This is a genomic window from Streptomyces sp. NPDC055099 (genome assembly GCF_053607685.1).
This window is the reverse complement of sequence record NZ_JBSGUA010000003.1, coordinates 1-57671: the sequence shown is the minus strand read 5'-3', so window position 1 is coordinate 57671 and position 57671 is coordinate 1. Positions and strand designations below refer to the sequence as shown.

Sequence of the window (57671 nt, the reverse complement as noted above, 5' to 3'; positions counted from 1 at the left end):
GCCGCCGCGGGACGCGGGAAGTCGGCGGCCTGCGGCGGGGGCGCGGGGGTCGACTTCTCCGGGGCCGCGGCCGGGTCCGGAGCCGATGCCGCGGGCGCCGCGGGCGTGGGGTGGGTCGTGAGCCAGCGCCGGATCGCGATGCGCGCGCCGGGCGTGCGCGCGTGCTCAAGCCACTCACGGGAGGGCCCGGACGCCGTGTCCTGCCCCATGAGCAGCTGGACCGTGTCTCCGTCCCGCAGGACCGTGCTGAGCGTCGCCAGGCGTCCGTTGACGCGGGCGCCGATACAGGCGTGGGCGTCCTCGCCGTACTGGGCGTAGGCGGCGTCCACGCAGCTCGCGCCCGCGGGCAGTCCGAGGGTGCCGCCGTCGGGCCGGAAGACGGCGATCTCGCGGTCCTGGGCGAGATCTTCGCGGAGGGTGGACCAGAACGTGTCCGGGTCGGGGGCCGCTTCCTGCCAGTCGAGCAGGCGGGAGAGCCAGCCGGGCCTGGTCGGGTCGGCGCGCTCGCCCTCCACCGCGTCCTCGGAAGGCGCCTCGGCGGCGGCGTCGGACTGCTCCTCCGAAGGAGGAGCGTACGGATTGCGCAGCGCGACGACGCCTGCTTCGGCGACCTTGTGCATCTGGTGCGTACGGATGAGGACTTCGGCGACCTCTCCGTCCGGGCGGGCCACGGCCGTGTGCAGCGATTGGTAGAGGTTGAACTTCGGTACGGCGATGAAGTCCTTGAACTCCGAGACCACCGGCGTGAAGCACGTGTGCAGCTCGCCGAGCACGCCGTAGCAGTCCGCGTCCTCGTTCACCAGGACCAGGAGCCGTCCGAAGTCGGCCGCGCGCATCTCGCCGCGTTTGCGGTGCACCCGGTGGACCGAGACGTAGTGGCGTGGCCTGATGAGGACTTCGGCCGCGATGCCCGCCTCGCGCAGCACCGCGCGGACGTCGTCCGCGGTCCCTTCCAGCGGGTCGCCGCCGTCGGCGGCGTTGGCCGCGATCAGTCTCTCGACCTCGGCGTACTCCTCCGGGTGGAGGATCGCGAACACGAGGTCCTCCAGCTCGGTCTTGAGCGCCTGTACGCCGAGGCGCTCGGCGAGCGGAATCAGCACGTCCCGCGTGACCTTGGCGATCCGTGCCTGTTTCTCGGGGCGCATGACACCGAGCGTGCGCATGTTGTGCAGGCGGTCGGCCAGCTTGATCGACATGACGCGTACGTCGTTGCCGGTGGCCACGAGCATCTTGCGGAAGGTCTCGGGCTCGGCGGCCGCTCCGTAGTCGACCTTTTCGAGTTTCGTGACGCCGTCGACCAGATAGCAGACGTCGTCGCCGAACTCCGTGCGCACCTGATCGAGCGTCACATCGGTGTCCTCGACGGTGTCGTGGAGCAGGGACGCGGTCAAGGTGGTGGTCTCGGCACCCAGTTGGGCGAGGATCAGGGTCACCGCGAGCGGATGTGTGATGTACGGCTCACCGCTCTTGCGCATCTGGCCGCGGTGGGAGGACTCCGCGAGGACCCACGCGCGCCGCAGGGGCTCCAGATCCGCGTCCGGGTAGTGGGCGCGGTGGGCCTCCGCCACATGGCCGATCGCGTCCGGCAGCCGGTCCCGCGTGGCGGGCCCCAGGAGGGCTGCCCGGCCGAGCCTTCGCAGGTCAAGCCGCGGACGACCGCGCCTGCGCTGGGCTCCGGGCGTCACGGGGCCAGACATCGCAGGGTTTGTAGCCTCCGCACTCATGGGCACCTCCGGCTGCTCCGACCGGCGGTGAGCGGACGACGGCGTGCTCCGTCCGGGCCGGTGCTTGATGCTACCGAGCCCATCACGCGCCGCTGACCGCCTCTCGCCGAGCGTGAAACGGATCACCCATTCGAGCGACAGTTCACGGGTTTACAGTTTCGAGCCATTCCGCGTCGATCACGCCTTCGGCGACGATCACCGCGGGCCCCGTCATCTCGATCTCGCCGTCGGGCCGCTCGGTGATCACCAGGCTCCCACCGGGCAGATCGACGGTGTACGTGACCGGCGAACCGGTCGTGACGGGGTCAGCCCCGTCCCTGCGCGCCGCCGCGACGGCCACGGCGCACGCGCCCGTGCCGCACGAGCGGGTCTCGCCCGCGCCGCGCTCGTGCACCCGCATGGCGACGTGACGCGGACCTCGGTCGACGACGAACTCGACGTTCACGCCCTCCGGGTACGCCGACGCGGGGCTGAAGGGTGGCGCGTCGTACAAGTTGCCCGCGTGTGCCAGGTCGTCCACGAAGGCGACCGCGTGCGGGTTGCCCATGTTCACGTTGCGCGCGGGCCAGTGCCGATCGGCCACGGAGACGGTGACGTCCCCTTCGGGGAGGGATGCCTTGCCCATGCCCACGGTGACGTCCCCGCCGGCGGCGGCCTTGGCGATGTGCACGGTCTTCACGCCGCCCCGGGTCGCGACGGCGAGATCGCCCTCGCCCACCAGTCCGGCGTGCTGCAGATAGCGGGCGAAGACGCGCACGCCGTTGCCGCACATCTCGGCGATCGAACCGTCGCCGTTGCGGTAGTCCATGAACCACTCCGCCTCGGCCGCCAAGTGGCGTGCCTCGGGGTGCGCCACGGAACGCACGACGTGCAGCAGACCGTCGCCCCCGATGCCCGCCCGGCGGTCGCACAGGGCGGCGACAGCGGCCGGGGACAGCGCGACGGCGTTGTCGGGGTCCGGGATGATCACGAAGTCGTTCTCGGTCCCGTGCCCCTTGAGGAAGGCGATCCGCGTGCTCATTCCTCGATCGTACGGGGTGGCGAGGACAGTCAGTCGTCAAGGTGCCCGTCAGGGCGCTGACCTGGTGCGACGACGTCAGCGAAGGCGCGCGACCCGCCACACGGCGAGGACGGCTACCGCGAGGAAGACCAGGGCGTACGCGGAGACGATCCGCCAGTCCGGGCGGCGTCCGGAACCGCGCTCCGGCAGTCCCGGCCAGGTGTGCCCCACGCGGCGGGCGGCCATCATGCCCCAGCCCGCGGCACAGCTGCTGATCAGGAGCCCGAGCATGGCGACGACGGCGCCGCCGTCCCCGAACTCGAAGGCCAGCGGGAAGGCGAACATCAGCGATCCGGCGGCGGCGAGGACGACGATCGGCGCGAGCTGCCAGATGCGCAGTCGGCGCTGCGGTCGCAGCTCGACCTCGACCTCCGCCGCGGCCATCGCGTCCGCGACGGGACCGTCGTCGGTCACGCCGCCCGGGACCTCGTCAGGACCGTCCGGGGTCAGCTCGCCGCCGTCATGCGCGGTGTCACGAGGGCCGGCCTCCATCGCCATCCGCCCTCCCACTTCGGACTCCACTGGTCGATCGATGGTCGATGATGGCACGGCGCCAGGGGCCGGGATGACCGCCGGAGCGTCCCGATGCCATCACGTGATCAGGCTGTGACCGCTCGTTCGACCAACGCCATTGCCCGCCCTGGGAGTTCCCCGCGATCAGTCATGGCACCACTGAGCCAGTGCACCCGGGGATCGCGGCGGAACCACGAGTCCTGACGGCGCGCGAAACGCTTGGTCGCCCGCACGGTCTCCGCGCGCGCCTCGTCATCGGTGCACTCCCCCGCGAGCGCCGCGAGCACCTGCTGGTACCCGAGCGCACGCGACGCCGTACGCCCCTCGCGCAGCCCCTCGGCCTCCAGGGACCGCACCTCGTCGACGAGGCCCGCGTCCCACATGCGGTCCACGCGCGTGGCGATCCGTTCGTCGAGTTCGGGGCGGCCGACGTCCACGCCGATCTGGATGGTGTCGTAGACGGAATCGTGGCCGGGGAGGTTGGCGGTGAAGGGCTTGCCGGTGATCTCGATGACCTCCAGGGCACGGACGATCCGGCGGCCGTTGCTGGGAAGGATGGCCTGGCCCGCTCCCGGGTCGGCGGCGGCGAGGCGGGCATGGAGCGCGCCGGAGCCACGGAGGGCGAGCTCGTCCTCCAGGCGGGCCCGGACCTCGGGGTCGGTGCCGGGGAACTCCAGCTGGTCGACGGCGCCCCTGACGTAGAGACCGGAGCCGCCGACCAGGATCGGCCAGCGTCCGTCGGCGAGGAGGCGGTCGATCTCGGCGCGCGCCAGCTTCTGGTACTCGGCGACGCTCGCGGCCTCCGTGACGTCCCAGATGTCGAGGAGGTGGTGCGGCACTCCGTCGCGCTCTTCGAGCGTCAGCTTGGCGGTTCCGATGTCCATCCCTCTGTAGAGCTGCATGGAGTCGGCGTTGACGACTTCGCCGCCGAGGCGCTGCGCCAGAAAAACGCCCAGATCGGACTTTCCTGCCGCGGTCGGCCCGACGACGGCGATGACCCGCGGTGCGGGAGCTGCTCTACTCACCGCCCCAGTCTCGCAAACCCCGCGGCGACTTCCCGAACGAGCTACGTGACGCCACGCCTCCGGGGTCGTTGCCTGTTGCGAGGTTCCGGCCGCCGGTTTTGAGGATCGGCGACCCGGGAGGCGCAACAGGGCGCACCGGGCGGCGCGGGATTTCGCCCACACGAGTACCGTATGGAGTAGATATGGGCGTTTTTGCACGGTTCCGTAGGAAGTCCAAGGAGACGGAAGAGGCGTCCACAACCGAGGCGGCAGCGAGCACCCTCACGGCCGAGGCTGAAGCGGCCGGGGAGTCCACGGAGCCCGAGGCCGGCAAGGGAGAGGCCAAGGCCGCCGAAACCGGTGTCGGGGACGACTCCGAGACCGCGGCCGAAGCGGGCGCCAAGTCCGACGAGAAGGCCGAGCCGAAGGCCGCAGGGAAGGCAGAGGCGGAGGCGGAGGTGGCGGCTGAGGTCAAGACCGAGTCCGAGGCCGAGGCGAAGGCCGGGGACAAGCCGGACGACGCCGAGGCGGCCTCCGGGGAGAACGTGGACATCCCGAAGCAGCAGTCCGCCGAGAAGGCGGCCGACAACGACGAAGCCGACGAGGGCGCCCGCAAGTGACTCCCCCGGTGAGGGAAGGTGACCGATGGGCTTTCTGCAGAATCTGAAGAACAAGCTCGCCCCGGCGAAGGACAAGGTCGCGGGCCTCGCGCAGCAGCACGGGGACAAGATCGACCAGGGTCTCGACAAGGCCGCGAAGGTGGTCGACACCAAGACCAAGGGCAAGTACAGCGACAAGATCCAGACGGGGACGGGCAAGGCGAAGGACGCCGTTGACCGCCTCGCCGGGACGCCCGACGAGGGCAAGGGCACGGGTGGCGGGCCCACCCCTCCGACGCCTCCTCCGGCTTCCTGAGACCACCGGCTGAATCACTCGTCGGCTCATCGGCCGCGTCACTGCGCCGGAGCGCCGACTGAGTACGCCGGCCAGGTCGCCCGTTGAACGACTCCGGCGGACGGCCGTGGAGCGCCACCAGCTCCGCGGCCGTCGCCGTGCGTCGGCTGCTGGGCGCCGCCGAGGCCGCGCGTGCGGCTCGAACCGCGTGGGCCGCTACGACCAGGTGGACACCAGATACCCGACGCCGTACGGAGCGTCGTCGTAGAGCAGCTCGCCGCTCAGGCCCGCGCCCTCGGCCGCGCCCGCGAGCACCTGCCACGGCGCCCGTCCCGCTGCCTTCAGTTCATGCGCCAGCTCCTCGTCCAGCTCCTTGAGCGCCTCGACGTCCGCGGCACCCAGCGCACGGGCGACCTCGGCGTCGAAGCCGGCCGCCCGCTCGTCGAGGTACCCCGGTGCCTTCAGCGTGCGGCACGCGCTGGCGTCGCCCATCACCAGCAGTGCCACGCGGTCGGCCCCCGCCGCGATTTCCCTTCCGACTTGGATACACCGCTCGGCCTCCAGAGGTTCCCCCACCCCAAAACCTTCCAGCGGGGCCGCCGACCATTCCGTACGGTCGAGCAGCCAGGCGGCCACGGCGAGCGAAGGCGGAAGGGCGCGCTCCGTTCGCTCCGTCGCCTCGTGGGCGGAGCGCCCAAGGCGTACGTCCAGGTCCACGCCGAAGCCACGGAAGGACCCTCGTGCGCCCTGCGGATGCGGGCCACGCTCGGGCTCCCCGGCGGGGCCGACCACGACGAGGCGGTCGGCGCGTGAGGCCGCGAGCACCCCGATGGCGTCCGTGCACGCGGCGCGCGCGGCGTCCAGCTCGGGGGCGGCACCCGCGGCCACCTCGGGGACGAGCAGGGGCGGGCAGGGGCAGACGGCTGCGGCGACAAGCATGATCCGCAGCGTAATGCCCGTCGGCCCTCTAGTAGGAGATCGGTCCCGAGTCCCACTCCAGCTCGGAGATCGAGAAGCGGTACGGGAAGGAGCCCCCGGACGAGCCGTCGCCGATCACCATCCAGCCGTCGGCCGTGCGGTAACGCCGCATCCGTACGGGATAGCGCGGGTGCTTGGGGCGGTACAGGCGGACGAACTCCGCGAACCGCTCCACCGCCTCCTCATGCGTGCCGTCCACCGTGGCCATCAGCTCGAACAGATGCCACGCCCCCGGCCCCGGCGGGTTCTCCATCATCAGCGCCCAGCGCGCCATCGGCCCCTCCCCCGTTGTCGGCCGCTCGACCGTCGTGCGCCGATCGACCGTCGTACGCGCTCGCCCAGGTCAGTCGCAGCCGCAGCCGCTCCCGGAGGCCACCGGCAGCGGCTCGGGGGCGCCCACCTTCGGCAGTCCGAGCATCACGCCCGCGGGCTTGACGGCCGCCTCCGTGTTGCGCTTCTCCCAGGCGTCCCCCGCGCGCGTGGGGCGCACGTTCAGGACGGGACCCTCGGCGAGCAGGTGATGCGGTGCCGCGTACGTGATCTCGACCGTCACGACATCACCGGGGCGGACCTCGGTGTCGGGCTTGGTGAAGTGGACCAGGCGGTTGTCCGGGGCGCGGCCGGAGAGGCGGTGGGTGGAGCCGTCCTTGCGGCCCTCGCCCTCGGCCACCATCAGGTCGAGGGTCCTGCCGACCTGCTTCTTGTTCTCGTCCCAGGCGATCTGCTCCTGGAGGGCGGACAGCCGCATGTAGCGCTCCTGCACGACCTCCTTGGGGATCTGCCCCTCCATGGTCGCCGCGGGCGTACCGGGGCGCTTGGAGTACTGGAAGGTGAAGGCGTTGGCGAAGCGGGCCTCACGGACCACGTGCATCGTCTGCTCGAAGTCCTCCTCGGTCTCCCCGGGGAAGCCGACGATGATGTCGGTGGTGATCGCGGCCTCGGGCATGGCGGCGCGGACCTTCTCGATGATGCCGAGGAAGCGGTCCTGGCGGTACGAGCGGCGCATCGCCTTGAGGATCGGGTCCGAGCCGGACTGGAGCGGCATGTGGAGCTGCGGCATCACGTTCGGGGTCTCGGCCATGGCGGCGATCACGTCGTCGGTGAAGTCGCGCGGGTGCGGGGACGTGAAGCGCACGCGCTCCAGGCCCTCGATCTTCCCGCAGGCCCGCAGGAGCTTGCTGAAGGCCTCACGGTCACCGATGTCCGAGCCGTACGCGTTCACGTTCTGGCCGAGCAGGGTGATCTCGGAGACGCCCTCGGCGACGAGCGCCTCGATCTCGGCGAGGATGTCGCCGGTCCTGCGGTCCTTCTCCTTGCCGCGCAGGGCGGGCACGATGCAGAACGTGCAGGTGTTGTTGCAGCCCACGGAGATGGAGACCCAGGCCGCGTACGCGCTCTCGCGGCGCGTGGGCAGCGTCGAGGGGAACGCCTCCAGGGATTCGGCGATCTCGACCTGCGCCTCTTCCTGGACGCGGGCCCGCTCCAGGAGGACGGGCAGCTTGCCGATGTTGTGCGTACCGAAGACGACGTCGACCCAGGGGGCCTTCTTGACGATGGTGTCGCGGTCCTTCTGGGCCAGGCAGCCGCCGACGGCGATCTGCATGCCGGGCCGCTTGGTCTTCATCGGCGCCAGCCGGCCGAGGTTCCCGTACAGACGGTTGTCGGCGTTCTCCCGCACGGCGCACGTGTTGAAGACCACCACATCGGCGTCGCCGTCCGAGCCCTCGGGCGCGCGTTCGTATCCGGCGCCCTCGAGGAGACCGGAGAGACGCTCCGAGTCGTGGACGTTCATCTGGCACCCGTAAGTGCGTACCTCGTACGTTCCTTTAACGCCCACTGCCTGTCCCCGGTCGCCGCTGCTCATGTGACAAGGGTAGGCGGTCGCGGGAGTGTCCCTGCCGGGAGCCAGGCCCTGGCCATTACTGCGCGTGGCCTGGCAGGATCGCGCGCATGCTCACGGCACTCCCCCACATCAGCAGGCGGCGCGCACTCCAGGGTGCGGCGGCCGCCCTTGTGGTCTTCGGACTCCTGATGTGGTGGCTCGTCCCGGTGGGCGACGACTCCCCGAAGGGCCGGATGACGTTCAGCACAGGCGTGAAGAACGCCGTGTACGAGCGCTACGGCAAGCTCCTGAGGACCGCGATCTCCCATGACATGCCCAAGGTGGACGTGGAGCTCCTCAACAGCGAGGGCTCGCAGCAGAACGTCGAGCGGGTGGCCACGGGGAAGGCCGACTTCACCATCGCGGCGGCCGACGCCGTGGAGAAGTACCGCCTTGAGGGGCGCGCGGGCGCGGACGGTCTCCGGGGGTGTGCGCGGCTGTACGACGACTACGTGCAGCTCGTCGTCCGGCGCTCGTCCGACATCGACAAGGCGCAGGACCTGCGGGGCAAGAAGGTGGCCGTGGGGCAGCCGCGCTCGGGTGTGCGGCTGATAGCGGACCGGGTGCTCAAGGCCGCCGACCTCGATCCCGAGAAGGACCTCACGGCGGTGCACGCCGGGATCGACAAAGCGCCCGACCTCCTTAAGAAGGGCGACATCGACGCCTTCTTCTGGTCGGGCGGGCTGCCGACCACCACCGTGCGGCTGCTCTCCGAAGAATTCGACATCCGCCTCGTCGAGCTCGGCACCCTCGTGGACGCGCTGCACCAGCAGGGCGGAGCCTCCCGCTACTACCGGGCCGCTGTGATGCCCGCCGACGCCTACCCCGCCGCCCAGCAGAACGACGCCGTACCCACCCTGGCCGTGGCGAATCTCCTGGTGACGACGGACCGGGCGGACCCGAAGCTGACCGAGGGGCTGACCCGCACGGTGATCGACAGCCGCGACCACATCGGCGGCAAGGTGCACGCGGCCCAGCTGGTGGACCTGCGGACGGCGCTCTACACGGACCCCCTGGCCCTCCACGAGGGTGCGCGCCGCTACTACCAGTCGGTAAAGCCGTAGCCGTGGCAGTAGCCGTTGCCCCAGCCGCTGTCAGGCGTGGTGCCCTGGTTCGTCGCGTGGCACTGCGACGGTCACCCGCAGTCCGTGCGGCTCGTGCTGCTCGTACGTGATGGAGCCGCCGCCCGCGGTGAGCAGGGCGCGCGAGATGGACAGGCCGAGGCCTGATCCCTTGACGTTCTGATGGCGGTTGCTGCGCCAGAAGCGGTCACCGATGCGGGCGAGTTCGTCCTCCGTGAGGCCGGGACCGCCGTCCGTGATCACTACGGTCGTCCGCTCACCGCTCCAGGACACCTCCACCCGCACCTCCTCGCCCTCGGGCGTGAACTTGAGGGCGTTGTCGATCACCGCGTCCAGGGCACTGGACAGCGCGACGGGGTCGGCCCAGCCGGTGGTCGCCGGGCAGTGGTCCGTCAGGCGCACCCCGCGTTCCTCGGCGAGCGGCCGCCAGGCGCCGACCCGTTCGGTCGCGAGCTCCCCGATGTCGGTGAGCCGCAGATCGGCCGCGGCGTGCTCGGCCAGGGCGAGGCCCAGGAGGTCGTCGAGCACCTGGGCGAGGCGTTTGCCCTCGGTGCGCACGGAGGCGATCTCCTCGTTCCCCTCGGGCAGTTCGAGGGCGAGCAGCTCGATGCGGAGCAGCAGGGCGGAGAGCGGGTTGCGCAGTTGGTGCGAGGCGTCGGCGACGAAGGCCCGCTGCTGCTCCAGCACGTCCTCGACGTTGTCGGCCATCTCGTTGAACGACCGGGCGAGGCGTCTCAGTTCCGGCGGCCCGCCCGCGGCCGCCACCCGCGACTTCAGGCGCCCGGTCGCGATGTCGTGCGTCGTCGCGTCCAGGACCCGTACCGGCCGCAGCACCCAGCCGGTGAGGCGCAGTGCGGCACCGACCGCGAGAAGCATCGCCGCCATCTCGCCGGCGCCGATGAGCAGCCACCCCTGCAGTGTCTGCGAACGCATGCGTCCGGTGGGCGAGTCGGTGACGACGACGGCGATGACGTCCCCGTCCCTGATCACCGGGGACGCCACGACGAGCCGGCCGCGCTGCCACGGCCAGACCTGGCGCGGATTGTGGCTTCCACGGGACCTGAGGGCCTCTTCGAAGGCCTCGCGCACCTCGGCGCCCCTGGGAGGCAGGAACCAGTCCCCGGGGGCGTGAGCCATGGGCTCACCGTCCCGGAAGAAGACGCCCGCCTTGATCCCGTAGACCTCGTGGTAGTAGTTGAGTTCGGTCTGGAGGGTCTCGCGCCGTTCGTCCTTGTCCCGCAGACGCGAGCCCGTGGGACGTTTCGTGACGAACTGCGCGAGCGCCGCGAAGCGCGCCGTGTCGTCGATCCGGTCGATGACCACCTTCTGCTGCTGCGCCGCCGCCACGCTCACCGCGAGCGGGAAGCCGAGCGCGAGCAGCACACCCGCCATGAGGACGATGAGCAGCGGGAGGAGGCGAGAGCGCACCTGACCTCGCTACTCGCTACGCGGCCGGGGCCACGAGCCGATAGCCCACGCCCCGGACGGTCTCGATCAGGGCCGGCATGTGCAACTTGGAGCGCAGGGAAGCGACATGCACTTCCAGGGTGCGCCCCGTTCCCTCCCAGCTGGTGCGCCACACCTCGCTGATGATCTGCTCCCGGCGGAACACCACGCCGGGCCGCTGCGCGAGGAGCGCGAGCAGGTCGAACTCCTTGCGGGTCAGCTGGACCGTCGAACCGTCCACACTGACCTGCCGGGTGGGCAGTTCGATGCGTACGGAACCGAGGCGCAGCTCGCTGTCCGCGGGGCCCGCGGCGGCGCCGGACGGGGGCCGGCGGATGACCGCGTGGATACGGGCGATGAGCTCCCCGGTGTCGTACGGCTTCACTACGTAGTCGTCGGCCCCCAGATTCAGGCCGTGGATCCGTGAGCGCACGTCGGCACGCGCCGTCACCATGATCACGGGTGTCGATCCGCGCTTCCGGATCTTTCCGCACACCTCGTAGCCGTCCTGATCGGGCAGACCCAGGTCGAGGAGCACGACTCCGAAGGGTGCCGATTCGCCGGGCAGCAGGGCCTGCAGCGCTTCCTCGCCGCTGCGGGCGTGCACGACGTCGAAGCCGTGCCTGGCCAGGACCGCGGACAGGGCTGCGGCCACATGATCGTCGTCCTCGACGAGGAGCAGTCTCATACGGGCCCCCTCCGGTTCATCGGTCGTTCGGTTCGCGCTCGCCGATGGCCGGTACGCGCGCGTGCACACGCACCATGGCATCCACGCCGATGGATAAGGACCGCGTCAAGAGGGTTCGGGTCACGGGCACGTTCCGTTATGGAGCCGGTACGCTCCCCGGCGTCCCCGTTCACACGGTGTGTCCGGTTGCGGCCGGATCGTTATGCTCAATTTCCCCTCAGATGTAATGACGCTGGTCGCACCGGGTTATTACTGTCCTCCCAACCGAGGAGGATGGAGCAACAAGCCGTGACCGAAGTATCGGTGACCAAGGACGCCATACCGCCCGGGGCGGACGACCTGGTCGTGCTGAAGAACGTCAACAAGCACTTCGGCGCTCTGCACGTCCTCCAGGACATCGACCTGACCATCACCCGCGGTGAGGTCGTCGTCGTGATCGGCCCCTCCGGGTCGGGCAAGTCGACACTGTGCCGCGCCATCAACCGCCTGGAGACGGTCGAGTCGGGAGACATCTCGATCGACGGCAAGCCGCTGCCCCAGGAGGGCAAGGAGCTCGCCCGTCTCCGTGCGGACGTGGGCATGGTCTTCCAGTCCTTCAACCTTTTCGCGCACAAGACCGTGCTCGAGAACGTGATGCTGGGCCAGATCAAGGTGCGCAAGACGTCCAAGGCGGAAGCAGAGACAAAGGCACGCGGCCTCCTGGACCGTGTGGGTGTCGCCACGCAGGCCGACAAGTACCCCGCACAGCTCTCCGGTGGCCAGCAGCAACGTGTCGCGATCGCCCGCGCGTTGGCCATGGACCCCAAGGTGATGCTCTTCGACGAGCCCACGTCGGCGCTCGACCCGGAGATGATCAACGAGGTCCTCGAGGTCATGCAGCAGCTCGCGCGTGACGGCATGACCATGGTCGTGGTCACCCACGAGATGGGCTTCGCACGCTCCGCGGCCAACCGCGTCGTCTTCATGGCGGACGGCCGGATCGTCGAAGAGGCCGTACCGGACCAGTTCTTCAGCAACCCGCGCAGCGACCGGGCCAAGGACTTCCTGTCGAAGATCCTTCACCACTGACGCGTGGCTCTCCCCTGCGTCTCAACCCTCTTCTGCCGAAACAAAGGATGTTCACCATGAAGGCTCGCAAGGTCACCGCGGCAGCCGCCGCCGTACTCGCGCTCTCCGTCACCGCCACGGCCTGTGGCTCGGACGACAAGGACGACAAGGGTTCCGGTGGTGGCAAGAAGATCACCATCGGCATCAAGTTCGACCAGCCCGGTGTCGGCCTGAAGACGCCGGACGGATACACCGGCTTCGACGTCGATGTCGCGACCTACGTCGCCAAGGAGCTCGGTTACAAGGCCGAGGACATCGAGTGGAAGGAAACGCCCAGCGCGGACCGCGAGACCGCCCTGCAGCGCGGTGACGTCAAGTTCATCGCGGCGTCGTACTCCATCAACGAGGAGCGCGAGAAGAAGGTCGACTTCGCGGGGCCGTACCTCCTCGCCCACCAGGACCTGCTCGTGCGGTCCGACGACAACATCACCAAGGGCACGGACCTCAACGGCAAGAAGCTCTGCTCGGTGACCGGCTCCACCTCGGCGCAGAACGTCAAGAAGGAGATCGCGCCGAAGGCCCAGCTGCGCGAGTACAGCACGTACTCCGAGTGCATCGACGGACTGGGCAGCAGCGCCGTCGACGCGCTGACCACGGACGACTCGATCCTCGCGGGTTACGCGGCGCAGGAGCAGTACAAGGGCAAGTACAAGCTCGCCGGCCTGAAGCTGACCAACGAGAACTACGGCATCGGCATCAAGAAGGGCGACACCAAGCTCAAGGACCAGATCAACAAGGCCCTCGAGAAGATGGTTTCGGACAAGTCCTGGGACAAGGCCGTCAAGAAGAACTTCGGCCCTGCCAACTACAAGAACGAGCCCGCCCCGAAGATCGGCGACATCGTCAAGTGACCTCGTGGGAGCGGCTCCAGAAGCCGCTCCACTGACAGGGCACACGCCGGTACGCCGCCGCTCGGACGCGGCGGCGTACCTCGCCATCACCACATGCGAGAGCGCGGGAGATCGTGTTCGACTTTCTTGAAGACTACGACTTGCTCGATGCCTTCTGGATGACGGTGAAGCTCACTGTCTTCGCAGGCCTCGGTTCCTTGGTCTGGGGCACTCTGCTGGCCGCCATGCGCGTCAGCCCGGTTCCGGTCATGCGCTGGTTCGGTACCGCTTACGTCAACATCGTGCGGAACATCCCACTGACCGTCATCATCGTGTTCAGCTCGCTGGGGCTCGCCGATGTCTTCGGCATCACGCTGGGCGCGGGCAACGACTTCGACACGCTGGGCTTCCGTCTCGCGGTGCTCGGCCTCGGCGCCTATACGGCGGCATTCGTGTGCGAGGCGGTGCGGTCCGGCATCAACACGGTGCCGTTGGGCCAGGCGGAGGCCGCACGCGCTCTCGGGCTGAGCTTCAGTCAGGTCCTCGGTCTCATCGTGCTGCCGCAGGCCTTCCGTTCCGTGATCGGCCCTCTCACCAACGTATTGATCGCCCTGACCAAGAACACCACGGTCGCAGCGGCCATCGGTGTGGCGGAAGCGGCTCTGCTGATGAAGGAAATGATCGAAAATGAGGCGCAGTTGTTCCTCATCACCGGGATATTCGCCTTCGGATTCGTGGTGCTGACCTTGCCGACGGGCCTCATACTCGGGTGGCTCGGCAAGCGTCTGGCGGTGAAGCGATGACTTCCGTCCTTTACGACGCACCCGGGCCCCGCGCCAAACGGCGCAATGTGCTTCTCTCGCTGCTCTTTCTCGCGCTCATGCTTCTGGGACTTTGGTGGGCCTGGTCCGCCATGTCCGACAAGGGGCAGCTGGAATGGGCCAAGTGGGAGCCCTGGCTCGCCGACTCCGAGTCATGGACGACATACCTCTTGCCGGGACTCGCGAACACGCTGAAGGCCGCAGGCCTGGCCATGGTGATCGCCCTTCCGCTGGGAGCCCTCTTCGGTATCGCACGGCTCTCCGACCACCGGTGGGTCAGGGTTCCCGCCGCTGTGGTCGTCGAGTTCTTCCGCGCGATCCCGGTGCTGATCCTGATGGTCTTCGCCAACCAGTTCTTCTCGGCGTCCACCGACATCAGCGTCGACGACCGCCCGATGTACGCCGTGGTGACGGGGCTGGTGCTCTACAACGCCTCGGTGCTGGCCGAGATCGTGCGGGCGGGCATCTTGTCGCTGCCCAAGGGGCAGACGGAGGCCGCCAAGGCGATCGGCCTGCGCAAGGGCCAGACGATGAGGAGCGTGCTGCTTCCGCAGTCCGTGACCGCGATGCTCCCGGCGCTCGTCAGTCAGCTCGTCGTGATCGTCAAGGACACCGCGCTCGGCGGTGCGATGCTCAGCTTCGCGGAGCTGCTCAGCGCGCGAAAGACGGCCGCCTCGTACTACGCGAGCGTCATCCCCAGCTTCATCGTCGTCGCGGTTATCTACATCGTGCTGAACCTGCTGCTCACGAGCCTCGCCTCCTGGCTGGAGCGCCGTATGCGGCGGTCCAAGAAGAGCACGGGCGCCGTGGTGGGCCCCGAAGCGCTCGAGAACTTGGAGACGATCGGCCCCAAGACGATCCGTGCGGACCACGGCGAAGGCGGCACGGTCGGCGGAGGCGGAGACGGCTAGCAGCATCTCCCGAACGGCCGACTAAACGACGGAGGCAGTGGCATACGGCCACTGCCTCCGTCGTTTTGCGTGCGCGCATACGGGCCATTGACGCCACCCATACCGCAAACCCCTTTCACGACACGCAAGCTCAAACCTATCTCAATTCACTAGAAACGAAGATCAACTACCCCTACAGTAAACGCAGTTGCTGGTTCCGGCTGGAAATCCAGAGACCACGGAACCCGACCGGCAACGAGGGGATAGTCAAAATGAAGAAGACCTTCAAGGGGATGACCGTCGGCGCGATTGCGCTCGCCTGCATCTTCACATCGGGAACCGGCGCCCACGCCGCGGATTCCGACTACGGCAAGAAGTACAAGGGCTGCAAGAACTACGTGAAGGTCTGGCGCAGCGGCGGCAAGGTCTACGCGTACGCGAAGCAGACCTGCAACAGGCAGGCCCTCGCTCTGCGCCCCACGGTCGCCCTCTCCGCCAATGGCGGCAGGGACGGTTGGACGGATGCGGGGAAGGCCTGCAAGTTCGCCAAGAGCTGCAAGACGAAGAAGGTCTCGCTGAAGGCCAAGCGGGGAAAGATCTACCGAGCGTCGAACAGCGGTACCGCCACACTGGGCAGGCCGAGCGACCAGGACATGTTCTGGCCGGCTTCGACCGTGGCACACGCCACCTACAAGGCCAGGTGACCTCTCCCCGGTGGTGTCTCCTAGGTGATGTCCGCAATTCGCCGGACGGCCGAACGTGAGCGGTCGCGCCGGTGATGCTGCAGCGTCGATGAAGGGCTGTCGTCCCCTACGGGACGGCAGCCCTCGTCACGTTGCGACCACTCCCGGTGTGATCTGTCGACCGCCTCGTCACGCGTTCGCCCAAGCGCCACAGCAGTCGGGCGGCAACTTGACGCGGGCACCAGCGGTGGGTTGCATACGTTCTGTGATCGTGCACCGGGCTCCAACTGCCAGTTCCTGTACGTACGTCCAGCGCTCCCGGGCCCTTGCGGCGGGAGGGTACGCACCGTGGACCCGGTGATCGTCGTCGGCGCGGGTCCCGTGGGGCTCACGGTTGCCCTGGCTCTCGCGCGTCACTCCGTACCCACCGTCGTACTCGACGAAGGGCCCGGCAAGGACGAGCAGCGGCCCGCGCGGACCGTCGTCCTGCGGGATGACACCGCGGCCCTCATGGAGCGGCTCACCGGTCACTCGTTCGGTGACCGGGAGACGGGCGCGCGGTGGGACGGCTGGCGTTCCCTGCGGCGCAAGCAGCTGATGCGGGAGCTCACGTTCAGTGATGAGATGCCGGCCCCCCTCCATGTGCCCCAGCACGCACTGACCGGCGCCCTGCGCGCCGCCATCGCCGAGGAGCGCCTCGTCAAGGTCGCCGTGGAGAGCAAGCTCGACTCGCTCGAACAGGACGCGGACGGGCTGACCGCCCACACCCGTGGCCCCAAGGACACATGGTGGCGCGGGAGTTATCTGGTGGGCTGCGACGGACCACGGTCCACCGTGCGCAAGCTCCTCGACGTCCGCTTCCCGGGGCGTACGGCCGTCGAGCGACACGCCGTGGCAGCGCTGCGCACGGAACTTCCCGGGCCCGGCCTGGCGTTGCTGCATCGGATGCCTCCGTGGCGCCACGGAGGCGCCGAGGTGACGGGCCGTCCGCTCGCCGACGGGGTGTGGCGGCTCGACTGGCTGCTGCCGCCGCGCGGCGAGCTGGTGACGCCGGACGCGCTCGTGGTGCGTATCCGCGAGACCCTCGCGGGCTGGTGCGGCGGCTCCACACCGCCGTACGAACTGCTCGACACCGGGGTGCACACCGTCCACCACCGGCTGGCCCGCCGCTGGCGGGTCGGCCGTGCCTTCCTCGCGGGCGACGCCGCGCACCTGCTCGGCGCGCTCGGCACGCAAGGGCTCGACGAAGGGCTGCGGGACGCGGACAACCTCGCCTGGAAGCTGGCGCTCGCCTGGCACCACGGCGGGCACGACGCCCTGCTCGACAGCTATCAGGCCGAGCGGCGGGCCGGTGTCGCCGCACGCCTGCGCGCCGCCGACCAGTCGCTGCCGATACTGCGGGGCGGCAAAGGCCTGCGCTCGTACGTACCCGGGTCCGCCCGCGGGCACGACACGCTCCTCACAGACGGTCACGTGGGACGCGGGCCCCTCGGCGCACCCGCCTCGTACGCGGACTCGCCGCTGGCACCTCCGCCCTCCGAGTCCGAGGTAGCCGTGGGTACGGAACCGGGGTCGCCCGTGGTCGATGTGCCGGTGACGGCCCCCGACGGGTCCTTCGTGCGGCTGCGCGACCGGCTCGGCGCGAATCAGCTGCTCGTCGTCCTTGTCGCGCCGGGCACGGTGGTGTGGGAGCGGCGGCACTGGGTGACGGCCGGGATCATGCCCCGGCTCGCGGCCGCCGTCACGGCGCTGCCGCACCCGGCGGAACTGTTGGTCGCGGAGAGTTACCCCGGAGCCCCCCCGCACTCGGTGCTGCTCATCCGCCCCGACGGGCATCTGGTCACGGCGCTCGGCGGGGTGCGCCCCGCCGAGCTGTATACGGCGGCCGAGACGGCTCTCGGCGGACCGTCCCCGAAGCGGCGCGCGGACAGCGCGGACGCCACGGAGAAGGCGGAGAGCGGGGCCCCTGCGGGGCGTCCGACCACACAGTGAGAAGGAGTTGACCGGCACGCAGCGTCATGGTCTACTCCGAAACGTGACCGACACCGATGTGCGCCTGTGGCGGAGGGTCCATATGGACCTCGTCCGCTATGCGGGCTGCGTGTGTCGTCCGTCCTGCTGAATTCGCCGCTTTCCCCTCTGCGCGCCCTCTTGTTGGCGCGCGCTTCCGCGAACCTCCAGGACGGTCCCCGTGTCTGCTTCTGTCTCCACTCCTGTCTCCACCCCTCCTGCTTCCGCCACCCACGCCTCTACGGCGGGGTCCGCGCCCACCGCCGCCGAGCTCCTCGAATTCGTACGCAGGAGCGCCGCCGACGCCGAGCTCATCGCCTCACTGCCGCTGGACCCCGAGGGCCGCACCTGGGTGCGTCTGGAAGGGCCCGGCGGCAGCGAGGCCTGGCTGATCGGCTGGCCGCCCGGCACCGGCACCGGATGGCATGACCACGCGGAGTCGGTGGGTGCTTTTTACACCGCTGCCGGCACCCTCAAGGAGAACTCGCTCGCCGCCCGGCTGCCCACCGACGGCTGGAAGACCCTGGAACTGTCCGGAGGGGTCGACCGCGAGCGGGAGTTGACGGTCGGCAAGGGCAGGGCGTTCGGCCAGAACCACGTGCATGAGGTGCTGAACGAGTCCACGGGCGAGCACGCCATCTCCGTGCACGCCTACTACCCGCCGCTGCCGCGCATCCGCCGCTACAGCCGCACGGGCGCGGTCCTGCGCCTGGAGTCCGTGGAACGCCCGGAGGACTGGCAGTGAGCGAGCACAGCGAGCACCCCACCGACGAAGGGGCCGTCGGGATCGACGAGTTGCTGGAGCGTGTGCGCCTCGACCTCGACCGGGTCACTCCGGAGGAGGCGCGTGACGCCGCGGCCGCGGGCGGACTCCTGGTCGACATCCGGTACGCCGCCCTGCGCGAGCGCGACGGCCTGATCCCCGGAGCCCTCGTCGTCGAGCGCAACGAACTGGAGTGGCGCCTGGACCCGCAGGGCAGCCACCGTGCCGCGGAGGCCACGGGCCATGACCTGCGGGTCGTCGTGATCTGCAACGAGGGCTACGCGTCGAGCCTCGCGGCGGTCTCCTTGCGGCAGTTGGGGCTGCGCCACGCGACCGACCTCATCGGCGGATTCCAGGCGTGGAAGGCCGCCGGGCTTCCGGTCGCGGGCTGAGTGCCGGGCTTCCGGTCGCGGGCTGGGCACCGGGGTTCCGGTCGCGGGCTGGGCACCGGGGTTCCGGTCGCGGGCTGGGCACCGGGGTTCCGTTCGCGGGCTGGGCACGCGCGCGTGGGCGCCCCTCACCGGTTCCGGTAAGGGGCGCCCTCCATTGCGTCTCGCCGCTTACTCCTTGGCCGTCGCCACCGTGACGGGGCGGGGCCTGAGGGCGGCGCGGCCCGGGAGCGCCGTCGCGGTGAGGGCGAGCAGAGCCCCGACGGCCACCACGCAGACGTACACCAAGGGGGCGATCGAGGGCGCGGCGCTGCCGGTCATGCCGACGCTGAAGGCGGTCAGGACGGCGAGCGCGATGCCGCTGCCGAGGGCCGTGCCGATGAGCAGGACGGACAACGCCTCGGTGCGCAGCATGCGCAGGACCTGGCGGCGGCTCGCACCCGCGAGTCGCAGCATCGCGAACTCGCGGACGCGCTCGGAGACCGACATGGCGAGGGTGTTGACGACGGCGATCGCGGTGAAGGCCAGGATGAGCCCCATCGCCAGATAGTTCACCTCGGCGTTCTCCTGCTGCCGCTCCGCCTGAAGGTTGTCGACGGCGGCCGGGGCGAGAACTCGCAGGCCCGGGAACTTCGCGACACTTGCCGCGAGTTGTTCCTGTGTACGGTCGCTCTTGATCAGGACCGTGGCGGCGAGCGGGTTGTCCACGTGGCGGGCGACCAGGTCGTGGGCCATGGTCAGATCCCCGAAGCCGAGCCCGCGCGCGTACACGGCGCTGACCTTGAGCCTGGTCTTCGTGCCGTCGCCGAGCGTGAGCTTCAGGCTGCTGCCTGGCCGCAGGCCGAGCTGGTCGGCAGCCAGTTCACTGACGGCGACGCTGCCCTTGCCGAAGCCCCGCAGGGATCCGGCGGTCACGTCCGGGTCCCAGGTACGGGTGAGGCCGGCCGTGCTGACGCCCTGCGCCGGGTACTTGTCGAGCCCCACGCGCACGGTGGTGCGTACGACCTCGGTGGCGGCCTCGACGCCCTCGGTCGTACGCAGCTTCCGCGCGGCCTCGGCGGGGACGCCCGGCCCTTGCGCCGCCAGGACCCAGTCGGCGCGGATGCCCTCACGGGCCTGAGCACGGGCCGCGTCGCCGAGGGTGGGCTGGACGAACAGGACCGTGCAGGTCATGCCGGTGAGGAGGGCGAGCGGGGTGACGGCCGCCGCCATCCGGGCCGCGTTGCCGCGAAGGTTGGCGTGCGCGAGGCGGCCGCCGGGGCCGGAGAGCCGCAGCGGTCCGCGGAGCACGGCAGCCACCGCCCTGACCAGGAGCGGGCCGAGCAGCGCGACAGCGGTGGAGAGGACCACCACGGCCAGGAACGTCACGGGAGTCGACGCGGGCTCGGTGCGCAGCACGCTGAGCACGGCGACCAGCACGGCTCCCGCGGCGAGGATGAGGACGCCCGCGATGATGCGGCTCCACGGCACCCCGGCGCGCTCGACTCGTGCTTCGGCGAGGGCCTCGGCCGGGCGGATACGGGCGATGCGGCGGGCCGAGAGGCGAGCAGCGGCCCATGCTCCGAGCAGCGTCGCGGCCACGGCGGCAAGGAGCGGAAAGACGCTGACGGTCCGCTCCAGGGTCGCGGGCACGGCGCCCATGTCCACGAACTTGCCGTGCAGCCAGCCGCCGAGCGGGATTCCGGCGAGCGAGCCGATGACGCCCGCGGCCGCACCGACGATCAGGGCCTCTCGGCCGAGAAGCCCCCGGATCTGCTTCGGCGTGGCGGCGATGGCGCGGAGCAGGGCGAGTTCGCGGTGGCGCTGCTGCACGGAGAGGGCGAAGGTGCCGACGACCACGAGGACAGCGACGAGGAGGGAGGTGCCGCCCATCGCACCGCCCATGCTGACCAGCTTGACGCGAGCGCCCGCCGCGTCGAGGAACTCCACGGGGCCACGGTCATCGCCGATGCTGACCTGCGACTTCGTACCGGCGAGGGCGTCTGCGACCGCCTCCTTGAGCTCTCCCGTTCCGGTGCCGTCGGCCGGCATGACGCCGAGCGTGGTGATCTTTCCGGGGTGAGCGGCGAGCCGCTCGGCCTCTCCGGAGGAGAAGAAGAGCGCCGTCTGGTGGGCAAGGGCGCCTTCGGAGGGGGCGGCCACACCGGTGATGCGGTAGGTGCGCGGGGCTTGTGTCGACTGGACGGTGAGGCGGTCGCCGGTCTTGAGGTGGGCACGCCCGGCGAGGCCGCTGTCGATGACGAGGTCCCCTGCGGCGCGCGGCGCCTTGCCCTCGACGAGACGGAAGGGGGTCAGTGCTGCCGACTCCCAGGCGTGGCCGTACGCGGGCTTGTCGGTGAGGTCGCCGGCCGCCGGGGTCAATGGCGTGGCGAGGAAGGTGAGTTCGGGGATCATTCTGCCGACTTCCCGCACCCCCTTGAGCCTGTCCGCGATGTCCTCCGCCAGCCAGGCCCGCTCGGCGATCGGCTTGGCCTTGTGCTTGACCTTGGTCTTGCCCTTCTTGTGCTTGACGGTGGTCTGGTGGACGTTCTGGTCCGCGGAGACGATCACGGGAGTGGCGGCGTAGCGCTCGGTGTGGATGGTGCCGCGCAGGCCTGTCTCCAGGAGCGTGCCGCAGGCCGTGATGAGCGCGGCCGCGCACATCAGTGCCAGGAAGGCGCCGAGGAATCCGCCCTTGCGGTCTCGGACCGTCTGCAGTGCGTAGCGCAGCATCATGTTGTCGCCTCGGGCTCGGAGGAGGAGGAACTGGGAGAGGGGGCGGAGGAGCGGGCCGAACGGGCAGGCTCGGGCGCAGGCGGCACGTCGGCGGTCGCGGGTGCCGGGAAGGCCAGGAGCCGGGTGAGTACCGTGCGGGCCTCGGCCGGGGTCTCGGCGTCGGGGCGCTTGTAGCGGTTGAGCAGGGCGATGTACTCCTCGAAGAACTCGCGGAGCTCGGGAAGCGTCAGCCGGATCGTGCCGCGCGAGTACGGAAACGCGTCGGCCCACTCACCGAGTCCGGCGTCCTCGGTGTCGCAGGCGTCTCGCTGCAACTGCTCGAAGAGCTCCAGGTCGGCGGCATAGGAGAGATGGTTCAGCTCGTCCATGACGAGCCGCGTCTCGGCGTTCTGCTTGCTGCGGGGCGGGAAACGCCGGTCGCCGGGGATCGCGCGCCACCAGCGTTCGCGGCCGTGGCCCGTACCGGCGGTCTCCTCGACGAAGCCGTAGCGGGCGAGTTCGCGCAGGTGGTAGCTGGTGGCGCCGGTGTTGAGGCCGAGCGCCCTGGCGAGCGTCGCCGAGGTGGCCGGGCCGTGCACGGTGAGGTGCTGCAGCATCTGCTGGCGCCGGGGCTGCGCGAGTGCCTTGAGGACGCGGAGGTCGGTCAGCTCCTCGGGGGCGCCGTCGGTCGTGCCGGGTTCCTTTGCCATGCGTACACAGTCGCCTGTGCACAGGTTCCTGTGCAGTGCGGTGGACCGGCGTCTTCGGCGGGGGGTTATCCCCACCCTGCGGGCGCCGACGGGGAGTTGAAGTACGGCGCTACGGAGGCCGCAGGGCGTCGCGCCGCCCCTCGTGATGCCCTCCGCGGAACGCGAAAGGGCCGGGCCACGGTTCGCACCGCGCTGCCCGGCCCTGACCTGGGCCCCACCCCCGCGAGGGCCCTGGTCGGCTCAGTCCCCGTCGAACCCCAAGTCCCCCGCGTCCTCGCCCTCGTCCTCGATGGCCTGCCGGACGATCCGGAGCGCCAGGCCTTCCGAGTAGCCCTTGCGGGCGAGCATGCCCGCGAGGCGGCGCAGCCGCTTGTCGCGGTCGAGACCCCGTGTGGCACGGAGCTTGCGGGCGACCAACTCGCGTGCGGTCGCCTCCTCCTGCTCTGAGTCGAGCTGCCCCACGGCTTCCTCGATCAGCGTGGCGTCCACGCCCTTCGTACGCAGCTCCTGCGCGAGCGCCCGTCGGGCCAGGCCCCGGCCGTGGTGCCGGGACTCCACCCACGCGCCCGCGAAGGCACCGTCGTTGATCAGGCCGACCTCTTCGAAGCGGGTCAGCACTTCCTCCGCCACGTCGTCCGGGATGTCCCGCTTGCGCAGCGCGTCCGCCAGTTGTTTGCGCGTGCGCGGAGTCCCGGTGAGCAGCCGCAGACAGATCGCCCGCGCCTTCTCACCCGGATCCGCTGTCGGCGGCTCCCCCTTCTCGGCCCTCGACGAGGAAGGGGGGCCGCTGTCCTGTGAACCGCCGCCTCGGCCTTCACCGAAGCCGCCACGCCGTCGGCGACCTCGCCGGCCGCCGCCCCCGCGGAAGCCGGTCTCGTCACCCTCCTGGTCGGCGCCACCCTGATCCACACCGTCCGCGAAGCCTCGGCCCGCGGGGTCGGTGTGGTGTTCGGGAGTGACCTGGTCCGCCCAGTCTGTGCGCCGCGTCATGGATCAGCTCTTGGCCGCGGCGGCCTTGGGCTTGGTGGCCTTGGTCGCCGGCGCGGGCACCGTCTTGGCGGCGTCCTCGGTTGCCGCACCCGCCGCGTCCTTGCCCGGCTCGGCGGCCGGCTCCTCCTCCTGCGGCTTCACGCCGACGCCCAGCTTCTCCTTGATCTTCCTCTCGATCTCGTTGGCGAGATCGGGGTTGTCCTTCAGGAAGTTGCGGGCGTTCTCCTTGCCCTGGCCGAGCTGGTCGCCCTCGTACGTGTACCAGGCGCCGGCCTTGCGGACGAAGCCGTTCTCCACGCCCATGTCGATCAGGCCGCCCTCGCGGCTGATGCCCTGGCCGTAGAGGATGTCGAACTCGGCCTGCTTGAAGGGCGGCGCGACCTTGTTCTTGACGACCTTGACGCGGGTGCGGTTGCCGACCGCGTCCGTGCCGTCCTTCAGGGTCTCGATCCGTCGGATGTCGAGCCGCACCGAGGCGTAGAACTTCAGCGCACGACCACCGGTCGTGGTCTCCGGCGAGCCGAACATCACGCCGATCTTCTCGCGGAGCTGGTTGATGAAGATCGCGGTCGTCTTGGACTGGTTGAGCGCGCTGGTGATCTTCCGGAGCGCCTGGCTCATCAGACGGGCCTGCAGACCCACGTGCGAGTCGCCCATCTCACCCTCGATCTCCGCGCGCGGCACCAGGGCCGCGACGGAGTCGATGACGATCAGGTCGAGCGCGCCGGAGCGGACCAGCATGTCGACGATCTCCAGAGCCTGCTCGCCGTTGTCAGGCTGGGACAGGATCAGGTTGTCGATGTCGACGCCCAGCTTCTTCGCGTACTCGGGGTCGAGTGCGTGCTCGGCGTCCACGAAGGCGACGGCGCCGCCCGCGCGCTGTGCGTTCGCCACGGCGTGCAGCGTCAGCGTCGTCTTACCGGAGGACTCCGGTCCGTACACCTCCACCACACGGCCGCGCGGGATGCCGCCGACGCCGAGCGCGACGTCGAGGGCGGTCGATCCGGTGGGGATGACCTCGATGGGGTCGTTCGGCCGCTCGCCCATGCGCATCACTGCGCCCTTGCCGAATTGCCGTTCAATCTGTGCGAGCGCGGCTTCGAGCGCCTTCTCGCGGTCGGTTCCTGCCATGGGTTCCACCCGATTTGCTTGTGTCGATCGCTTCACGTCAATGACGCTAGCGCCTGCCACTGACAATCCGCCCCGACGCCCGTCCGGCCTGTGGATAACTCGAGGCGAACGCCCCGCCGGAATCCGCCGGAGCCCCAGGGATCCCCCCGCGAAAACCCCGGGAAAACGCCGCCAGGCAACCCATAAGAATGGATGTTCGATTTTGGTGTCAAGCGCACCACGCGGGCCCCACCGAGAGTACGGAAGGGGTCCGTCCGCCGGGCGGACGGCGGCACTCGGGCGGTTCCCGGCGCTACCGGCGCTCGTCCGGGCCCGACTCCGGACCCGACCCTGAAGCGGGGTCAGGGCTGGCTCCCGAAGCCTCCTCGGCGGCGACCTCGGCCTCCGAACTCGCCCCCGGATGGTTCGGCCCACGCAGCGCGCGCCTCATGCGCGTGAGGAGGGACGCCCCGCCCTTGCGCCGGTGTCCATGGACGCGCGGGTCGTCCGTGACGTCGTACCGCTTCACGTACGCGCCCAGGAAGGCCTGCAGAGTCGCGATCGCCGGGATGGAGATCAGGGCGCCGACCGCACCGAGGAGTGCCGTGCCCGCGATGACCGACCCGAAGGCGACCGCCGGGTGGATGTCCACGCTCTTTGCGGTGAGCTTGGGCTGCAGGACGTAGTTCTCGAACTGCTGGTAGACCACGACGAAGATCAGCACCCACAGCGCGTACCAGGGATCGACCGTGAAGGCGATCAGCATCGGCAGCGCGCCCGCCAGATACGTACCGATGGTCGGGATGAACTGCGAGACCAGGCCGACCCACACCGCGAGCACGGGAGCGTACGGCACGCTCAGGGCCTGCAGCAGGACGTAGTGCGCGACTCCGGAGATCAGCGCCATCAGACCGCGCGAGTAGAGATAGCCCCCGGTCTTGTTGACCGCGATCTCCCACGCGCGCAGCACCTCGGCCTGGCGGGCGGGCGGCAGCACCGAACAGAGGGCGCGCCGCAGCCGCGGGCCGTCGGCCGCGAAGTAGAACGAGAACAGCAGGACCGTCAGGAGCTGGAAGAGGCCCCCGAGGACCTGCGCCGAGACGTCCAGGACGCCGCTGGCGCTGTTCTGCACGTACTTCTGCAGCCAGTCCGAGTGGACCAGGCTGTCCTGGATCTCGACCCGGGAGAGCTCCGTGTGGAACGTCTGGTTGATCCAGCTGATGACGTCGTCGAGGTACTCGGGGAAGTCCTCGACCATGTCCACGATCTGGCCCGCGAGCATCGACCCCATGAGCGTGATGAAGCCCGCGCTGGCGATCAGGACACCGAGAAAGACCAGGAAGGTGGCGAAGCCCCGGCGCAGCCCGCGCGCGGCCATCCAGCTCACCGCGGGCTCCACCGCGAGCGCGAGGAAGAACGCGATCAGGATGTTGATCAGCAGCCCGGTCAGCTGGTGGAAGGCCCAACTGCCCAGCTGGAAACAGGCGATGAGCGCGAGGGCGAGCACCATGGCGCGCGGCAGCCAGCGCGGCATGCCGGCGGCCCGCCCGGTCTCCGCCCCGTTCGGGGGCTGTGCGGGCGGCGTCGTGCCGAGCGGAGCTACGTCCTGAGTGACCTGCGCGGTCTCGTCTGTCGATGCCACAGAGCCAGTCTCGCCCACGCCGACGACATTCGGCCGCCGCCCCCGCGTCTTCGCGCTCCTCGGCGCGCGCTACGGGCCGCAGAACAACGGGGAAGTGTCCCGCCGTCAGCGCTTTTCGGCCGGTACGTCCATGGCCGAGCACACGGCGCGCCAGACGTCCTTGGCGTCCCAGCCCGCGTCCAGTGCCTGATGCACCGTGCGTCCGCCGAGCTCGGCCATCACGTGGTCGCGGGCGAACGAGTCGGCGTACCCCTGTCCGAAGTGGTCCGCCATCCGCTCCCAGAAAATCGTCAACCGCATGCCCTCAGTATCGCTCCCTTGGGAGTGCAGCCGGACGCAGGGGGATCACCGAAGGCGCTTTCCGGCCTACGGTCTGTGCATGGCCGAAACCGGAGCATCCCCGCACGCCGCGTCCTCGCCGGTCGCACGCGCCGAGCACTTCGTCTGGCTCACCGCGCGCGTCCTCGAGCAGCGGCGGTTCGCGTACCACTTCCTGAGCGGCGCGGGCGGTGCCGGAGCCGGTCCGGCCGACGCGGTCGAGACCGCGCTCGCCGCGTACGGCACCGAGGACGGCGGCTACGGGTACGCGCTCGAACCGGACCTGCGCGGCCCCGTCAGCCAGCCCCTCCACGTCGGGCACGCGCTGCGCGTCCTGGACTCGATCGGGCGCTGCGGCGGGCAACGGGTGGAGCGCGTGTGCCGCTACCTGACGTCGGTGTCGACATCGGACGGTGCCCTCCCGGCGATCCATCCCAGCCAACGCGCTTATCCCTCGGCGCCGTTCGTGCCCGTGGTGGACGATCCGCCGAGCGAACTACTCGCCACCGGCCCCGTAGTGGGCCTGTTGCACCGCAACGAGGTGTGGCATGCCTGGCTGTTCAGAGCCACCGACTTTTGCTGGGCCGCCGTGGAGTCCCTGGAGAAGTCCCATCCGTACGAGATCCAGGCGGCCGTCGCCTTCCTCGACGGGGCACCCGACCGCCCGCGCGCGCAGGCGGCAGCCGACCGGCTCGGCAGGGTCGCGCGGGAGCAACAGCTGGTGGCGCTCGACCCCGAGCGGTTGGAGGCCTACCCCGTCGCCGCGGGCTACGCACCGGGTGAGCACCATTTCGCGCACGACTACGCCAAGACCCCCGAGTCGCTCGCGCGCGCGTGGTTCACCGACGAGGAGATGACGCGCTCCCTGGACCATCTCGCGCGGGAGCAGCAAGAGGACGGCGGCTGGCCGGTCCGATGGCGCCAATGGGCGCCGGGCAGCGCTCTCGAAGCCCGCCCGATCGTCACCGTCGAGGCGCTGCGCACCCTACGGGCGTACGGACGGTCCATCGTCTGACGGAGCCTCCTCGGCCTCCCTCAGGAGCAGCGCCGCGATGGCGAGCGCCGTGCCGCGCGGTGCCGACAGGTCGAGTCCGGTGCGCTCGCCGATCTTCGCGAGGCGGTTGTCGACGGTGTTGGGGTGCAGGCCAAGGGCGGCGGCGGTCGCCCTGCGCTCCTGCTGGTGGCCCAGGTGGGTGCGCAGTGTCTCCAGGAGCTCGGGCCGGTCGGCCACCGGGTCGAGCAGCGCGGAGATGAGGTGGCTGCTCTCGTTGCGCCGGGAGAGGTGGTACTCGAGGAGCACGTCCTCCATGCGGTGCAGTCCCGGAGGCAGGCCGCACGCGCGCGTGACGCGCAGTATCTCCGTCGCGGTGCGCGCCGCGTCGGTCACCGCCTCGGGCCCCGCTGCGTCCACGGCGGCCACGCGTACGGGGAGGTCGCAGGCCTTGCTGAGCCGGCGCGGCAGGTCCTCGGGAGGCCGGCACGCCTGGGGCACGACGACCCGACCGCCATCGGCCTCCAGGAGGGCGAGCACCTCCACCTCGAAGGCGTGGTCCAGGGCGGTCTGCACACGTCGCAGACGCCGCCGTACCGCTACGGGGCCGTCGGCCGGCGTTTCGTCGAAACCGAGCGCGAGGACGAGCACGGGCCCCGCGAGGTTCAGTTGCTCCAGCAGTACGTGGCCGGGCGGCACCATGCCGTCGAGCAGGCCGCGGACCAGGGACCTGCGCTGGGCGCGCTGCTCTGCCTCCAGCGCGGAACGCTCGTCCAGGTAGGTCTCCGCCACGGCCCCGACGATGGAGGGGTGCGACTCCAGGAGGACGTCCACGAGCTCGATCAGGGCCGCTTCCTCGCCGGGCCGGGCCTCGTCGCGCAGGGCCTGCCACAGGACGTACACCCCCAGAGCGTGCGTACGCAGCAAGAGGTGCAGCGGCATGCCCTCTTCCGCACGCTGGGCGGCCCGCTCACGGAAGAGCCGGTGACTGCCGGGCCGGTCGGTGACGCGCCGCAGGAAGAGGCGCACTCCGTGGCGCGCGGTCGCGGCTATCTCCAGGTCCTTCACGTCGTCGGGCAGCTCCGCGTACCCGGGGAGCTCCTCGAACGACTCACGGGCCATCCTGCGGGCCAGTTCATTGACCCGGGGCTCGCAGCGCGCCGCGAGCGATTTCGCCTCGGGGGACAGCGCCACGGGGTCTCCTCTCCGGGTGCGGGCCGCCGTTGTGACGCGTATTACGCGGTCAGCCCATGAGCGCCCGCGCCCCCGCGGTGACGGCCACGGCGGCCCCGATGACGACCAGGAACGGCGCCCGCACGAGCAGCGCCACAGCCGCCGCAGCGAGCCCCAGAGCCTTGGCGTCGAGCTCCAGGGCCCGCCCGTCGGCGAAGGCCTGCTGGGCCGTGAGCGCGGCAAGGAGTGCCACGGGCAACAGGGCGGCCATGCGCTTGACGAGCGGACGCTCCAGGGCGCCCACGGGCACAAGGAGGCCCGCGAGCTTCACGAGGTAGCAGCCGACGAAGGTCACGCCGATCGCGATCCAGATGTTCAACGGTCTTCCTTCTGGGTGTCGTCGGGGCGAGCGTCTTTGTCGGCCGGCTTGGAGGTGGCTCTCCGGCCCTCTACGTAGAGCACCGCCGGTACGGCGAGCGCGGCCATCAGGACCGGCACCCCAGCGGGCAGAACGGGCAGCAGGCCGAGCCCCAGGACGATCGCGACCGCCGCGACCGCCCGCTCCGTGGTCGTACGCAGCATCGGCGCGAGCAGCGCCAGGAAGACCGCCGGTCCCGCGGCGTCGAGCCCCCACGCGTCGGTGTCACCGATGGCCTCGGCACCGAGCGCCCCGAGGAGCGTGGTGAGGTTCCACAGCACGTAGAGGCTCAGTCCGGTGACGGTGAAGCCGATGCGGGCGGCTCGCCGGGTCGGCTGTGCGAGCGACACGGCGGCGGTCTCGTCGATGACCCAGTGGGCGGCGAACGGGCGCACCGCGCGCGGGAGGGCGAGCAACTGCGAGAGCCGCAGCCCGTAGAAGGCGTTGCGTACGCCGAGGAAGAAGGCGCCCGCCGCGGCGGTGAAGGGGTTCCCGCCGCCCGCGAGCGCCCCGACCAGCGCGAACTGCGAGGCGCCCGTGAAGACCAGCAGGCTGAGCACGCAGGTCTGCAGCACGGTGAGGCCGCTGCCCGCGGAGGTCACCCCGAAGGCGAAGCCGGAGAGTCCGACGGCGACCCCGACGCCGAGGGCGTCGCGGACCACCGCGGAATCGGGTTTCTCCGGCGGCCGGTCGGCTGCCAGGTCTTCTGAACGGCCTGCGCCTATGTCTGCGGGTGTCGTCTGTTCTGCCACACGCCGGACGGTACGAGCAGGGCCGATCCCCCGTCTTGTACGTTCTTGCGCTCGCCTGCGAGCTTGCTTTCGCCTGCGTTCTTGCGCTCGCGCTGGTACGCCCCGGGCGGTACCCCGACCGTGCGGGTGAAGTGCCGGTTCAGGTGCGGCTGGTCGGTGAAACCCACGGCGACGGCCGCTTCGGCCGGCGATGTGCCCGTGTCCAGGAGACGCCGTGCGGCGCGCACACGCGCGTCGGTGAGCCATGCGTGCGGCGGCATCCCGTAGGCGTCGCGGAAGGCCCGCAGCAGGGCGAACGGGCCGACCCCGAGATCGGTGGCGAGCCGCTCCAGGCTCGGCGGGTCGGCCAGCCTCTCCTCCAGGACGGCACGCGCGCGTGCCGCGATCCTGGCGCCCGCCGTGCGGGCGGCACGCTGGGGTGCGACACCGCCGTTGTGCCGCAGCAGCCGGGTCACAGCCACTCTGAGCAACGTGTCGGCGGCGAGCGCGTTGCCCTCCTCGGCGGCTCGCAGCACCCGGTGGACGAGCGTCACGGCGTACGGGTCCTCGAGCACCGGACGGACGAAACCGGGGGTTCCCCGAATGGCGGTGGTCTCCGCGGCGATTCCGGCGACCAGGTCAGGCGACGGGTAGACCGCCGCGTAACGCCATCCCTCGGGCGCACCGGCCCGGCCCGTGTGCGGCGTGTCGGGGTTGATCAGGGCCAGGGTCCCCGGGCCCGCGTACTGGTCGGCGCCGCCGTGGTGGAAGACGTCGACGCCCTCGGCGATCGCGGCGATCACGTAGTGCTCGTGGGTGTGCCGAACGAACGTCTTGTCGATGTAGTGGGCACGCAGCAGGTCGACCCCGGGCAGCTCCGCGTACCGCCAGTGCCGCGCCCGCTCCGCCGAACCTGCCATGCCTCCAATTCTGCGACAGCCACGCAAACCCTTTTCCGCAGGTCGGCGCCGTTGTCAGTGGCGGGGTGCACGATGGGGTCATGGTCAGGTCCGCATCCAGTGCTTCCGGCGCCCTTGATGGCTTCTCCCCCGCGACCCGCAGCTGGTTCACGGGGGCCTTCTCCGCGCCCACGTCCGCGCAGGCCGGGGCGTGGAAAGCCATCGGCGAGGGTTCGGACGTGCTGGTCGTCGCGCCCACCGGCTCCGGCAAGACCCTGGCCGCGTTCCTCGCCGCCCTGGACCAGCTGGCCTCGACGCCGCCGCCCGCCGACCCCAAGAAGCGCTGCCGCGTGTTGTACGTGTCTCCGCTGAAGGCCCTCGCGGTCGACGTGGAGCGCAATCTGCGCAGTCCCCTGACCGGCATCCGCCAGGAGTCCGTGCGCCTCGGACTCCCCGAGCCCGAGGTCCGGGTCGGCATCCGTTCGGGCGACACCCCGCCCGCCGAGCGCCGCTCCCTGGCCACGCGCCCGCCGGACATCCTGATCACCACCCCCGAATCGCTCTTCTTGATGCTCACCTCCGCCGCGCGGGACGCGCTGGCGGGCATCGAGACGGTGATCCTGGACGAGGTGCACGCCGTCGCGGGCACCAAGCGCGGCGCGCATCTCGCCCTCTCCCTGGAGCGGCTTGACGAGCTGCTGCCCCGGCCCGCCCGGCGCATCGGCCTGTCGGCGACCGTCCGTCCGGTGGACGAGGTCGCGCGCTATCTGTCGCCGCAGCGCAGGGTGGAGATCGTCCAGCCCCCGTCCGGCAAGGAGTTCGACCTGTCCGTGGTCGTGCCGGTCGAGGATCTAGCGGAGCTGGGCGGTTCCCCGGTCGCCGACTCCGACCAGGGCGCGGAGCGGCCCTCCATCTGGCCGCACGTCGAGGAGCGCATCACCGACCTCGTCCAGGCGCACCGCTCCACCATCGTGTTCGCCAACTCCCGCCGCCTCGCGGAGCGCCTGTGCAACAGGCTGAACGAGATCGCGTACGAACGCGCGACGGGAGAGACCCTCCCCGAGGACCACTCCCCCGCGGAGCTGATGGCCGAGTCGGGGGCGGCCAAGGGCGCGCCTCCGGTCCTCGCCCGCGCCCATCACGGCTCGGTCTCCAAGGAGCAGCGCGCGCTCGTCGAGGAGGACCTGAAAGCCGGCCGTCTGCCGGCCGTCGTCGCCACGTCCAGCCTGGAGCTCGGCATCGACATGGGAGCGGTCGACCTGGTGGTCCAGGTCGAGTCACCGCCCTCCGTGGCCTCCGGTCTGCAGCGCGTCGGCCGGGCGGGACACCAGGTGGGAGCGGTCTCCACCGGCGTCGTCTTCCCCAAGTACCGAGGGGACCTGGTGCAGGCCGCCGTGGTCACCGAGCGGATGCGGACCGGCTCCATCGAGTCGCTGCGCATCCCGGCCAACCCCCTGGACGTGCTCGCCCAGCAGCTCGTCGCGACGGTCTCCCTCGACACCTGGCAGGTCGACGACCTGCTTGCCCTGGTGCGCCGGGCCGCCTCCTTCGCCTCGCTCCCGGAGTCGGCGTTCACGGCCGTCCTGGACATGCTCGCGGGCCGCTATCCGTCGGACGCCTTCGCGGAGTTGCGTCCCCGCGTGGTCTGGGACCGCGTCGCAGGGACCGTCACCGGCCGCCCCGGGGCGCAGCGCCTCGCGGTCACCTCCGGGGGCACGATCCCCGACCGCGGCCTCTTCGGGGTCTTCCTGGCCGGCGCCGACCCCAAGAAGGGCGGGGGCCGCGTCGGAGAGCTCGACGAGGAGATGGTCTACGAGTCCAGGGTCGGCGACGTCTTCACACTCGGCACGAGTTCCTGGCGCATCGAGGACATCACCCGCGACCGCGTACTCGTCTCCCCCGCCCCCGGCGTCCCGGGCCGACTCCCCTTCTGGAAAGGCGACCAACTGGGCCGCCCGCTCGAACTGGGCCGTGCGCTGGGCGCCTTCCTCCGTGAGGTCGGCTCGCTGCCACCCGACGACGCGCGCGTGCGCCTGCAGGCCGCGGGCCTCGACGACTGGGCCGCCGACAACGTCCTGACGTACCTCGCCGAGCAGCGCGAGGCCTGCGGCCACATCCCGGACGACCGCACGATCGTGGTCGAGCGGTTCCGCGACGAGCTGGGTGACTGGCGCGTGGTGGTGCACTCCCCGTTCGGCGCTCAGGTGCACGCCCCCTGGGCCCTGGCCCTCGCCTCCCGGCTGACCGAGCGGTACGGGATGGACGCCCAGGTCATGCACGCCGACGACGGCATCGTGCTCCGCCTGCCGGACGCCGACCTGATGAGCCTGGACCTGTTCGACCAGGAGCCCACCGAGCAGCCCGTGGGGTATGACAGCGAGCAGGCCCCCGTAGGTGCCGGGGACGTCGCCTTCGACAAGGGCGAGGTCAATCAGATCGTCACCGACCAGGTGGGCGGCTCGGCCCTGTTCGCCTCGCGCTTCCGCGAGTGCGCCGCCCGCGCGCTGCTGCTGCCGCGCCGTAGCCCCGGGAAGCGCACGCCTCTGTGGCAGCAGCGCCAGCGCGCGGCACAACTGCTTCAGGTGGCCAGTGAGTTCGGCTCGTTCCCCATCGTCCTGGAAGCGGTCAGGGAGTGCCTCCAGGACGTCTTCGATGTCCCCGGTCTCACGGAACTGATGGGCGACATCGAGTCCCGCAAGGTCCGGCTCGTCGAGGTCACCACCCCCGAACCGTCCCCGTTCGCCCGCTCACTCCTGTTCGGCTATGTGGCGCAGTTCTTGTACGAGGGCGACTCGCCGCTCGCCGAACGGCGCGCGGCAGCCCTCTCCCTGGACTCCCGGCTCCTCTCGGAGCTCCTGGGCCAGGCCGAGCTGCGCGAGCTGCTCGACGCGGACGTCCTCACGGAGCTGGAGCAGGAGCTCCAGTGGCGCACGGAGGACCGCCGCGTCAAGGACGCCGAGGGCGTTGCCGACCTGCTGCGCCTCCTCGGGCCGCTCACCGCCGCCGAGCTCGCCGAGCGCGGAGCCGAGCCGGAGTGGGCGCAGGAGCTGGCCTCCGCCCGCCGCGCGATCAGCGTCCGCATCGCCGGAGCCGACCACTGGGCGGCGATCGAGGACGCGGGCCGGCTGCGCGACGCGTTGGGCACCGCGCTGCCGGTCGGCGTCCCGGAGGCGTTCACCGAACCCGTCAAGGACCCCCTCGGCGACCTCGTCGCGCGGTTCGCGCGCACGCACGGCCCGTTCACCTCGGCGACGGCGGCTGCCCGCTTCGGCCTCGGCGTCGCCGTGACCGAGGGCGCGCTGCAACGCCTCGCTGCCAACCAACGTGTCGTACAAGGAGAGTTCCACCCGGCGGGCATCGGCCAGGAGTGGTGCGACGCGGCCGTCCTGCGCCGTCTGCGACGCCGCTCCCTCGCGGCCCTGCGGCACGAGCTGGAGCCGGTGCCGCCCGCCGCGCTCGCCCAGTTCCTGCCCCAGTGGCAGCACTTGAGCGGTCACGGACTGCGGGGCGTGGACGGCTTGGTGCGCGCCATCGAGCAGTTGCAGGGTGCGACCGTGCCCGCGTCCGCGCTCGAGAAGCTCGTCCTGCCCTCCCGCGTCTCCGGGTACACACCGGCGATGCTGGACGAACTCACCGCCGCCGGAGAGGTGGTGTGGGCCGGGGCAGGCTCCCTCCCCGGCAAGGACGGCTGGGTCTCCCTGTACCTGGCCGACGCCGCGCCCCTGCTGCTGCCTCCGGCCCATCCGCTGGAGCTCACCGCGCTGCACCAGTCGGTCCTCGACACACTCTCCGGGGGGTACGGCCTCTTCTTCCGGCAGATCGCCGACCAGATCCGGGCCACGACCCACCCCGAGGCCTCCGAGCTGCAACTGGCCGACGTGATCTGGGATCTGGCCTGGTCCGGACGGCTCACGAACGACACGCTCACCCCGATGCGCTCGCTCCTGGGCTCGGGCCGCACCGCGGGCTCCACCGCACACCGCGCCAAGCGCAGCATGCCGCGCGGACGCTACGGCTCGCTGACGGGCGCCGCCCGCCCCACGTCGTCGCGTACGGGCCCGCCGACCGTGGCGGGCCGCTGGTCACTGCTCCCCGCCCACGAACCCGACCCCACCCTGCGAGCCCACGCCCTGGCCCGCACCCTCCTGGACCGGCACGGCGTGGTCACCCGCGGGGCTGTCGCGGCCGAGGGCGTCGAGGGCGGCTTCTCGGCGACGTACCGCGTCCTGTCCGCCTTCGAGGACAGCGGCCAGGCGCGGCGCGGCTATGTGGTCGAGGGGCTCGGCGCCGCCCAGTTCGCCATGGACGGCGCGGTGGACCGGCTGCGCGCGGCGGCGAACGCGCGGGAACGCACGGACAGTTCACCAGGCGCCATGAACTACTCCTCCCGCCCCTCGGACGTCCAGGCCCTCGTCCTGGCGGCCGCCGATCCCGCCAACGCCTACGGAGCCGCGCTCCCCTGGCCCGATCCGCCCACCGACGCGGGGCACAAGCCGGGCCGCAAGGCAGGCTCCCTGGTCGTGCTCGTCGACGGCGAACTGACCCTCTACATGGAGCGCGGCGGCAAGACCCTGCTGGCTTGGCCCGCGACCCCGCAGGACGACGCCCCGGCCACCGAGGACGCCCGGCTGCACGCGGCAGCCGAAGCGCTCGCCACCGCAGCCCGCGCGGGCTCACTCGGCACGGTCACGGTCGAGCGCATCAACGGCGTCTCCTCCCTGACCTCCCCCTTCGCCCCTCTCCTGGAAGGAGCAGGCTTCCACGCCACCCCACGGGGCCTACGCCTGCGCGCGTAAAGGCACCACGGCACCACGGCGAACAGCCCCCGCCACGCAACGCACCGGAGGAACTACCACCCGCCGCGGACGGAACTTCACCGCGGCACGGCACCAGCCACCCCGCGCGGGCGCAACCTCCGCGGAACGGCACCAGCGACTGCTCGCGGGCGAGCCCCCACCACGGAACGGCGCCACCCCCTCGCGGACGCCGCCCCACCCTCTCCACCCCACCTCGCCCCCGTCACGCCACCCACCCCCGCCCTGCCCCCACCGCACCCCCACCCCGCCCCCGACATGCAACCCTGGATCTCATGCCCGAAGGCGACACCGTCCACCAGGCCGCCCGGCGACTGCACAGCGCCCTCGCCGGGCACACCGTCACGCGCTCCGACCTCCGCGTCCCGAAGCTCGCGACCGTCGACCTCACCGGGCGCACCGTCCTGGACGTCACCCCGCGCGGGAAGCACCTCCTCACCCGCTTCGAGGGCGGGCTCACCCTGCACTCCCACCTCCGCATGGACGGTTCCTGGAAGGTGTACGCCCCCGGTGAGCGCTGGCGGGGCGGCCCCGGCCACCAGATCAGGGCGATCCTCGGCAACGCCGAGCGCACGGCCGTCGGGTACCGCCTCCCGGTGCTCGAACTCCTCCGCACCGCCGACGAGGACAAGGCCGTGGGCCATCTCGGTCCCGATCTTCTGGGCCCCGACTGGGACCCCGACAAGGCCCTCGCCAACCTCCTCGCGACGCCCGAACGCGCCCTCGGCGAAGCCCTGCTCGACCAGCGCAATCTCGCGGGCATCGGCAACGTCTACAAGTGCGAGATGGGCTTCCTCCTGGGCGTCACGCCCTGGCTCCCTGTAGGCGAGCTACCCGCCGAGACGGCCTCCCGCGTCCCCGCCCTCGCCAAGAAACTCCTGGAAGCCAACCGCAACCGCCCCTCGCGTACCACCACGGGACACGACCGCGCGGGCCAGCGCCTTTACGTGTACGGCCGCGCACCCCGCCCCTGCCTGCGCTGCGGCACCCCCATCCGCCTGGGAGAACAGGGCGACGGCTCCCGCAGCCGCCCCACGTACTGGTGCCCGTCCTGCCAACAGGGCCCAACTTCCTGACCTACCCCCACCAGTTGACGCCCCGTCAGATTCCGCCGTACCGTCCCGTCATGCCCCTCACGGCGTACGACCTCAGCGGACGCACCGCATTCGTCACCGGCGCGGCAAGCGGCATCGGCCGCGCCTCGGCCGTACTCCTCGCGGAAGCGGGCGCCACCGTCCACTGCGCAGACCGCGACATCCAGGGACTCCACGAGACGGCCACGCTCATCAAGGCCGCCGGGGGCACCGCGCACACCCACTCCGTGGACGTCACGGACAGGTCCCAGGTCGACCAGGCCGTCGCGACCGCCGCCGGACCCACCGGCCGCCTGGACGTCATGGCCGCCATCGCCGGGATCATGCACGACAGTCCTGTCCTGGAGACCCGGGACGAGGACCTCGACCGAGTCCTGAACATCAACTTCAAGGGCGTTCTGTACGCCTGCCAGGCCGCGGCCCGCACGATGATCGCGGCGAATGCGGAGATCGCGCCGAAGCACGCGGACAAGCCCGACCACCCCGGCAACTCCCGCAACCCCGACCGCCCCCGCAACCCCGGCAGCATCATCACCATGGCCTCGGGCGCCATCGACACCGGAGGCCCTGGCCTCCTCTGCTACGGCGCGGCGAAAGCCGCCGTGGTCCAGCTCACGAAGACTCTCGCCACCGAGGTGGGCAGATACGGCATCCGCGTGAACGCGGTGGCCCCCGGCTGGATCCGCACCCCTATGACCGACCGCCACGACGCCGACGCCCAGGCACACACCGAGGGGCTCATGATCCGCATGTCCCCCTTGGGCCGCGTGGGCGAGCCGGAGGACATCGCACACGCCGTCCTGCACCTGGCGTCCGATGCCTCCGCCTTCACGACGGGCCAGATCCTCCGCCCGAACGGTGGCGTCGCCATGCCTTGGTGACAGCGTCACCGGCGGACCGGGCAACACCCCCGGCCGTACGCTTCCCAAACCACCCCGCCACACCACCACGCGCCGCACCACCATGCGCCGCACCACCCGCCCCCCGGCCACTCTCCCCGCCCGGAGAGGCCTGCGAGGCGGACCCAGCAGCTCGGGATGCCTGGGGCGCCCGGGACGCCCGAGCAGCCCGAGCCGCAGCTCGCGACGCCCCCACAGCACGGGACTGCGGCACACAGTGCACCGGCAGCAGACTCAGCCCCCACCCACCGGCCGCGACAGCCCCCTCCAGGACGCCCGCCTCAGGGACGAGGGCCAGCCGCAGCACGCCCCACCACCAGAGCGCGCCGAGCACCAGAGCCGGCGCCCACCGCACGACTCTCCATGCCACGGCCACCACCTCCGCACGAGGCCCGACGCCCGAATCCTGAACCTGGCGTCCGACGCTAGATGCCCGGACCCGCTGGACGGGAGGGCGCACCACAGGGCACACGAGGCACGACCACCGCCCCGTTCAGCCACTCCCCGGGCTCAACCGGCTCAGCTCCCCCACGACGACGCACGTACCCGGCCAGTCGCCCACCGCACCCCCCCAGCCCCTCCCCGATCACCCGTTCTCAGCCCGCGCCCCCGCCCCAGCCCCTCCCCGATCAACCGTTCTCAGCCTGGAACATCCAGTGATGCTTCTCCAGGTCGGCCGTGATCCCGATGAAGATGTCCTGGCTCACCGGGTCCGCCTCGCCGGTCGCCTCGACCCGCTCCCGCATCCGCGTGATCACCGCACCAAGCGCGTCCACCAGCGTTCCCACCGCGTCCGCGTCCTTGACCCAGCCGGCGGCGACATCGCCGATGCCGCTGCTCCGCGCCACGGTCGATGCGCGACCGTCGGGCGATACACCGAGCGTGGACGCCCGCTCCGCCACAGTGTCGGAGTGTGTCCGCGCCGTGTCCACGACCTCGTCGAGCTGCAGATGGACGGAGCGGAAGCGCGTGCCCACCACGTTCCAGTGGATCTGCTTGGCCACCAGGGAGAGATCGACCAGGTCCACGAGCGCCCCTTGCAGGGCTTCTGAGACCGTCTTCAGATCCGCTTCGGACAGAGGGCTCTTCACGACGTACATCCAGCCTCCAAAGATCATGGGAACGCGTAAGCGAAAACCCCCACCAACCATGGCATAAATGAGCCAATAGGGACATCGCACAGAGTGCGCGCAGCGTCACCACCCCAGCCAGCCCGCTCCCCAGCTCACCCCTCATTCCGCCCCACCGCCCCACCCCTGGCTGGACAAGCCCCCGAAACGCACAAAAGCCCCAGCCGGTAACCCAGCCAGGGCTTCGTACACATATGAGCGCTCAAACAGCGTGCGCAGTCAACGCAGCATCACGCGGCGACGACGTCCACCGCCTCCGCAGGCGCCTTGATCGTCACCCGTTCCGGCGGCACACCGCTCACCGAGACGGAATTGAGCATCGGGCGAACCGGTGCGCGCACCGGTTCCGTAGCCGCTGCCGACGCAGCCAGTTCGGCGAGGGAGAGCTCATCGCTCACCTCGCGCATCAGCTCGGACATCCGTACGTCAAGCGCGTCGCAGATCGCGGAAAGCAGCTCGGAGGATGCCTCCTTCTGCCCCCGCTCCACCTCGGAAAGATAGCCGAGCGAGACTCGGGCGGACGAGGAGACTTCGCGCAGAGTACGGCCCTGGCGCTGGCGCTGCCGACGCAGCACGTCACCCAGCAGGCGACGGAGCAGAATCATCGGTGGCTCCCTCCTCGGACCGCGTAGCCGCATCCTTCACGCCCCACCGTACCGCCTCGCGCGGCGGCCGTGCGGGGAGCGATGTCGTGTTCACTCAGGGCTGCAAACATCAAGTCCCCCCGTTCTGTTCCGTATCCTGTGCCCGCCCGTTCCCGGCACGTTCGCCGGACAGCCGCTCGACCAGCAGCGTGAGCACGCTCCGTACACTCTCCATACGGATGTCCGAACGCTCACCGTTCAACCGCAGAGCGGCGACTTTCCCCTCAGAGCGAAGAGCGGAATCCACGCCGCCGACCGCCGTCGCAGGCCCGGCATCCGGGGAAACCGGCCCGCCGACGGCCACGACCGGCCCCGCGACCGCCACGAAGACCGTCCCGACCGGCTGCCCGTCCTGCGGCTCCGGCCCGGCGACGCCCGTGGTCGCGATACCCCAGTCCGCGCCCATGACCTTGCGCACACCCGCCGCCATCTGCAGCGCCACCTCGGCGTCCACGACGCCGCGCTCGGCCAACAGAGTGCCGTCGACCCCGAGCAGCTCATGTTTCAGCTCGGTCGCGTAAGCCGTCACGGACCCGCGGAAGACCCGCGAGGCCCCCGGCACGGCTGTCAGCTCGGCGGCCACCAGGCCCCCGGTGAGCGATTCAGCGACGGCGAGCGTCTCGCCCCGCGCCTGAAGCAGCCGCAGCACCTGCGCGGCCGAACCCGTCGACATCACGGAACCCATCGACTTCACGAAGCCGACTCCCGGTTCCCTTCGCCGGAAGCGGAGGCCGACGCCTCTGCGCCTCCTTCGCCGGAAGCGGAGGCCGATGCCTCCGCGGCTGCCGCTGCCGCCTCCGCCGCCGCGGCGGAGGCCAGCGACGCCGCCTGCGCCTCCGCGAGGCCGGAGCGGCGCAGCAGGATCGCCTGGCGCACGTAGTCGAGGCCGGTCACGACGGTCAGGACGACGGCGACCGCCATCACCCAGAACCGCAGCGTGGCGAGCGGCCCGGTCAGCGCGAGGACGTACATCCCGGCGGCCGTGCCCTGCCAGAGGGTCTTCATCTTGCCGCCGCGACTGGCCGGAATGACACCGAAGCGGATCACCCAGAAGCGCAGCAGTGTGATCCCGAGCTCACGCCCGAGAATGACGCCCGTCACCCACCACGGCAGATCGCCGAGGTACGAGAGACAGATCAGCGCGGCGCCCATGATCGCCTTGTCGGCGATGGGGTCGGCGATCTTCCCGAAGTCCGTGACCAGGTTGTACGTACGTGCGAGGTGCCCGTCGAAGAGGTCCGTGATCATGGCGACGGCGAACGCCGCCCACGCCCACGCGCGCCAGGCCGGGTCGTACCCGCCGTCGGCGAGCAGGAGCATCACGAAGCCGGGCACGAGCAGCAGCCGGATCACCGTCAACAAGTTGGCGACGTTCCACACGCTGGCCTGATTGACGGCCGCAGCGCCCAACTTTCCGCCGCGCACCGGCTTGGCGCCCTGCGCGCCGGAGCCGCCCGCGGCGGATGCCGGGACTCCGGTCATCTGCGTGCCTCCTCGGCCGGAATCCGGGGCGAGTCGCCCAGAATTTCGCTGTACTCAGCCACCAGGTCCACACCTTCCGTGCCGACCACCTTTGCCACGACCATACGACCGACCTGCAGGTCCTCCCCACCCGTGGCCCCCGCGAAGCGGATCTGGCCGTCCGTCTCGGGCGCCTGGTGAGCCGCCCGGCCGATCGCGCCGTCCTCCTCGTCCACGGACTCCACGAGCACCTCGACGGTCTCACCGAGACGGTCGTCGGCACGCTGTGAGGTCAGTTCCTCGGCGAGCCGCGAGATGCGCGCGAGCCGCTCGTCGACGACGTCCTGGTCCAGCTTGTGCTCGTACGTCGCCGCTTCGGTGCCCTCCTCGTCGGAGTACCCGAAGACGCCGATGGCGTCCAGCCGCGCACCCGTGAGGAACCGCTCGAGCTCGTCCACGTCGGCCTCGGTCTCGCCGGGGAAGCCCACGATGAAGTTGGACCGCACGCCGGCCTGCGGCGCCTTCGTACGGATGGTGTCCAAGAGCTCCAGGAAGCGGTCGGTGTCCCCGAAGCGCCGCATCGCCCGCAGCACGCCGGGGGCGGAGTGCTGGAAGGACAGGTCGAAGTAGGGGGCGACCTTCTCCGTGGAGGTCAGTACGTCGATGAGCCCGGGGCGCATCTCGGCGGGCTGGAGGTAGCTGACGCGCACCCGCTCGATCCCGTCGACGGCGGCCAGCTCGGGCAGCAGCGTCTCCAGGAGACGGATGTCACCGAGGTCCTTGCCGTACGAGGTGTTGTTCTCGGAGACGAGCATGACCTCCTTGACGCCCTGCTCGGCCAGCCAGCGCGTCTCGCCGAGCACGTCCGAGGGGCGCCGCGAGATGAAGGACCCGCGGAAGGAGGGGATGGCGCAGAACGAGCAGCGCCGGTCGCAGCCGGAGGCCAGCTTCACCGAGGCGACGGGGTTGGTGCCCAGGCGCCGCCGCAGCGGGGCACGCGGCCCCGAGGCGGGCGCGAGCCCTTCGGGCAGGTCCACGGGCGCGTGGCCCGGCAGCGCGACGTCTGAGCCCGCCTCCTGGCGCTCAGCGGGGCTGATCGGCAGGAGCTTGCGCCGGTCACGCGGGGTGTGGGCCTCGACACTGCCGCCGCTGAGGATGGTGTTCAGGCGGGTGGAGATGTCGGAGTAGTCGTCGAAGCCGAGGACACCATCGGCTTCGGGGAGGGCGTCGGCGAGTTCCTTGCCGTAGCGCTCGGCCATGCAGCCGACGGCCACGACGGCCTGGGTCTTGCCATGGCCCTTGAGGTCATTGGCTTCCAGCAGGGCGTCGACGGAGTCCTTCTTGGCGGCTTCGACGAATCCACAGGTGTTGACGACGGCGACATCCGCGTCTTCGGCGGCCTCGACGAGCTGCCAGCCGTCCGCCTCCAAGCGGCCTGCGAGCTCCTCCGAGTCCACCTCGTTACGGGCGCAGCCAAGAGTGACAAGGGCGACGGTACGGCGTTCGGGCATGCTCTCAAGACTACTTCGTCCCTGCCCGGGCCCCCGCCGCGAGGGTCCGGGCCGCCGTCACCCGCCGTCACAAGGGTCAGCCGACCTCGGGGTCGCCCTTGGTGTACGTGAGCCGCTCGACCTGGCCGGGCTCGAACTCGTTGTCGACCGTCTTGCCGTTCACGAACAGGTGGATCGCGCCCGCGTCACCGAGGACGAGGTCGATCTTCTGCTTGTCCTGGAAGGTCTTCGACTTGCCCTGCTCCAGGACGCCGTCGAAGAGCGTGCGGCCGTTGTGGTCCTTGGCCGAGATCCAGCTGCGGCCGTCCGCGGCGTTGACCTTGACCGTGACCTTGTCCTGGGGAGCGCCGGCGATCGCGCTGTCCGACGGGTCCGGCTTGGGGTCTGCGGGCTTGTTCGGCGCGGGCTTGCTGGCGGGCTTGCTGGTGGCCGGTGTGGCGCCCTCGGCGACCTGCGACTTCGATCCGTCCTCTTCGCCGCCGCCGCTGAACGCGGTGAAGCCGACGAAGCCGATGACGGCGACGATCGCAGCGACCATGGCCGCGGTCCAGTTCGGGCGGCCCCGATCGGACCTGATCCGCTCGGCCTCGAAGAGCGGCGCCGCGGGAGTGGGCGCGGGCGGGCGACCGCCGTGCGCCTCGTCGTACTGGGCCAGCAGGAGGGCAGGATCGAGCCCCACGGCACGTGCGAGCGTACGGATGTGTCCGCGGGCGTACACATCTCCGCCACATCGGGAGAAGTCGTCCTGTTCGATCGCGTGCACGATCGGGATACGCACCCGAGTGGACGTACTGATCTCGTCGACGGTCAGGCCCGCGTCGATGCGCGCCTGCTGCAGCGTGCGCCCGATGGAGGGCCGGTCGTCAGCCGGACTCTCGGCTGCCGGACGGTCGTCCGCGGGCAGGTCGTCGTTAGGTCGGTGGTCTGAAGGGCGGTCGTCTTCAGGGGAGTTGCCGATGGACACGGGGGCGCCTTTCGAGCGTGTAGCCACCTGCCGGATGTTCAGTCTAGGGGGGTTCCCGAAGGGTGGGGCAACTGGGCGACGGACTTTGTACGCCATCGGAATGGCGGGACATCCTGATGGTGGGGCACGGTGCTTTCCCTCCCCTCAACTTGACGTATGCCGAGAGGAAACGGTTGCCTGCCGCTCCCTTATGGGTGAGCCTCCCCGCGGATCACGGCCAGCACGCCATCCAGCTCATCGGGTTTCACAAGAACGTCACGAGCCTTTGAGCCCTCGCTGGGACCCACGATGCCGCGCGACTCCATGAGGTCCATGAGCCGTCCGGCCTTGGCGAAGCCGACCCGCAGCTTGCGCTGGAGCATCGACGTGGAGCCGAACTGGGTGGAGACGACCAGCTCGGCGGCCTGGCAGAGCAGATCGAGATCGTCGCCGATGTCCTCGTCGATCTCCTTCTTCTGCTTGGTGGAGACGGTGACGTCGTCCCGGAAGACGGGCGCCATCTGGTCCTTGCAGTGCTGGACGACGGCGTGGATCTCGTCCTCGGTGACGAAAGCGCCCTGCATACGGGTGGGCTTGTTCGCGCCCATCGGCAGGAAGAGCCCGTCACCCTTGCCGATCAGCTTCTCGGCACCCGGCTGGTCGAGGATGACGCGGCTGTCGGCGAGCGACGAGGTCGCGAAGGCGAGCCGCGAGGGCACGTTCGCCTTGATCAGGCCGGTCACGACGTCCACGGACGGCCGCTGCGTGGCGAGCACCAGATGGATGCCCGCCGCCCGGGCGAGCTGCGTGATGCGCACGATCGAGTCCTCGACGTCGCGCGGGGCGACCATCATCAGGTCGGCGAGCTCGTCGACGATCACCAGGAGGTACGGGTAGGGGGTGAGCTCACGCTCACTGCCCTCGGGCGTCTTGAGCTTGCCCTCGCGCACGGCCTGGTTGAAGTCGTCGATGTGCCGGTAGCCGAACGCCGCCAGGTCGTCGTAGCGCAGGTCCATCTCGCGCACGACCCACTGGAGGGCCTCGGCGGCTCGCTTGGGGTTGGTGATGATCGGCGTGATCAGGTGCGGGATGCCCTCGTACGCGGTGAGCTCGACGCGCTTGGGGTCGACGAGGACCATCCGTACGTCCTCGGGGGTCGCCCGCATCATGATCGACGTGATCAGGCAGTTGATGCACGAGGACTTACCGGAGCCGGTGGCTCCGGCGACCAGGATGTGCGGCATCTTCGCCATGTTGGCCATGACGTAGCCGCCCTCGACGTCCTTGCCGAGCGCGACCAGCATGGGGTGGTCGTCCTCGGCCGCGTCCGCCAGACGCAGCACGTCGCCCACGTTGACCATCTCGCGGTCGGTGTTCGGGATCTCGATGCCGACCGCGGACTTGCCGGGGATGGGGCTGATGATGCGGACGTCGGGGCTGGCGACCGCGTAGGCGATGTTCTTGGCCAGAGCCGTGATCTTCTCGACCTTCACGGCCGGGCCGAGCTCGATCTCGTACCGCGTGACGGTCGGGCCGCGCGTGAATCCGGTGACGTCCGCGTCGACCTTGAACTCGCTGAAGACGTTGCTGAGCGAGGCCACGACCGCGTCGTTCGCGGCGCTGCGGGTCTTGCCGGGGCCGCCGCGCTCCAGCAGGTCGAGCGCGGGCAGCGAGTACGTGATGTCGCCGGACAGCTGCAGCTGCTCGGCCCGCGGCGGCAGCTCCCGCTGCCTCTCCGGGGCGGACTTGGTCAGGTCCGGCACTCCGGAGTCCTCGGACTCGCCGGGCTTCTTCCGCCGCACGCCGGGCGGCGGGCTGTCCGTGGCGCGCGCGGTCGGCACCGGCGCGGAACTCTCCGCCGGCTTCTCGGGCGGCTCGGGCTTTTCGTCGCGCTCCCCGGAGACGCCCTGCGTCAGGTCGGCGACCAGCGGCGAGGGCGGCATGCCGTGCAGCACGGCACCGTCCAGCGCGGCTGCCGCGGCGGCCGCCACGTCCACCGCGTCCATCGGACGGTCCAGGGAGGGCTGTGCGGCCCTGCGGGGCCTGCGGCGCCGGGTGAGCGCCTCCTCCTCCGCCTGGTCCGGGGAGTACGCCTCAGGGGCCCCGGCGCGCCTGCGTGAGCGAGCGGGCAGCGCCTCGCGCCACTGCTCCTCGTAACGCTCGTCGTCGTCCGCGTAGTCACCCTGCACCTCGTCGGGTGCCGGCTGGACGATGCCGAGCTTGACGCCGAGCAGCCGCAGCCGCTGCGGGATGGCGTTGACGGGCGTCGCCGTGACCACGAGCAGCCCGAAGACGGTGAGCAGGACGAGCAGGGGTACGGCGAGGACCTCGCCCATGGTGAAGATCAGCGGGGTCGACATGGCCCAGCCGATGAGTCCGCCCGCGTCCCGTATGGCCGCCATGCCGTCCGCGCGGGCGGGCGAACCGCAGGCGATGTGCACCTGGCCGAGCACGCCGATCACGAGAGCGGACAGGCCGATCACGATGCGGCCGTTCGCCTCGGGCTTCTCGGGGTGCCTGATGAGGCGTACGCCGATGACCGCGAGCAGTATCGGAAGGAGCAGGTCGAGGCGGCCGAACGCGCCGGTCACCAGCATCTCGACGAGATCCCCGACGGGACCGCGCAGATTCGACCAGGTGCCGGCGGCGACGATCAGCGCGATGCCGAGCAGCAGCAGCGCGAGGCCGTCCTTGCGGTGCGCGGGGTCGAGTCCCTTCGCGCCGCGCCCTATGCCGCGGAACAGCGCGCCCACGCTGTGCGCGAGACCGAGCCACAGGGCGCGCGCGAGGCGGTACACGCCGCCCGTGGGACTGGGCGCCGGCTTGGGTACGGGCTTCTTCGCCACGGCTTTCTTGGCGGGCGCCTTCTTCGCCGGGGCCTTCTTGGCGGGCGGCTTCTTGGCCACGGCCTTCTTCGCCGGAGCCTTGGTGGGCGCGGCCGCCTTCTTCGCGGGCGTCTTCTTGGCTGCGGACGGACGTGAGGCCATGGGTCTGAGGTTACCGGTGGAGGCCACTGCGGACACGTGTGCCCACCGCTTCACCCGTTTGTGTCGCCCTTGCGGGGGCGGTGAACTGACGGATGTTCACCGCCCCCGCAACGATCAACTCTGGGAGGACACCGAAGTCGCACCGCTTCCGGTGCCCGGCTCCAGGGCGTCAAGAGCCCGCCGGAGGCCGGTGAGTTTGCGTTCGAGATGGGCCGCGGTGGCGACCGCGGCGGCATCCGCCGAGTCGTCGTCCAGCTGCTTCGAGAGCGCCTCGGCCTGTTCCTCGACGGCAGCCAGGCGCGCGGAAAGCTCGGCGAGAAGCCCCGCGGGCTCCTTCGCGTCACCTGCCGTGGACTTGCCGCCGCCCTCCAGCTGGAGACGCAGCAGCGCTGCCTGCTCCCGCAGTTGGCAGTTCTTCATGTACAGCTCGACGAACACCGAGACCTTCGCGCGCAGCACCCACGGATCGAACGGCTTGGAGATGTAGTCCACCGCACCGGCCGCGTACCCGCGGAACGTGTGGTGCGGGCCGTGGTTGATGGCGGTGAGGAAGATGATCGGGATGTCCCGGGTCCGTTCTCGCCGCTTGATGTGCGCGGCGGTTTCGAAACCGTCCATGCCTGGCATCTGGACGTCCAGCAGAATGACCGCGAAGTCGTCCGTGAGTAGTGCTTTGAGCGCTTCCTCCCCGGACGATGCCCGTACCAGGGTCTGATCGAGCGCAGAGAGGATGGCCTCCAGCGCCAGCAGATTCTCCGGCCGGTCATCGACCAGGAGGATCTTGGCCTTCTGCACCATGGCCCGCCCTCCTCGCCCCGGCGGTACACCGGGCGCCGCCCCAGGGGACGACTCCCTTACGCCGTCCGTCCTTGTGCCGGTCATCGTAGCCGCACCCCGCCTGTCGCCACACCCTGTCACCGCGATGTCACTGTGCACGTAGCAGAAACGCAGTGGGAGACCAGAAGGTTCCCCGAATACCGCGCTTCTACACGGCCTCGGCCACACTCTGTCAGCAACTCCGCGTAATGAAGCCGCTTCTCGGTCACTCCCCGCGCATCCACTGCTCCATCACCGAGAGCAGATGATCCGGGTCGACCGGCTTCGTAACGTAATCGGACGCCCCGGAGTCGATGGCCTTCTCCCGGTCGCCCTTCATGGCCTTCGCGGTGAGCGCGATGATCGGCAGCCCGGCGAACTGCGGCATCCTGCGGATCGCCGACGTCGTCGCGTACCCGTCCATCTCCGGCATCATGATGTCCATCAGGACGACCGTCACGTCGTCGTGCTGCTCCAGGACTTCGATGCCCTCACGGCCGTTCTCCGCGTACAGCACCGAGAGGCCGTGCTGCTCCAGGACGCTGGTGAGCGCGAACACGTTGCGGATGTCGTCGTCGACGATGAGCACCTTCTCGCCGCCGAACTGGTAGCCCGGTCGCGCCTCGGCCGCCTCCTGCTGCCCCGGCGTCGGCCACTGCTCCTGCGAGCGCTCCCCCTGGGGCTCCGCGACGCCCTGCCCCGGCAGCACCGGCGGCTGCTCCGAGGAGGCGTGCGCAGCACGACGCCGACGCCTGAAGAGCGTGCCGGAACCCGGCGTCGCGTCCAGCCGCGGCGGCGTGACACCCTCGCTCGGCGCGGGCTGCTCGGCCGTGGACGCGCCCTCCTCCAGGGCGGGCCGCGCGACCGTGCCCGGCAGGGGCGACAGCTGCGAGTAACCCTGGGGCGGCAGTTCGCTCGGGTGCAGGGGCAAATAGAGCGTGAACGTCGATCCGCGGCCCGGTTCGCTCGCCGCGTGGATCTCACCGCCGAGGAGACGCGCGATCTCCCGGCTGATGGAGAGCCCGAGGCCCGTACCGCCGTACTTCCTGCTCGTCGTTCCGTCGGCCTGCTTGAACGCCTCGAAGATGACCCGCATCTTGCTGCCCGCGATACCGATGCCGGTGTCACTCACCGAGAACGCGATCAGGTCCGCGTCCGCGTCGCGCAGCGAACCCGCCTCCAGGAGCTGTTCGCGGATGGCGTTGGGCACATCGGCGTTAGCGTGCCGGATCACCAGCTCGACCGCTCCGGAGTCGGTGAACTTCACCGCGTTGGACAGCAGGTTGCGAAGGACCTGGAGGAGCCGCTGCTCGTCCGTGTGCAGCGTGGCGGGCAGCTCCGGAGACACCCGTACGGAGAAGTCGAGCCCCTTCTCCGCGGTGAGCGGCCGGAAAGTGGCCTCTACGTAGTCCACGAGTTGCACCAGGGCGATGCGCGTCGGGGAGACGTCCATCTTGCCCGCCTCGACCTTCGACAGGTCGAGGATGTCGTTGATGAGCTGCAGCAGGTCCGAGCCCGCGCCGTGGATCGTCTCGGCGAACTCCACCTGCTTGGGGGTGAGGTTCGCGTCGGCGTTGTCGGCGAGCAACTTGGCCAGGATCAGCAGGGAGTTGAGCGGCGTACGCAGCTCGTGCGACATGTTCGCGAGGAACTCGGACTTGTACCGCATGGAGACCGCGAGCTGTTCGGCGCGCTCCTCGAGGACCTGCCTGGCCTCTTCGATCTCGGTGTTCTTGACCTCGATGTCGCGGTTCTGCTGGGCGAGCAGCTCGGCCTTCTCCTCCAGTTCGGCGTTGGAGTCCTGCAGCGCCTTCTGCCGGCTCTCCAACTCCGCGGAGCGCTCGCGCAGTTGCTCGGTGAGCTCCTGCGACTGCTTGAGCAGCACCTCGGTCTTCGTGTTGACGCTGATGGTGTTGACGCTCGTCGCGATCATCTCGGCGATCTGACTGAGGAAGTCCTTCTGGATCTGCGTGAACGGCTGGAAAGCGGCCAGCTCGATCACGCCGAGGACGGTTCCCTCGAAGAGCACCGGAAGGACGATCACCTGCGCGGGCGGCGCCTCGCCGAGGCCGGACGCGATCCGCAGATAGCCGGACGGCGCGTTCTCCACGAGGATCGTGCGCCGCTCCTGCGCCGCCGTGCCGATCAGCGTCTCGCCGGGCCGGAAGGACGTCGGCATGGAGCCCATGGAGTAGCCGTAACTGCCCATCATGCGCAGCTCGTACGCGTCGCCCTGCTCGGCGCCCGGCTCCGGGGCGTCCTCCGTGGGCAGCGCCAGGAAGAACGCGCCGTGCTGCGCGGAGACCACGGGCGTCAGCTCGCTCATGATCAGCGAGGCGACGTCCGCCAGGTCCCGGCGGCCCTGCATCAGACCGGAGATGCGGGCGAGGTTGCCCTTGAGCCAGTCCTGTTCCTTGTTGGCGAGGGTGGTGTCGCGGAGGTTGGCGATCATCGAGTTGATGTTGTCCTGAAGGACCTGGATCTCGCCCGCGGCATCCACGTCGATCTTCAGGTTCAGGTCACCGCGCGTCACCGCGGTGGCGACCTCGGCGATGGCACGCACCTGACGCGTCAGGTTTCCGGCCATCTCGTTCACGGACTCGGTGAGGTCACGCCACGTGCCGTCGACGTCCCGCACCCGGGCCTGGCCGCCCAACTGCCCTTCCGTACCCACCTCGCGGGCCACGCGCGTGACCTGCTCGGCAAAGGACGACAGCTGGTCGACCATCGTGTTGATGGTGGTCTTCAGCTCCAGGATCTCGCCCCGGGCGTCGATGTCGATCTTCTTGGTCAGGTCGCCCTTGGCGATCGCGGTGGTGACCATCGCGATGTTGCGGACCTGGCCGGTGAGGTTGGAGGCCATGCCGTTCACGGACTCCGTCAGGTCCTTCCACGTGCCCGAGACTCCGGGCACCCGGGCCTGACCGCCGAGGATGCCGTCCGTGCCCACCTCGCGGGCCACCCGGGTCACCTCGTCCGCGAACGAACTCAGCGTCTTCACCATCGTGTTGACGGTGTCGGCGAGCTGCGCGACCTCGCCGCGCGCCTCGACGGTGACCTTCTTGGTCAGGTCTCCGTTGGCGACCGCCGCCGCGACCTGGGAGATGTTGCGCACCTGGCCGGTCAGGTTGTTCGCCATCAGGTTGACGTTGTCGCTGAGGTCCTTCCAGGTGCCGGTGACGCCCGGGACCCGCGCCTGACCACCCAGGTTGCCCTCGGTGCCCACCTCGCGGGCCACGCGGTTGACCTGCTCGGCGAAGTTGGAGAGCTGGTCGACCATCGTGTTCACGGTGGTGACGAGCTCGAGGATCTCGCCCTTCGCGTCGACGGTGATCTTCTTGGAAAGGTCACCCATGGCGACGGCCGTGGTGACCTCGGCGATGTTGCGCACCTGGAGAGTCAGGTTGTTCGCCATGCCGTTCACGGACTGCGTGAGGTCCTTCCAGGTGCCGGAGACACCCTGCACCTCCGCCTGGCCGCCCAGGATGCCGTCGGTGCCCACCTCACGGGCCACCCGCGTCACCTGCTCGGCGAAGGCCGAGAGCTGGTCCACCATCGTGTTGAGGGTGTTCTTCAGCTCCAGGATCTCGCCGCGCGCGTCCACGTCGATCTTCTGCGACAGGTCACCGCGGGCCACCGCCGTCGCCACCTGCGCGATGTTGCGCACCTGGGCGGTGAGGTTGCCGGCCATGCCGTTCACGGAGTCGGTCAGATCGCGCCACACACCGGCCACGCCGGGCACCTGCGCCTGCCCGCCCAGGCGGCCCTCCGTGCCCACCTCGCGGGCCACCCGGGTCACCTGGTCGGCGAAGGCGGAGAGCTGGTCGACCATCGTGTTGATGGTGTTCTTCAGCTCCAGGATCTCGCCGCGCGCGTCCACGTCGATCTTCTGCGACAGGTCGCCCCGGGCCACCGCCGTCGTGACCTGAGCGATCTGACGCACCTGCGACGTCAGGTTCCCCGCCATGAAGTTGACGGAGTCGGTCAGTTCCTTCCAGGTTCCGCTGACACCGTCCACGCGGGCCTGGCCGCCGAGGCGGCCCTCCGTGCCCACGTCGCGCGCCATCCGCGTGACCTGGTCGGCGAAGGACGACAGCTGGTCCACCATCGTGTTGACGGTGTTCTTCAGTTGAAGCATCTCGCCGGAGACGTCGACGGTGACCTTCTGCGAGAGATCGCCGTTGGCGACCGCCGTCGTGACCTGCGCGATGTTGCGCACCTGGCCCGTGAGGTTGCGGAAAGCAGTGTTGACGGAGTCCGTCAGGTCCTTCCACGTGCCGGCCGCGCCCTGCACCTGTGCCTGACCGCCGAGTTCACCCTCCACGCCGATCTCGCGCGCCACACGCGTCACTTCGGCACCGAAGGCGGAGAGCTGGTCGACCATCGTGTTCACGGTGTTCTTCAGCTCGAGCATCTCGCCCGCGACATCGACCGTGACCTTCTGCGAGAGATCACCGTTGGCGACCGCCGTCGTCACCGTCGCGATGTCCCGCACCTGCGTGGTGAGGTTCCGGAAGACCGTGTTCACCGAGTCGGTGAGGTCCTTCCACGTCCCCGCCGCGCCCGGCACATTCGCCTGCCCGCCGAGCTGCCCCTCCGCGCCGACCTCGTTCGCCACACGGGTGACCTCGTCCGCGAACGTACGCAGCGTCTCGGTCATCTGGTTGATCGTCTCGGCGAGCTGCGCGACCTCGCCGCGCGCGCTGACCGTCACCTTCTGGGACAGATCGCCGTTCGCGACGGCCGTCGTGACCTGGGCGATCCCACGCACCTGGGCGGTGAGATTGCCGGCCATAAGATTCACCGAATCGGTGAGGTCCTTCCACACTCCCGCCACACCAGGCACCTGCGCCTGGCCGCCGAGCTCGCCTTCCGTGCCGACCTCGCGCGCGACGCGGGTCACCTCGGAGGAGAACGACGAGAGCTGGTCCACCATCGTGTTGACGGTGTTCTTCAGCTCCAGCATCTCGCCGGCGACGTGAACCGTCACCTTCCGCGACAGGTCACCCTTGGCGACCGCCGTCGTGACGAGAGCAATGTCACGCACCTGCGCGGTGAGCCGGTACGCCATGGTGTTCACCGAATCCGTGAGGTCTTTCCACGAACCGGACATACCGCGTACCCGCGCCTGGCCGCCCAGCTTGCCCTCGGTGCCCACCTCGCTGGCCACGCGCGTGACCTCGTCGGTGAACGTCGAGAGCTGGTCGACGAGGTTGTTGACCGTACGGCCGACCTTCAGGAACTCCCCGCGCAGCGGGTGACCGCTCCCCTCGTCGGCCTGCGCCCGCAGCTCCATGCGCTGCTCCAGGTCACCCTCGGCGACCGCCGAGAGCACCCGCCCGACCTCCGAGACGGGGCGCACGAGATCGTCGACCAGCGCGTTCGACGCGTCGATCGCCGCCGCCCACGAGCCCTCGCTCGCGCCGGTCTCCAGGCGCTCCGTGAGTTTGCCCTCACGTCCGACCATCCGCCGGACCCGGGAGATCTCTCCGGTCAGGTGCAGATTGCGGTCGGCCACCTCGTTGAAGACGGCGGCGATCTCGGACATGACGTCGTCACCGGACACCGTGAGCCGCTTGCGGAAGTTTCCGTCCCGCATCGCCACCAGCGCCGCGAGCAACCTGTTCAGGGCCGCTGCGTCCACCGACGTGGTCGCCCCATGGCGCGGTTTGCGCTGTTTGCTCTGGGACTGTCCGTCTTTCGCACGCGTTTTAGTGCCCCGCGTCGCTGCGCCAGACTCCACTGTGTCCCTCCCGCAAGGGTCGACCGTACTGCTCGGGTTACCTGGGCTCTCTCCAAGAAGCTTGCCCAGTGTTTCACCATGGCTGAACCAGGCCATAACAGTTCGGCAGCTTCGCACACCGTCCGCACACCCTCCGGGCGGAAACACCGACGACCGGCATCAGCATGGACGGCGAAGGTAAGTAACCTGGCATCCGGCTGTCCAACCACCCCGGTCCTGCCCGGCCTGGGCGGTGGCACACGTACAAGCGGGCATCGGAGGGGCGGCCGCACCATGGTGGGAGACTTGGGCGTCGATGCTCGTACGAGGAGTTCTGTGATCACCGCGCGCGCGGCTGCGACTTTCGACCCCGTCGGGCGTTCCGTCGCGACGGCCCGCTCCTTTGTCCGCGACACCCTCCAGGGCTGGGGGTTCACGGACATCGTCGACGACGCCGTCGTCCTCACCAGCGAGCTCGTCACCAACGCCGTGGTGCACGCCGGAACCGCCGCCGACGTCCTGTGCCTGCGCACCGAGGACGCCGTACGCATCGAGGTCTCCGACCACTATCCGGAACGCGAGATCCCGCTCCAGCAGGCCGCCGTGAACATGGGCAACCCGGACCGCGAGGGCGGCCGCGGCCTCCAGCTGTGCGCGGCGCTCGCCACCCGCTGGGGCGTCGACTACACCCCCACGCAGAAGCAGGTCTGGTTCCAACTCGACCTCCCCGACCGCTCGGTGGGCACCCGGGCAGCGGGCCCCGCCCTCCCCGCCGACCTGCTCCCGCTCACCGACGGCAGAGTCCGCGTGGCCGTCGTCCAGATCGACCGGGTGGGCGCGATCTCCGCCTGGAACGAAGACGCCGAAGAGCTCTTCGGGTACGTCTCCGAACAGGTCACCGGCAAACCGCTCACCGACTTCGCCGCCTGGCCGCACACCCCCGGTACCAGCACGGGCATCGTGGAAGCGCTCCAACTCTCCCGCTGGGAGGGCAGTTACGGCATCCGCGGCTCCGACGGCCGCGTGACCCCCGTCTACGCCTCGCATCTGCGCGTACGCGACGCCGACGGCGAACCCTCCACGGTCTGCCTGCTCGTCCGCGACGACGAGCGAGCCGTCCTGCAGACCCCGTTGCGCGGCCCCGCCCCCGAGCCTGGAGCGCTCACCGAGTCGCACACCGCCGACCCCTTCGAGGTCTTCATCGGCTCCCCCGCGCCGGACGACCTCGACGGTCTGCTCCAGCGCACGGTCGAGCGCGCCCGCGACATGCTCGACGGCGACGCCGCCTTCCTGCTCCTCGCCACGGACGACGAGACAGAGCTCGAGGTACGCGCCTCCACGGGCCTTCCCTCGGCCCGCCAGCGCTTCGCCCGCGTCCCCGTGGAGGCCGGCCCCGGTCGCTATGGCTCCGCCCGCATGCCGGCCGTCCACGAGGACCTCACGGTCGTCCCCGGCGCCGTACCGCTCCTCAGCGGCACGGGCATGCGCTCGGTGGTCACGGTCCCGCTGAAGGTCGAGGGGCGCCTCACGGGCTCCCTGGGCGTCGCCGCCGAGGCCCCCGACCGGTACTCCAACGAAGAGGCCCTGCGCCTCCAGTTCGCCGCCGACCGCATCGCCCTCGCCGTCGAGTCCGCGCGCCTCGGCGAGCTGGAACGCCTGCGCCGCGGCTCGCTCTCCTTCCTCGTCGAGGCATCGGACCTCCTCGCGGGCACCCTGGACCGCGACCAGACCCTGGCGCTCATGGCACAGATGACGGTCCCGACGCTCGCCACCTGGTGCGCGGTCTACACGATCGCCGACCAGTCCTCCGAGCCCTATCTCTCGTACGTCCTCCACGAGGACGAGGAGCGCATCGACGGCCTGAAGGCGCTCCTCTCCAAGATCGCCCCTCCCGACCCCGTGCCGACCCCGGGAGCCCGCGTCTGGGCCGCCCCCTCGGAGGCCGCCCACCAAGCCGCCCTGCGCACCTCCATGCGCAGCCTCGGCCTCGGTGAGCCCATGAGCCTCGGCTCAGGCATCGGCACGACGCTCTCGACGGCGTCGGCGGTGGGCGGCGAGACGGTCGTCCTGCCCCTGGTCGCCCGCAACCGCGTCATCGGCATGCTCACGCTGGGCAAGCCCTCCGACGAACACTTCCGCCAAGAGATCCTGGAACTGGCCGAAGACCTCTCCCGCCGAGCGGCCCTGGCCCTGGACAACGCCCGCCTGTACTCGGAGCGCATGGCCATCAGCCAGTCCCTCCAGCGCAGCCTGCTGCCGCCGGGGCTCCCGCAGATCCCGGGCGTCGAGGTCGACGTCATCTACCGCGCGGCCGGCGAGGGGAACGAAGTCGGCGGCGACTTCTACGACCTCTTCCCCATCCGCGACGGCGCGTACGGCTTCGCGATCGGCGACGTCTGCGGCACGGGCCCGGAGGCAGCCGCGGTCACCGGCCTGGCCCGCCACGCCCTGCGCCTCCTCGCCCGCGAGGGCTTCGGCGGCCCCGCCGTCCTGGAACGCCTGAACGCCGCGATCCTCGACGAAGGCGCCCGCAGCCGCTTCCTGACTCTCCTCTACGGGGAGTTGTGGCCGCAGGAGGACGGCTCGGCCGTCCTGAAGATCGTCTGCGCCGGCCACCCGCTCCCGCTCCGCCTGCGCCAGGACGGAACGGTCGAGCCGTACGCGGAGCCGCAGCCGCTCCTCGGCGTCATGGACGACCTGGAGCTCTACGAACAGACGATGACGCTCGACCCGGGCGACGTCCTGCTCTGTGTGACGGACGGGGTCACCGAGCGCCGCGAAGGCACCCGCATGCTCGGCGACGACGGCCTCGCGGACGTCCTCACCACCTGCACGGGACTCACCGCGGGCGCGGTCGCGGCCCGCATCATGCGCGCGGTCGAGCGCTTCGCGACGGACGCCCCGTCGGACGACATGGCGATCCTCGCGATGCGCGTCCCCGACGTCCAGAAGGACTGACAGCCTCGCCCGGGGGCCCTTGGGTCCCCGGGAAACAAGAAAGTCCCCGCCCAACTGGGCGGGGACTTTCCCGTCTTGCTCGCTGAGCCCCCATGCGGAATCGAACCGCAGACCTTCTCCTTACCATGGAGACGCTCTACCGACTGAGCTATAGGGGCCTGTTGCGCTTCGCGGTTTCCCGCGCGGCAACGGAATAGATCATACCTGAAATCGAAGGTGCCTCGAACCGGCCGTTCCTCTGGACCGCCCGCACCGCCACTGCCACTCTGCGCCCATGCCGACCCGACGTGGAACATCCATGCGGAACTCCTTGCCCGTGGCGCTGTCCGCCTTGCTCCTGCCGCTCGCGGCCTGCGGGTCCGACGACGACAAGGCGGCGGACCAGAAGCCCACCAAGAAGCCGCCGGCAGCGGAGACCCCGCGCCCCGGCGACCAGAAGGTAACGCTCACCTGGAAAGGCAAGAAGCGGGTCTACACGGTGCACGCCCCGCCCGGCTACAACCGCTCGGAAAAGCTCCCGCTGGTCATCGCCATGCACCCCTATCCGGCCGACGGCGCGGCAGCGGCCACGATCAGCGGCCTCAGCGCCAAAGCGGACAAGGAGAACTTCCTCGTCGCCTATCCCGACGGCCTCAACCAAGCCTTCAACGCGTTGATCTGCTGCGGCACCGAGGACGACGTGGGCTTCATCCGTACGATCACGAAAAGGCTGACCAGCACCTGGAACGCCGACCCGGACCGCGTCTACGCGACCGGTATCTCCAACGGCGGCGACATGTCCTACAAGCTGGCGGTCGAACTCCCCGACACCTTCGCGGCCATCGCCCCGGTCAGCGGCGGCTATCTCGGCCCCGAGGCGGCGAAGGACTCGTACATGTCGAAAACCCCGGTCTCCGTGATCACCTTCATCGGCGGCCTCGACAAGTACTACGCCGGGATGGACGAGGGCATCACGGCCTGGCAGAAACGCCTGTCGTGCAAGACGAGCCAACCCGAGAAACTAAAGAAAAAGATCAAAAAAACAACAGCCAAGTGCCGCGACGGCTCGAACGTGGTCGTCTACCGGCTGCCCGACATGGGCCACTCCTGGCCGGGCGGTGCGGGCGGCAGCATGTCCGACCCCACCGCGGGAATCAACGCGACAGACCTGATGTGGAAGTTCTTCAAGTCCCACACCAAGGAGGCGCCTTGAGGAACGCGGCTCTCAGAACGCCGGCTGGAGAAGCCCGCCGAGCGCGTTGCACGCGGACACCACACGCTGCAACTCGCGCCGCGACATAGCCGCGTCGACCGGCAGCGCCAGGGTGTCGTCCGCGGCACGCTCGGTCTCCGGCAGAAAGACGTCCCGCCAGAACTTGGGCGTGCGGTGAACGGGCGTCTTCACGGGCACCCGGCAGTCAATTCCCTTGGCCCGCACAGCACGCGCGAACGCGTCCCGGTCCGGCCGCCCATTCCCGGGCACCCGCACGACGTACTGCTGATAGCTGTGCCCCTCGACGCCGTCCGGGGTGATCACACCGCCGAGCCGCCCACTGAGGTAGGCCGCGTGGGCCCGCCGCTGCGCACGCTCGTCGTACGGCGCCTCGGACTCTCCCTGCTCCAGTACGAGGATGCCGTGCCGCGTCCCGACGTCCCGAAGGCGCCTCACGTCGGCCGGGTGCCCGAAGCGGTGCACGACGACCACAGCGGCCGTACGGGAGGTCACGGCGGCGGTCACCGCATCAGGATCGAGGCAGTACGACGCCCGATCTATGTCCGCGAACACGGGCACGGCCCCTGCCAGGACCACGGCCTCGGCGATCTCGACGTTTCCGTACGCCGGCACGATGACCTCGTCACCGGCACCGACACCTGCGGCTCGCAACATGCCAACTGTCCCCATGACTCTGGATGTTGGCTGCGGAACGTGAACGGCAAGTGACGCAAAACAAAAAAGAGCTGGTCCCTGAACCGAAGTTCAGGGACCAGCTCTATCAATAATAGTTCGGCGGCGTCCTACTCTCCCACAGGGTCCCCCCTGCAGTACCATCGGCGCTGTGAGGCTTAGCTTCCGGGTTCGGAATGTAACCGGGCGTTTCCCTCACGCTATGACCACCGAAACACTATGAAACTGTCAACCGCACCGCAGTCGTGGCCCGACATACGGGGTTGTTCGTGGTTTCAGAACCAACACAGTGGACGCGAGCAACTGAGGACAAGCCCTCGGCCTATTAGTACCAGTCACCTCCACCCGTTACCGGGCTTCCAGATCT

At 70.3% G+C, this 57671-nt stretch carries 47 protein-coding genes, 1 tRNA gene and 1 rRNA gene (1 of these 49 running past the window's edge); 18 read left to right on the top strand and 31 right to left on the bottom strand.

Features of this window, described 5'->3' with window-relative positions:
- The 4 genes from ACWFRU_RS08315 to miaA form a co-directional block, all read right to left on the bottom strand.
- A protein-coding gene (locus tag ACWFRU_RS08315; protein WP_453685335.1) for a RelA/SpoT family protein crosses the window boundary here: on the bottom strand, positions 1-1724 show its 5' portion. The gene continues 451 nt to the left of window position 1, outside the view; 1724 of the gene's 2175 nt are visible here — the first part of the coding sequence; the start codon lies at positions 1722-1724; the stop codon falls past the left edge of the window.
- 142 nt (positions 1725-1866) lie between these two features.
- Positions 1867-2745: a diaminopimelate epimerase gene (dapF, locus tag ACWFRU_RS08310; RefSeq protein WP_453685334.1), complete on the bottom strand. Its 879-nt coding sequence runs from the start codon at positions 2743-2745 to the stop codon at positions 1867-1869.
- 75 nt (positions 2746-2820) lie between these two features.
- Positions 2821-3282, bottom strand: coding sequence for a hypothetical protein (locus tag ACWFRU_RS08305; protein WP_363209993.1), 462 nt, complete (start codon positions 3280-3282; stop codon positions 2821-2823).
- Between the two features lie 101 nt (positions 3283-3383).
- Positions 3384-4322 carry a tRNA (adenosine(37)-N6)-dimethylallyltransferase MiaA gene (gene miaA / locus ACWFRU_RS08300; protein ID WP_453685333.1) on the bottom strand — a complete coding sequence of 313 codons (939 nt, stop codon included), beginning with the start codon at positions 4320-4322 and terminating at the stop codon, positions 3384-3386.
- 182 nt (positions 4323-4504) lie between these two features.
- Here miaA and ACWFRU_RS08295 point away from each other — a divergent pair, with 182 nt between their 5' ends.
- Together ACWFRU_RS08295 and ACWFRU_RS08290 are read left to right on the top strand one after the other, a co-directional pair.
- A complete protein-coding gene (locus ACWFRU_RS08295) occupies positions 4505-4921 on the top strand; it encodes a hypothetical protein (RefSeq protein WP_453685332.1) in 417 nt (138 codons plus the stop codon).
- Between the two features lie 25 nt (positions 4922-4946).
- Entirely contained in the window at positions 4947-5216 is a 270-nt protein-coding gene (locus ACWFRU_RS08290) for an antitoxin (protein WP_453685331.1), read from the top strand.
- A gap of 195 nt (positions 5217-5411) precedes the next feature.
- Here ACWFRU_RS08290 and ACWFRU_RS08285 read toward each other — a convergent pair whose 3' ends face one another.
- The 3 genes from ACWFRU_RS08285 to miaB form a co-directional block, all read right to left on the bottom strand.
- Positions 5412-6134, bottom strand: coding sequence for a class III extradiol dioxygenase subunit B-like domain-containing protein (locus tag ACWFRU_RS08285; protein ID WP_453685330.1), 723 nt, complete (start codon positions 6132-6134; stop codon positions 5412-5414).
- 28 nt (positions 6135-6162) lie between these two features.
- Positions 6163-6447: a hypothetical protein gene (locus tag ACWFRU_RS08280; protein ID WP_160507594.1), complete on the bottom strand. Its 285-nt coding sequence runs from the start codon at positions 6445-6447 to the stop codon at positions 6163-6165.
- Between the two features lie 69 nt (positions 6448-6516).
- Complete coding sequence (miaB, locus tag ACWFRU_RS08275; protein ID WP_453685329.1) at positions 6517-8037, bottom strand: tRNA (N6-isopentenyl adenosine(37)-C2)-methylthiotransferase MiaB; 1521 nt, start codon at positions 8035-8037, stop codon at positions 6517-6519.
- Positions 8038-8123: 86 nt separating this feature from the next.
- Here miaB and ACWFRU_RS08270 point away from each other — a divergent pair, with 86 nt between their 5' ends.
- Positions 8124-9119, top strand: a complete 996-nt coding sequence (locus ACWFRU_RS08270; RefSeq protein ID WP_453685328.1) for a TAXI family TRAP transporter solute-binding subunit — start codon at positions 8124-8126, stop codon at positions 9117-9119.
- A gap of 30 nt (positions 9120-9149) precedes the next feature.
- Here ACWFRU_RS08270 and ACWFRU_RS08265 read toward each other — a convergent pair whose 3' ends face one another.
- Together ACWFRU_RS08265 and ACWFRU_RS08260 are read right to left on the bottom strand one after the other, a co-directional pair.
- Positions 9150-10565 carry an ATP-binding protein gene (locus ACWFRU_RS08265; RefSeq protein WP_453685327.1) on the bottom strand — a complete coding sequence of 472 codons (1416 nt, stop codon included), beginning with the start codon at positions 10563-10565 and terminating at the stop codon, positions 9150-9152.
- A gap of 16 nt (positions 10566-10581) precedes the next feature.
- A complete protein-coding gene (locus tag ACWFRU_RS08260; RefSeq protein WP_453685326.1) occupies positions 10582-11271 on the bottom strand; it encodes a response regulator transcription factor in 690 nt (229 codons plus the stop codon).
- A gap of 288 nt (positions 11272-11559) precedes the next feature.
- Between ACWFRU_RS08260 and ACWFRU_RS08255 the strand changes: the two genes are divergently transcribed.
- From ACWFRU_RS08255 to ACWFRU_RS08215, 9 genes are all read left to right on the top strand, one after another.
- Positions 11560-12339, top strand: coding sequence for an amino acid ABC transporter ATP-binding protein (locus ACWFRU_RS08255; protein WP_361843160.1), 780 nt, complete (start codon positions 11560-11562; stop codon positions 12337-12339).
- A 56-nt stretch (positions 12340-12395) separates the two neighbouring features.
- Positions 12396-13229, top strand: a complete 834-nt coding sequence (locus ACWFRU_RS08250) for a glutamate ABC transporter substrate-binding protein (RefSeq protein ID WP_453685325.1) — start codon at positions 12396-12398, stop codon at positions 13227-13229.
- Positions 13230-13342: 113 nt separating this feature from the next.
- Entirely contained in the window at positions 13343-14011 is a 669-nt protein-coding gene (locus ACWFRU_RS08245; RefSeq protein WP_453685324.1) for an amino acid ABC transporter permease, read from the top strand.
- Positions 14008-14940: an amino acid ABC transporter permease gene (locus ACWFRU_RS08240; RefSeq protein WP_453685323.1), complete on the top strand. Its 933-nt coding sequence runs from the start codon at positions 14008-14010 to the stop codon at positions 14938-14940. The genes ACWFRU_RS08245 and ACWFRU_RS08240 overlap by 4 nt, the downstream gene beginning before the upstream one ends.
- 251 nt (positions 14941-15191) lie before the next feature.
- Positions 15192-15623, top strand: a complete 432-nt coding sequence (locus ACWFRU_RS08235; protein WP_453685322.1) for a hypothetical protein — start codon at positions 15192-15194, stop codon at positions 15621-15623.
- 327 nt (positions 15624-15950) lie between these two features.
- On the top strand, positions 15951-17594 hold the full coding sequence (locus ACWFRU_RS08230; protein WP_453685321.1) for an FAD-dependent monooxygenase: 1644 nt from the start codon (positions 15951-15953) through the stop codon (positions 17592-17594).
- A 43-nt stretch (positions 17595-17637) separates the two neighbouring features.
- Positions 17638-17724 (top strand): putative leader peptide, encoded by an 87-nt coding sequence (locus ACWFRU_RS08225; RefSeq protein ID WP_311605579.1) that lies wholly within the window; start codon positions 17638-17640, stop codon positions 17722-17724.
- Positions 17725-17793: 69 nt separating this feature from the next.
- Complete coding sequence (locus tag ACWFRU_RS08220) at positions 17794-18357, top strand: cysteine dioxygenase (protein ID WP_453685320.1); 564 nt, start codon at positions 17794-17796, stop codon at positions 18355-18357.
- Positions 18354-18767 (top strand): rhodanese-like domain-containing protein, encoded by a 414-nt coding sequence (locus tag ACWFRU_RS08215; RefSeq protein ID WP_453685319.1) that lies wholly within the window; start codon positions 18354-18356, stop codon positions 18765-18767. The genes ACWFRU_RS08220 and ACWFRU_RS08215 overlap by 4 nt, the downstream gene beginning before the upstream one ends.
- Positions 18768-18935: 168 nt before the next feature.
- On the opposite strand, the gene ACWFRU_RS08210 is transcribed toward ACWFRU_RS08215, so the two are convergent.
- From ACWFRU_RS08210 to ACWFRU_RS08185, 6 genes are all read right to left on the bottom strand, one after another.
- Positions 18936-21479, bottom strand: coding sequence for an FtsX-like permease family protein (locus tag ACWFRU_RS08210; RefSeq protein ID WP_453685318.1), 2544 nt, complete (start codon positions 21477-21479; stop codon positions 18936-18938).
- On the bottom strand, positions 21476-22168 hold the full coding sequence (locus ACWFRU_RS08205) for an ArsR/SmtB family transcription factor (RefSeq protein ID WP_453685317.1): 693 nt from the start codon (positions 22166-22168) through the stop codon (positions 21476-21478). Before ACWFRU_RS08205 ends, ACWFRU_RS08210 begins: the two co-directional genes overlap by 4 nt.
- Positions 22169-22408: 240 nt before the next feature.
- Positions 22409-23158, bottom strand: coding sequence for a recombination regulator RecX (gene recX / locus ACWFRU_RS08200; RefSeq protein WP_453685316.1), 750 nt, complete (start codon positions 23156-23158; stop codon positions 22409-22411).
- Between the two features lie 3 nt (positions 23159-23161).
- Entirely contained in the window at positions 23162-24289 is a 1128-nt protein-coding gene (gene recA, locus ACWFRU_RS08195) for a recombinase RecA (protein ID WP_453685315.1), read from the bottom strand.
- A gap of 292 nt (positions 24290-24581) precedes the next feature.
- Complete coding sequence (locus ACWFRU_RS08190) at positions 24582-25910, bottom strand: AI-2E family transporter (RefSeq protein WP_453685314.1); 1329 nt, start codon at positions 25908-25910, stop codon at positions 24582-24584.
- Positions 25911-26015: 105 nt separating this feature from the next.
- The gene (locus tag ACWFRU_RS08185; RefSeq protein WP_451210905.1) at positions 26016-26210 is read right to left on the bottom strand and encodes a DUF3046 domain-containing protein; all 195 of its coding nucleotides are present in this window, start codon (positions 26208-26210) and stop codon (positions 26016-26018) included.
- A 79-nt stretch (positions 26211-26289) separates the two neighbouring features.
- Between ACWFRU_RS08185 and ACWFRU_RS08180 the strand changes: the two genes are divergently transcribed.
- The gene (locus tag ACWFRU_RS08180) at positions 26290-27243 is read left to right on the top strand and encodes a hypothetical protein (protein ID WP_453685313.1); all 954 of its coding nucleotides are present in this window, start codon (positions 26290-26292) and stop codon (positions 27241-27243) included.
- On the opposite strand, the gene ACWFRU_RS08175 is transcribed toward ACWFRU_RS08180, so the two are convergent.
- From ACWFRU_RS08175 to ACWFRU_RS08160, 4 genes are read right to left on the bottom strand one after another with little or no spacing between them, the layout of a single operon-like run.
- A complete protein-coding gene (locus tag ACWFRU_RS08175) occupies positions 27214-28413 on the bottom strand; it encodes a PucR family transcriptional regulator (RefSeq protein WP_453685312.1) in 1200 nt (399 codons plus the stop codon). The genes ACWFRU_RS08180 and ACWFRU_RS08175 overlap by 30 nt on opposite strands.
- 49 nt (positions 28414-28462) lie before the next feature.
- Positions 28463-28771, bottom strand: coding sequence for an AzlD domain-containing protein (locus tag ACWFRU_RS08170; RefSeq protein ID WP_453685311.1), 309 nt, complete (start codon positions 28769-28771; stop codon positions 28463-28465).
- Positions 28768-29562 carry an AzlC family ABC transporter permease gene (locus ACWFRU_RS08165; protein WP_453685310.1) on the bottom strand — a complete coding sequence of 265 codons (795 nt, stop codon included), beginning with the start codon at positions 29560-29562 and terminating at the stop codon, positions 28768-28770. Before ACWFRU_RS08165 ends, ACWFRU_RS08170 begins: the two co-directional genes overlap by 4 nt.
- Positions 29532-30461, bottom strand: coding sequence for an AraC family transcriptional regulator (locus tag ACWFRU_RS08160; protein WP_453685309.1), 930 nt, complete (start codon positions 30459-30461; stop codon positions 29532-29534). The genes ACWFRU_RS08165 and ACWFRU_RS08160 overlap by 31 nt, the downstream gene beginning before the upstream one ends.
- An 80-nt stretch (positions 30462-30541) precedes the next feature.
- On the opposite strand from ACWFRU_RS08160, the gene ACWFRU_RS08155 reads away from it, so the two are divergent.
- The 3 genes from ACWFRU_RS08155 to ACWFRU_RS08145 all read left to right on the top strand — a co-directional run bounded on the left by ACWFRU_RS08155 (position 30542) and on the right by ACWFRU_RS08145 (position 37229).
- Positions 30542-35236: an ATP-dependent helicase gene (locus ACWFRU_RS08155; protein WP_453685308.1), complete on the top strand. Its 4695-nt coding sequence runs from the start codon at positions 30542-30544 to the stop codon at positions 35234-35236.
- Positions 35237-35529: 293 nt separating this feature from the next.
- Positions 35530-36330, top strand: coding sequence for an Fpg/Nei family DNA glycosylase (locus tag ACWFRU_RS08150; RefSeq protein ID WP_453685307.1), 801 nt, complete (start codon positions 35530-35532; stop codon positions 36328-36330).
- Between the two features lie 50 nt (positions 36331-36380).
- Entirely contained in the window at positions 36381-37229 is an 849-nt protein-coding gene (locus ACWFRU_RS08145) for an SDR family NAD(P)-dependent oxidoreductase (protein ID WP_453685306.1), read from the top strand.
- A gap of 647 nt (positions 37230-37876) precedes the next feature.
- Here ACWFRU_RS08145 and ACWFRU_RS08140 read toward each other — a convergent pair.
- The 9 genes from ACWFRU_RS08140 to ACWFRU_RS08100 form a co-directional block, all read right to left on the bottom strand.
- Positions 37877-38347 carry a Dps family protein gene (locus ACWFRU_RS08140; RefSeq protein WP_453685305.1) on the bottom strand — a complete coding sequence of 157 codons (471 nt, stop codon included), beginning with the start codon at positions 38345-38347 and terminating at the stop codon, positions 37877-37879.
- A 260-nt stretch (positions 38348-38607) separates the two neighbouring features.
- Positions 38608-38982 (bottom strand): helix-turn-helix domain-containing protein, encoded by a 375-nt coding sequence (locus tag ACWFRU_RS08135; protein ID WP_160507571.1) that lies wholly within the window; start codon positions 38980-38982, stop codon positions 38608-38610.
- Between the two features lie 109 nt (positions 38983-39091).
- Complete coding sequence (locus ACWFRU_RS08130) at positions 39092-39706, bottom strand: CinA family protein (RefSeq protein WP_453685858.1); 615 nt, start codon at positions 39704-39706, stop codon at positions 39092-39094.
- A gap of 5 nt (positions 39707-39711) precedes the next feature.
- Entirely contained in the window at positions 39712-40503 is a 792-nt protein-coding gene (gene pgsA, locus ACWFRU_RS08125; RefSeq protein ID WP_453685304.1) for a CDP-diacylglycerol--glycerol-3-phosphate 3-phosphatidyltransferase, read from the bottom strand.
- Positions 40500-41993 carry a 30S ribosomal protein S12 methylthiotransferase RimO gene (gene rimO, locus ACWFRU_RS08120; RefSeq protein WP_453685303.1) on the bottom strand — a complete coding sequence of 498 codons (1494 nt, stop codon included), beginning with the start codon at positions 41991-41993 and terminating at the stop codon, positions 40500-40502. The genes pgsA and rimO overlap by 4 nt, the downstream gene beginning before the upstream one ends.
- Positions 41994-42069: 76 nt before the next feature.
- On the bottom strand, positions 42070-42957 hold the full coding sequence (locus ACWFRU_RS08115; protein ID WP_453685302.1) for a helix-turn-helix domain-containing protein: 888 nt from the start codon (positions 42955-42957) through the stop codon (positions 42070-42072).
- A gap of 188 nt (positions 42958-43145) precedes the next feature.
- The gene (locus tag ACWFRU_RS08110; RefSeq protein ID WP_453685301.1) at positions 43146-45923 is read right to left on the bottom strand and encodes a DNA translocase FtsK; all 2778 of its coding nucleotides are present in this window, start codon (positions 45921-45923) and stop codon (positions 43146-43148) included.
- Between the two features lie 114 nt (positions 45924-46037).
- Positions 46038-46721, bottom strand: a complete 684-nt coding sequence (locus tag ACWFRU_RS08105; RefSeq protein ID WP_453685300.1) for a response regulator — start codon at positions 46719-46721, stop codon at positions 46038-46040.
- A gap of 244 nt (positions 46722-46965) precedes the next feature.
- Positions 46966-52482, bottom strand: coding sequence for a HAMP domain-containing protein (locus tag ACWFRU_RS08100; RefSeq protein ID WP_453685299.1), 5517 nt, complete (start codon positions 52480-52482; stop codon positions 46966-46968).
- 273 nt (positions 52483-52755) lie between these two features.
- Between ACWFRU_RS08100 and ACWFRU_RS08095 the strand changes: the two genes are divergently transcribed.
- Positions 52756-55419, top strand: coding sequence for a SpoIIE family protein phosphatase (locus tag ACWFRU_RS08095; RefSeq protein ID WP_453685298.1), 2664 nt, complete (start codon positions 52756-52758; stop codon positions 55417-55419).
- Positions 55420-55504: 85 nt separating this feature from the next.
- Here the strand turns inward: ACWFRU_RS08095 and ACWFRU_RS08090 are convergent.
- Positions 55505-55577, bottom strand: a tRNA-Thr gene (locus ACWFRU_RS08090).
- A gap of 140 nt (positions 55578-55717) precedes the next feature.
- Between ACWFRU_RS08090 and ACWFRU_RS08085 the strand changes: the two genes are divergently transcribed.
- Positions 55718-56611: an extracellular catalytic domain type 1 short-chain-length polyhydroxyalkanoate depolymerase gene (locus tag ACWFRU_RS08085; RefSeq protein ID WP_453685297.1), complete on the top strand. Its 894-nt coding sequence runs from the start codon at positions 55718-55720 to the stop codon at positions 56609-56611.
- Positions 56612-56623: 12 nt separating this feature from the next.
- On the opposite strand, the gene ACWFRU_RS08080 is transcribed toward ACWFRU_RS08085, so the two are convergent.
- The gene (locus ACWFRU_RS08080) at positions 56624-57286 is read right to left on the bottom strand and encodes a DegT/DnrJ/EryC1/StrS family aminotransferase (protein ID WP_453685296.1); all 663 of its coding nucleotides are present in this window, start codon (positions 57284-57286) and stop codon (positions 56624-56626) included.
- A gap of 115 nt (positions 57287-57401) precedes the next feature.
- Positions 57402-57518, bottom strand: a 5S ribosomal RNA gene (gene rrf, locus ACWFRU_RS08075).
- Positions 57519-57671 lie beyond the last annotated feature (153 nt).

Excerpts from the sequence above, each read along its gene's own strand:
- ACWFRU_RS08180 (WP_453685313.1), top strand. The coding sequence starts at position 26,290 with ATGGCCGAAACCGGAGCATCCCCGCACGCCGCGTCCTCGCCGGTCGCA.
- ACWFRU_RS08080 (WP_453685296.1), bottom strand. The coding sequence starts at position 57,286 with ATGTTGCGAGCCGCAGGTGTCGGTGCCGGTGACGAGGTCATCGTGCCG.
- ACWFRU_RS08260 (WP_453685326.1), bottom strand. The coding sequence starts at position 11,271 with ATGAGACTGCTCCTCGTCGAGGACGACGATCATGTGGCCGCAGCCCTG.
- recA (WP_453685315.1), bottom strand. The coding sequence starts at position 24,289 with ATGGCAGGAACCGACCGCGAGAAGGCGCTCGAAGCCGCGCTCGCACAG.
- ACWFRU_RS08250 (WP_453685325.1), top strand. The coding sequence starts at position 12,396 with ATGAAGGCTCGCAAGGTCACCGCGGCAGCCGCCGCCGTACTCGCGCTC.
- rimO (WP_453685303.1), bottom strand. The coding sequence starts at position 41,993 with ATGCCCGAACGCCGTACCGTCGCCCTTGTCACTCTTGGCTGCGCCCGT.
- ACWFRU_RS08140 (WP_453685305.1), bottom strand. The coding sequence starts at position 38,347 with ATGTACGTCGTGAAGAGCCCTCTGTCCGAAGCGGATCTGAAGACGGTC.
- ACWFRU_RS08280 (WP_160507594.1), bottom strand. The coding sequence starts at position 6,447 with ATGGCGCGCTGGGCGCTGATGATGGAGAACCCGCCGGGGCCGGGGGCG.
- recX (WP_453685316.1), bottom strand. The coding sequence starts at position 23,158 with ATGACGCGGCGCACAGACTGGGCGGACCAGGTCACTCCCGAACACCAC.
- dapF (WP_453685334.1), bottom strand. The coding sequence starts at position 2,745 with ATGAGCACGCGGATCGCCTTCCTCAAGGGGCACGGGACCGAGAACGAC.
- ACWFRU_RS08305 (WP_363209993.1), bottom strand. The coding sequence starts at position 3,282 with ATGGCGATGGAGGCCGGCCCTCGTGACACCGCGCATGACGGCGGCGAG.
- ACWFRU_RS08205 (WP_453685317.1), bottom strand. The coding sequence starts at position 22,168 with ATGGCAAAGGAACCCGGCACGACCGACGGCGCCCCCGAGGAGCTGACC.
- ACWFRU_RS08285 (WP_453685330.1), bottom strand. The coding sequence starts at position 6,134 with ATGCTTGTCGCCGCAGCCGTCTGCCCCTGCCCGCCCCTGCTCGTCCCC.
- ACWFRU_RS08105 (WP_453685300.1), bottom strand. The coding sequence starts at position 46,721 with ATGGTGCAGAAGGCCAAGATCCTCCTGGTCGATGACCGGCCGGAGAAT.
- ACWFRU_RS08085 (WP_453685297.1), top strand. The coding sequence starts at position 55,718 with ATGCGGAACTCCTTGCCCGTGGCGCTGTCCGCCTTGCTCCTGCCGCTC.
- ACWFRU_RS08160 (WP_453685309.1), bottom strand. The coding sequence starts at position 30,461 with ATGGCAGGTTCGGCGGAGCGGGCGCGGCACTGGCGGTACGCGGAGCTG.
- ACWFRU_RS08295 (WP_453685332.1), top strand. The coding sequence starts at position 4,505 with ATGGGCGTTTTTGCACGGTTCCGTAGGAAGTCCAAGGAGACGGAAGAG.
- ACWFRU_RS08150 (WP_453685307.1), top strand. The coding sequence starts at position 35,530 with ATGCCCGAAGGCGACACCGTCCACCAGGCCGCCCGGCGACTGCACAGC.
- ACWFRU_RS08110 (WP_453685301.1), bottom strand. The coding sequence starts at position 45,923 with ATGGCCTCACGTCCGTCCGCAGCCAAGAAGACGCCCGCGAAGAAGGCG.
- ACWFRU_RS08270 (WP_453685328.1), top strand. The coding sequence starts at position 8,124 with ATGCTCACGGCACTCCCCCACATCAGCAGGCGGCGCGCACTCCAGGGT.
- ACWFRU_RS08235 (WP_453685322.1), top strand. The coding sequence starts at position 15,192 with ATGAAGAAGACCTTCAAGGGGATGACCGTCGGCGCGATTGCGCTCGCC.
- miaB (WP_453685329.1), bottom strand. The coding sequence starts at position 8,037 with ATGAGCAGCGGCGACCGGGGACAGGCAGTGGGCGTTAAAGGAACGTAC.
- ACWFRU_RS08185 (WP_451210905.1), bottom strand. The coding sequence starts at position 26,210 with ATGCGGTTGACGATTTTCTGGGAGCGGATGGCGGACCACTTCGGACAG.
- pgsA (WP_453685304.1), bottom strand. The coding sequence starts at position 40,503 with ATGACCGGAGTCCCGGCATCCGCCGCGGGCGGCTCCGGCGCGCAGGGC.
- ACWFRU_RS08210 (WP_453685318.1), bottom strand. The coding sequence starts at position 21,479 with ATGATGCTGCGCTACGCACTGCAGACGGTCCGAGACCGCAAGGGCGGA.
- ACWFRU_RS08240 (WP_453685323.1), top strand. The coding sequence starts at position 14,008 with ATGACTTCCGTCCTTTACGACGCACCCGGGCCCCGCGCCAAACGGCGC.
- ACWFRU_RS08290 (WP_453685331.1), top strand. The coding sequence starts at position 4,947 with ATGGGCTTTCTGCAGAATCTGAAGAACAAGCTCGCCCCGGCGAAGGAC.
- ACWFRU_RS08095 (WP_453685298.1), top strand. The coding sequence starts at position 52,756 with ATGGTGGGAGACTTGGGCGTCGATGCTCGTACGAGGAGTTCTGTGATC.
- ACWFRU_RS08130 (WP_453685858.1), bottom strand. The coding sequence starts at position 39,706 with ATGGGTTCCGTGATGTCGACGGGTTCGGCCGCGCAGGTGCTGCGGCTG.
- ACWFRU_RS08135 (WP_160507571.1), bottom strand. The coding sequence starts at position 38,982 with ATGATTCTGCTCCGTCGCCTGCTGGGTGACGTGCTGCGTCGGCAGCGC.
- ACWFRU_RS08145 (WP_453685306.1), top strand. The coding sequence starts at position 36,381 with ATGCCCCTCACGGCGTACGACCTCAGCGGACGCACCGCATTCGTCACC.
- ACWFRU_RS08155 (WP_453685308.1), top strand. The coding sequence starts at position 30,542 with ATGGTCAGGTCCGCATCCAGTGCTTCCGGCGCCCTTGATGGCTTCTCC.